Source organism: Paraburkholderia lebeckiae, from assembly GCF_050436325.1.
Classification (GTDB): Bacteria; Pseudomonadota; Gammaproteobacteria; order Burkholderiales; family Burkholderiaceae; genus Paraburkholderia; species Paraburkholderia tuberum.
The window spans coordinates 459,351-517,021 of sequence record NZ_JBNDLZ010000001.1; the positions used below are offsets into that span (position 1 = coordinate 459,351).

Here is a 57,671-nt window from a genome sequence, read left to right on the forward strand (position 1 = left end):
ATTGCAGCGAGTACAAATCCTGGCGTGCGTCAAAGGGTTGTCGTCGGGGGCGTTTCATGCGGCGGTGCAAAAAGCGCCGACGATCCGTTCCTGCGCATAGGTAAGCGCGTCGTCGCCGGCCGCTTCTGACTGGTCGGCCCCGCGCTCGCCGCTGATGCTCAGTAGCCTTTTGTCGATGACAAGGCGCTGAGAGCGCGCGTTTCAAATGTCCCTGATCGACCCGCAGCGGTCTTTCGACGGATTCCAGAGCGGACATTCAAACTTCATCTTCGACGGTCGTGCCGGCCGCTGAAGCAGATTCAGCGGAGGGCAGCTAGTTGCGAGAATCGAGACAATTCAAAAATATATTTGGTCAACTAGCTCATGCAGGCGCCGTGATAGTTCCAATGCTCCAAGGTCGTAGTTAGACAACGCAACTGTAACAAAACCGCCATTCAGTTGAATCTCGAAGTCTGCACTGATGCCCGGAAAACCACCAGCGTGGCCGACCTTTAAGTCGCTCCCCTCACCACTTACAAAAAATCCGTACCCATACTGCGCCCCGATGTGATCTCTCCACAGCAAATCACGTGTCTTGCGGCTAATCAGGCGATCGGACAAGAGCGACGTGGCGAATCGGTGAAGATCTCGAACGGTTGAGAAACCGCCGCCTGCCGGTCCGCCTTTGGCAACGTGGGTGAATATGTTTTCGCGCCATCCGGACCGATTCTGCGATGTGGGAACATAGCCCATCGCGAGATTTTCGGTGGGGTCGTCGATGTCGTAGCAGTCGGTGTCAAACATTCCGCACGGAACAAATATTCGATCGCGAACATAACTAAAGTAGTCCGCACCAGTTACCCGTTCAATAACGGCACCTGCCAGCAACATACCGCTGTTGCTGTATAGAAACTCACTTCCAGGCTCGAACGCAGGGCGGTCGTCCCGAACGAGTACTTTGAAGTCGTCTATGCTGCGGAAAAGGTCGCGGGAAGTCTTGAAAAATGTCTCATTGAAGTAACTTCCCAAGCCAGAGGTATGGGTAAGAAGGTGTCTTATTTTTACCCTACTCGACACGGAGGCAGGAAGCCACTCATCGCTCAGATAATTGTCGAGACAGTCCTCAAAGCTGAGCTGACCGGTTTCTGTCAGCTGCGCGAGCGCAACGGCAGTGAACATCTTGTTCGCGGACCCCAGGTTGAATTTGGTATCCGGACCATTATTGATGTGAAAACGCTTGTTTGCGTGACCACATGCATATTCGAACAGAACCTCACCTCCGTGCGCGATGAGCACCGCCCCGGAAAACACACCGGCATTGAATCCTTTCACGCAGAGTTCGCGTGCCTGCTCAGCCAAATCCGTCGTGGCCAGTTGTGTCCGAGTTGCGTTTCGCGTGAGAGTTGGCCTCGCGGTCATCTCGAATATGCGTCCTGACCCACCAGATTCCATAATCAATCGAATTTCGTGCCATCCCGCGTAGACTCGGTCCTCGACGGTGACCACCACCGTCGAGTTATTTGTTTCTTCGGCGACGGACAGTAAGTCCACGCCCTGCGTAATGCGGAAAAGCCCAAGCAACCATTCGAGATCGTTTCGGGCAGGATGTTTCTGCGAAGCCGGCGGGGAGACGACGTTTTCATCCAGAAACGCTCGAACTGCAAGGCGGTCGTTTGAGTTAATCGCAGCGAGTAATTCTGTGATTTTCCGCCCGATAGAATCCGGAGCGGCAGCCTGGGTATTCTTGTCCATTGATTTGCTGTCCCTTAGGCGCGCGCCTGAACGAAACCAGGAAAGTAATACCATTGGCGCGTAAGCAGTTCTTTTCCGAGGTAAGAGTCTACACAACGTTTTGAAGAAAAAAATAGCGACGATTGCAATCTTGGCTACACCGTTCGACGGGGTTCCCGAGCGCTGATAGGTACGGTTTGATAAGGCGCGGCGTGCGGCCGGTGCGCAACCGCCGCACGAGAACGGCGCTCCCACGAGGGAACCGATTGTTGGCGACTCGATCTCCATCGATGGACGTCGGCTTTTGGCCGAAGGATAGGGGTAGGAAACGGCGATCGCCGTCCCCTCCCTCCGAACCCGGTGTGCAGTTTTCCCGCGACGGGCTCTCCAGTCAGTTGTTTCCACATCGGGATTGGCGCGCCAATCGATGAGCCTCGGACATCGTGAACAGCCCAAGATTAGCGAAGAAGGCATTTGGCCATCGGGTGTGATCGCGCAAGCATTTACCTTGACCCGGACGGTGTAACTGTCGGCGCCGGATCGCTCGCAGACGGCGGCGAACAAAGCCGTCGACCGACGAGAAGGTGTATCGGTGGGCATTCTGGAAATAGCCGAACCAGCCGCGCAGGATCGGGTTGATCGACGCAACGATGCCCTCGATCGAATCGCCCCTGTTACGTCTGGTCAGGGCGCGGATTTTGTCCCGCAGCCCCATGAGACTCTTCTTGCGCACCCAACGCTCGCCGGCTTCGAACCGGTAGCCCAGAAACTCGAACCCTTGACCTTCCAGCCGGCAATCCCCAACGTGGGTTTTGTCCGGATGCAGTGTCAAGCCGTTCGCATTCACCCAGGCCCGCATGCGAGTGAGCGCAGCTTCCGCTTCCTCGCGCGTGCGGCATAACACCACGGCGTCATCCGCGTAGCGCACCATTACCAGCCCGGCTTCGCGCATTTCCACGTCAAGCTCGTGCAGGTACAGATTTGCCAACAAGGGGCTGACAACCGCCCCTTGAGGACTGCCGGAAGTCGGCGTCCAACGCGTCATGTCTTCCATGATGTCCTGCTTGAGAAAGTACTGGATGAGTTCCAGAACCCGGCCGTCCGAGATTCGCCCTGCCACTCTTGCAAGAAGAGGTGAGTGTGGAATCGAGTCAAAATAGCTTTGCAGGTCAGCATCGACCACCCAGCAGTAGCCCGCTTTCACATGCCGATCCACTTCGCGCAGCGCATCCTTGCAGCCTAGGCCCGGGCGAAAGCCGTAGCTTCTCGGCTCGAACTCATGCTCAAAGATCGGCTCGATCACCAGCTTCAGGGCCGCCTGAACGACGCGATCCTTTACAGCGGGTATACCGAGCGGACGACGTCCTTTACCTTTCGGTATGTAGACGCGCCGCACTGGCTGCGGGCGATAGCTACCATCCTGCAATGCTTGCGCCAGTTCAGCGAGGTATCGGTCCCGCGCTTGCGCGAATCGCTTCACGCTCATGCGATCCACTCCCGCCGCCCCGGCGTTCTTCTCGACCTGAGCCCATCCCAGCGCGAGAGCTTCCAGGCGAAACACCTTGTCGATCAGACTGTGCCACTTACCTCCTTTAACTCCGTTTTGTAGAGCAGCCAACATAGCGTCCGTCCAGATTGAAGCCGACGCGAATTTCCGCTGCACGCAGCTTCCCAGCGCGTCTGCATCTCGTCTAGTCGTTTCCGACACTGGCGATGCTTCGATCTTCATCTCTGCTTCCTTCCGGTCTTTTGCTATCAACTTTCCTGCCCCGCTTCCCTAGTGCGCCTTTTGCTCTGACGCAGGTCTCCACGGCTTGACGCTGCCGTGTGCAGTACTATCGGGACTCTGACTCCTGCCAGCGTTCACCTCGCTGACAGGTCTCCCCGCTTGCTTCGCACTACCGTCCCATCGTTCCGTCCTCAACCACGTGGTACGCCACCGCACCGCTTTGTCCGCCACGACAGCGTGCTGTGTTGTTTCCAGGCTTCGCCACTTTAGTGCAGGCTCGCCGCCATACCCCGCCGAAACAGGTTCGTTAACCTACGGACCGACAGTTCGCTTCCGGTTACTCCCCACCCCGCCTCACGACGACGCAGTTACCTTCAGCTACGGAGCTGTGGCCAACTCCGACGGGGACTTACACCCCGCAGATAGCACGCCATCACGGGCGTACACTAAACCGCTCGCGCGGTAGGAGCTACGATCCGACGCTGGAGGTGAAGGTCAAGCCGGTCACGCGGTTTATGTTGGCGAATGAGGCAATCCGCCTCGTTCTTCAACAGGAGCCGAATCATGACCTCCTCACCGGCAAACGTCAGCCGATTGCGCCAACGCATGATCGACGACATGCGCATGCGTCAGCTAGCCCCCAAGACACAGGACATCTATCTGCACATCGTGCGTGAGTTCGCCCGGTTTCTCGGGCGCTCACCTGCCACCGCCACCGTCGAGGACCTGCGCCGCTACCAGCTCTATCTGGTCGACCACGGCACATCGGCCGTATCGCTGAACCACGCGATCACCGGCCTGAAGTTCTTTTTCACAATCACGCTCGACCGGCCTGAACTGATGGTCAGGATGCAACCGGTGCGCGTGCCCCGCATATGCGCCCCACTTCATCGCCGACTACAACGCGCGCTTCGGCAAGGTGCCGCGCAGCGCCTTCAACGCGCACCGGCCGCTACGTGTGGACGAGAACCTCGACACCATCCAGACGTGCCGTGAACCGCGGCGGGTCACGCGCTCTCTGACGCTGCAGTACGACCGGGTGATCTACCTGCTCGATAATACGGACTCGAACCGCAAGCTGGTGGGACGCTACATAGACGTGTATGAATATCCCGACGGGCTCATCGAGATCCGCGCCGATGGCGTCGCCCTTCCCTGCAGACCTTATAACCGGCTCGCCGAGATTGATCAGGGTGCCGTGGTCGATCACAAGCGGCTGGGGCATGTGCTGCAGGTCGCGCAACTGATTCAGGCCGACCGCGACAACCGCCGCGCGTTCGCCGTCACGAACCAATCAGGGGCAGGCACCGAAGTTGAAGGAGCGCAGGACCGGCACAAAAAAGCAGCGCGAAATCACCGTTGAGGATCTGAACACCGCAATTGGCAGAACAACAGTCAGCCTCCAGGACTCCGTACTCAGAACCTCGTCAAAGAGATAACAAGGACACAAACCGCGACACTTCTACTTTGCTGCCGCTATGACATTTCAAAATGGCTTTGACACGAACGGTCGCGCTTTTATTCCTGCCCGCCAGTCGCAGACCCCGCACAGGTCGGTCCTCGTCGCCGTATCCCGCTATCGGATGATGAAATCGTTTGCCGTCAGCCACAGCGGCTCGTCTGGTCGCGCCGACAACTTTCCCTGTGCGACTGCGAGGATGCGGTTTCGGCCGTTTTCAAACGTCCTGAGTGTGCACGTCGCGTCGGCGTTGAGTGGTAGCCAGAAGTGTTCTTCGAGCGCGTCACGTGCAACGGTGCCTTCCACCTCGCGCCCGCGGACTGGCAGCCAAAAACCAAGGCGCATCCGTCCAGCGAGACGGCGGCCGCGCGATCAGGCACTTCCATGTCGCACCTCGACGGTATCATTCGCAACGTTTCCTATGTGGTGCACTGCACAGCGATAAATCGACCAGAAGTCGGCATCGGCGCGATCACCGACGAGGTGACGTTTCATCCCCGTCAGGCGTTCATGAACGACGATCGCCATGGCGCATGTCGAGTACTCACGATTTGCTCAGGCCGGCGTCGCTGCAAGCGGTTTTTGTGTTTGGTGATGACCGCGGTCGGCATAGACGAAACGTTCGTAGATCGCGGCGCGTATCGGTAACGACGTGAATGTAGACGGCGTCGTCCCGCACCTCATATACGAGCCGGTTCTGACCGCGCTCAACGCTTCCCCGAAGTTCAGACCGCCGAAATCTGAAAGCTCCGCCGGGACATAACCGCTCTGCGGGAGCGGACCCTTAGCTTCCGCGATAGCGGTCATTGGTTGAGTTGCGCCGGCGAGTTTGAATACGAACGATGCAGGTCGCGCACGGAGGACCACGCCCTCGCGCCGCCGGACTCCCTGCTCTCTGTTATGGCGCTTGACGCCATAACATCTGTATGGCATCCTACGCCATATGAAGATGAAAGCGACACTCCTATTCGAGGACCGAACCGTCTATCCGGACGGGGCCATTCTCGAAATGCGCATCTGGCGACTTCCGGAAAGCGACGCCGAAAGACCGCACGGTCTCAAGTACAGCCTGTTTTACGGTCGTTCAGGTCAGCGAATCATCGGCTACGACAATGAGCGGGGCAAAGGCGACCACCGGCACTATCGCGATCAGGAAGAGCCGTACGCATTTTCGACCCCTGAGCAGATGGTGGCTGATTTTCTGGATGTAGAACGCGAGCGAGGTGAATCATGAGCAAACTTAATGTGCATGTTGGTGGTACGCGCGATATGGGTCGTCGATTCGCGGCGGCGTTCAGCCGTGCTCAGGCAGGCGAGAATTTTGAAGAGCGGCACGTGACGTTTTTGTCGCTCGAGGAGATGCTGGCTGCGCTGTCGCCAAAGCGCCTCGAGATGCTTCGTCATCTACATCGCGAAGGCGCAGAGAACGTGAAGGCGTTGGCAACTGCGCTGGATCGGGACTACAAACGGGTCTACGAAGACGTGGTGATTCTGGAGAATGCTGGCCTTGTCGTGCGTGAAGAAGGACGTCTGAGCGCGCCGTGGGACGCGTTGACGGCCGAGGTTTCCTTGTAACCGAATCGCAACACGCGGCCATGGGTGCACCTCGTGATGATCGTCGGCTACGCGACGATGATGTCGTTCAATCCGACCAGCGGGATGTCCCGTGCGGGGTCTGTCAGCCTGAATGACGCTGCCGACTTTAACGCGCGCCACAAGGTGCTACTGATCGTCGAAGGTGCCCTTCTATTGGCCGTGTTCCCTCGCCGGTTGCACGCGCCGCGGTGTCGGGCCGGGCCGAAGGCTCGCGCGCGTGCACCGATTCATCCATCCAGATCGGGCCTCACGTCGTCTCCGAGGTCAACATCAATCGGCCTCATGCCTCATCGCTCGGATCCACCGGCTCAACCCGGAACTGCCACCCTTCGAACGCCATCAACATCGCGCCAAAATCGGTCCGGTCGACCCGTCTGCCCTCAATGACTACACATGGCATGCGGCCGTTGTCATTGCCGTCCCACTCGATTCGCCCACGGACCATCGTTCCGGTTACATCGAGCTTGCCGGCATGCTCGACCAGGTGCCTGAACGCCAGAGCGCGCTTGACCTTCTGCACCAGATCGCCGAGTAGCTCGAACGGGTCCGACCTGAGATCGCCGAGAAGCTGGAAACGGAAGCCTGCGCAGTCCTCGTTCCCAGAAATCAGCTCGAATGCCTCCAGCGAGAGCTGGTCGCCGAACAGCAGGCTGCGGAAATGGAACTCATGTACGACACCATCAGCATCGGCCAGACGCACGGGCGTGAACTCCGGATGCTCGAATGCGTCGACATCCGCAAGATGGGCCATTTCGGTGTTGAAACAGCGGCTGCAGAGCAACCGGAAGGTGCCATCCGGTGACGCGACGCTGACAACGTCGTGCGGTGACATTACCGCTCCGCACTGGGCACACGTGACATCGGTCATCGGCACTCCTTTGGCTGCAATTACTGGACGGCAAGCATGGTCCAATCTTCAACAATGGGATTTCCGTTGACGCGCGCCCAACCCAACGGCTGACGGCTAGGCACTCAAGCCAGTCTCACGGTACTTGATAAGCTTACATTCGCTCCGGCTCGGGAAACGCAGCGTTCGCATCCCGGTCCCACGCACGTCTCGGCGTTTTGCCCGGAGTATGCTTGTGTTTGCACGCAAGCGCACGTACCTGTGACGCCCGTGCAAGGAGGAATGCCGGAGGCCGAACATGGATGCACCCGATGACGGTTTCGTGCTCGTGGGAAGCCTTGAAGAGCTGCGAGCGAAGGGGCGGCGCATTGTGCAGGGCGGCCATGGTCCCATCCTCGTTATCCATGAGCGCGGGCGCGTCTTCGCCATCGACAATCGTTGCCCCCATATGGGCTTCCCACTCGATCGGGGCACTGTTGAAGACGGCATTCTGACCTGTCACTGGCACCACGCCCGCTTCGATCTGGAAAGCGGCTGCACGTTCGACCTCTGGGCAGACGACGTACCGGCCTGCGCGGTCGAGGTCCGCAATGGCGACGTTTGGGTGGCGACCACGTTTGGATACTCCGATCCTGCAACGCACTGGCATCAGCGACTTGCGGACGGGCTCGCACACGAGCTCGGACTCGTCATCGCCAAAGCCGTGCAGGGTCAGCTCGCGGCCGGCGTCCCCGTGGCCGATATTGTGCGGCAGGTCGCGCTGTTCGGCGCGCAGAACCGTGATGGCTGGGGCGTCGGTCTCACGATATTGACGACGCTCGCCAACCTGTTGTCCGTACTGCCAGCGGACGTTGCCTATCTCGCCCTCTTTCACGGCGCGCGTCATGTGGCGGCGGACTGCAACGGCGAAGCACCGCGGCGGGAGCGCGCACCACTGGGAAGTCGGCCGGAGCCCGCCGTGCTCAGGCGCTGGCAGCGCCTCTGGACCAACGTGCGCCATCGCGAGGCGGCCGAGCGCACGCTGTTGACGGCGATTGCCGCCGGTCTTTCACCGGCCGTGCTCGCCGATGCCCTGCTGTCCGCCGGGACCGCGCGGGCTTTTGCCGACACCGGTCATCTGCTCGACTTCATCAACAAGGCGTTCGAGTGCCTCGACCTGATCGGCTGGCAGCACGCGTCCGCCTTGCTGCCCACTGTGGTCGCCCAGGTGGTGAGCGCCCGTGGCGCCGAGGAGTCGACCGCGTGGCGCCAGCCCGTTGATCTTGTCGCGCTGTGCGACGAAGCAGCCAGTCAGATGTCACGCCTTTTCGCTGCCGGGCGCGCTCTGCAAGGCTGGTCGCAGCACGCCGCGCTCGCCCGGGAACTGCTTGGAGACGATCCGGCGAAGATCATTGACGCGCTGAAGGCGGCGATTCTCGCAGGCGCCGCTGCGGCTGACCTGGGACAATCCCTCGCGTATGGAGCGGCGCTTCGCGTGGCCCGCTTCGGCGATGCCAACGAGCACGCCGACTGGGAGACCGCGCATCACGTTTTTACCCATGCCAACGCGCTCCACCAGATGCTCAGGCGCATTGGGACCGCGGGTATCGACAGTGACGTCGCGCCCGCTCGCGGCATCCTGCACGCCGCCATGGCGCTCTACCTTGCGCGGTATCTGAATGTGCCACCGGCCCGAATCCCGGGCGACGGCAACGATCCGCTCGACGACCTTCCTGCCGATGAAGGGACGATTCGAGCCGCCCTGCTCGACGCTTTCGACCGGCAGCGACAGATCGATCTTGCGGCGAGGCTCGTAGCGCGCCATCTCACGCTTGGCCATCCGCCGCAGGCACTGATTGCCACACTTGCGGTTGCGGTACTGCGCGAAGATGCGGGCTTTCATGCCTATCAGATGCTGGAGGCCGGCGTCCGCCAGTTTGCTGCATGGGGCAATACTGCCGAGGGACGGCACGTTCTCATTGCGGTCGCCCGCTATCTCGCGGCCCATTCACCGACGGAACGCGCAACGCTGCAAACGGCCGACATCGCGCGGCGCCTGATGAGGGGCGGAGAAATACATCAGGTAGCTGGATCAGCGTAACGCGTGACGCCAACCGTCCTGGCTTTCGCATGGGCTCGTCCATCGGCAGTGTCTGCTACGCGTCGTCGGGCAGATCGGGCCGACGCTCGGCTTCAATGTGGTCGATTGACGGCAGCTTCGTTCCCCATGATTCTGGCACCTGCCGAAGCAGCTGGTACTTGGCCACCCGGCGTTGTCACGTTCGCGGGGCCGGTCGACTAAGACGTCGTAATGAAGAAGAGGAAATCGCTCTATCACGGTCACCGGTTCCCGGCGTCAATCATCAGCCACGCCGTTCGGTGGTACTTTCGCTTCCAGCTCAGCCTGCGCGACATCGAGGAACTGCTGTTCGAGCGTGGCGTGGTCGTCAGCCATGAATCGATCCGCAGGTGGGCCGATAAGTTCGGCGCCGGCTTCGCGCATCGCGTCAAGGCTGCGCGGCGCCAGCCGGGCAGCACCTGGCATCTTGACGAGGTGTTCGTGACATTACGCGGCGAGCCTTATGTGCTGTGGCGCGCGGTCGACCAGCACGGCATCGAACTCGACATCCTCCTGCAAAAGCGCCGCGACAAGGCTGCGGCCAAACGCTTCTTCAAACGCGTACTGGCGGCCTGTCACAAGGTGCCGAAGAAAATCGTCACCGACCAGTTGCGCAGCTCCCCTGCGGCAAAGGCCGAAATCCCGGAACTCGCGAACATAAAGCATGTGTTCGTCAAGGCGGCTGCCCGCGTCAACAACCGTGCAGAGAACAGCCATCAGCCGACGCGCGAACGCGAGCGACGCATGAGAGGGTTCCGGCTACCCGAACGCACGCAGGTCTTCCTCTCGTGCTCCGGACCAATCCGGCAACACTTTGCGCTCAAGCTTCATTTGCTGCGCGCTTCGTTTTATCGCAAGCAGCTCGCCGCGCGGTTTGTCGCATGGCGCGAATTCACCGAGACTGCCCAGAATCCGTCTGCAGTCTCCTGAGTGATTGACTCACCTGCCCATGATTCGCCGGGTGATCGGTAATGTGACAACGCCTTGGCGACCGTCGCGCTGAACGTGGAAAGCTACCGGCGTCGCAGTGCCGACGACAACAAGCGCGCGCGGCGGCGTCAATTACCCCACCCCGAATCGGAAGGAGCGACAACTATGCCGAGCTGACGTGTTGCCTCACGGGATGATGTTACTCCCGGGTAATTGTCACTGTCCGAATGTTTTGCGATGACGGCTGGCGCTGCGTAGCGGCGCCAGCCGTCATCGCGTCGCGCATCGCCGAGTATCCGCGTCATCAGTTCTCTGGCGCGATTCGATCGCCACACCTTCACGCGGCGCTGCAAGGTGCGCAACTGCGCGCCGGAATACATGGTGGGAGCCATCGAAGTGAGACGCTCATGGAGCTTTTGCGCGGTAATGCCGGGCTCCGCTTCGAGCCACTGCTGTATCTTCGGCCAAGTATGCTCGAACGGATCTTCCCGGGTACGCCAGTCATGGGGGACGCGCGCTTTTCGACGATGCGTCGGCCGGACCTCGCCGGCCTGCCACGCCGTTCCAAGACTCGCCAGGAAATCCGCGAGTGGAACTTGACCGGATGTTCTTGTCTCCGGCGGCGCCGCTCCGGAAGCACCGCATTCGGCGACACGCTGCTGGGCGTCGCGCATTCGACGTAAGAGATCCAGTGGGTCGAGCGCTCTGAACTGGGCACGCAGTCTGCGTTTGGTTGCCTCCGACACCGAAGCAGAGCGCAGCACGCGCTCGAGCGGCGTCAAGGGCGCCTCATAGCGCTTCGTCACCCTCGCGCCGTGACGGGTCTTCGATTTCAGCTTGAATGACGGCTGGAAGAAGTTGATGTACAGCCGCGACACCTCGTAGAGGGAAGCAAGGGTTGCCGTGGCTTCGAGGCCGCGTAGCCTGCCATAGCCAACGAGGCGACGCACAATGGCGCCATTCTTTTGCTCGACCCACGCCTGATCGTTTTTCTTGTAGGCACGTGAGCGCGTCAGTTCGATACCCGTTGCCTTGCAGAAGTCAAGCATGGCCGCGTTCATGAAGGCAGTATCGTTATCGCAATCCAGACCATGTAGCGGAAACGGCAACGCACGGCTAACACGCTCGATGTGCTCGAGAACGAACGCCCCGCTGCGATACGGCATGGTCAGGCATTCGGTCCAGCCGGTCGCGATATCTGTCATCACGAAGCTGTGCACGAAGTCGCCGTCGATCTTGGTGCCACCACAATGCTCGACGAAATCGACCTCGAGATAGCCGGGCAACGGATCGTTCCAGTCAGAGAACGTGCGGATCGGCACCGCACGGCGAATTGCATTGCCGATTCCTCCGGCGCGCCGGCGCTGGCCGGAGAAGGCCTGTTCGCGCACGTCGCGCAGCAGCCGGTCAATGGTAGCGGCGCTGATCTGCTTAAGCCGTTGGCGCACGTCCTTCGATAGCGACAGGTGACCATGCCGTGTCATCGAGTCGATCAGCGTCGGGATGAGCGCCTCCAACCGCTTGCCGCAGATCCTGTCGGCGGCCTCCCACAGCGTGATCAGCGCCGCACGCACTTCGTCGCCATAGCGTCGCTGCGGCCCTGGCTTCGCCCTTTGCGGCTGCGGATCCCGACACAGCACCCGGATCGCATGCTTGCGGTGATAGCCCGTCAATTGAATGAATTCGTCCGGGATCTGGCGTTTCTCCGTCCGGTCAGAACGTCGATACCGCTCGCCAACCGCCTCAGTCAATTCCCGTCGTGTTCTCATGCTGAGCCGCCTCGTCATAAGTCGTCCCCGCCAGCATTCTGACGGGTAACAAATTACATGAGGCAACAGGTACCGCTTGGTAGCAAAAATCTTGAGTCAATGCGGCTGAGCAGCGACAACTAACCCCGCCGACCGGCCAAGATAGTTGTCGCCCGGGCGGCCATCGTAACTGATAATCTACATTTGAGCAGCTAAGGGGATTGGCCGGCCGGGATCAAGGGTGCAAATGTGCATTCCCGGCGACCGTTCCATGTCGGAGCGAGAAGGGATGGCCGTAGGTCCGGTCTGAGTGACACCTACTGGGCCAGTTACTGCCCCAGATGAGGGGTGGGCGCCGGTCAATCCGAGGTAACTCAAAGAAACTGGGTCGATCAGTCAGACGGCCGCCCGCTGTCATGCGCCATGCTATCGTTGCTGGTGCTTGACCTCCACGTCGGAAAAAGATCATCGCGGCTCGATGATTGGGCGTTGTGATTGCGGAAATCATAGACCGAAGATTATGGAAACTGTCGCGTTTATCTCGACTGAGTACGGGGACGACTTGATTGTGTCCTTTGCGGTCATCGCCCCCGCGGATGCGACCGAGATCGAAAGCCTTACCCTTCTGCGCACGCCGAAATACGAACACCTGCTGGGAGATTGGGAGCGAGGGGTGACAGTTTCCTTTGAACGGTACGTGGAAGACGAGGAGGAATTGCTGGAGGAACTCGACCTTGACAGAAAATCAGCCGTAGTGCGCCTGACAACCAGCCTGCGGAACTATGATCTGGATATTCGAAAGGTCGACGAGCGAGAGGTCAAGGCCATGCGAGAGGTGCTCATCCAGATGAACTATGATGGTCGGATTCGGCTATTGGGCGTCTAACGAGTTATGAGATCAGGTCAGCTGACGCGATGACGATGCGCAGTCGTAGATGCATCGATGAAAAGAATTTCATTCATCGACGTCAATCGCTTCGCGCGTAGCCATGCGAGATGGAATCCGAGTTTAGCGGGACGTATCTTTCACCGGTCTAGTAATGGCGCGTTTCCTTGTTGCAGCCTCTTTCGGCGTTGCAGGCGAGTTCGCCACGTTTGCTTTACCGGCAACGATGTTGCCCGATGTTGATTTACGTGGCCCAGCGGATGGCTTGACTGGTAACTTCTTTGTTACCGATTTATTGTCCTCCGCAGTCTTTGCGTTCGCCGGTGGCCTGCGGGCTGTCGAGACAGCCGACCTGGTCGCCTTCCTTGCTGTCACCTTACCTGCCGGTGGTTTGTTACGTCCGGCAACGGGCTTCGGCGGTGAGTAGGCGTCGGCCATCTCGATGCCAAACACATCGGCCACCAGCGCGTCGTCGAGCACCTTGCTGGTAGCGGGTCGTTTTGTGGATTTGGGCAGTCCAGCGCTGGCCTGCCTGACGAGATCATTGGCATTGACGCGGCGCAAGGCGAAGAGCAATTCCGGCTGTTGGTCGAGCCGCGCGCCGACGCCGTAGAGTACGGCAGCTACGTGCTTGCACATCGACGCCCAGTCCGGGCAACTGCAATTGAACCTGATTTCCTTCGGCACTGGGAAAAGACCCGTTCCGGGTCTGCAGATGCGCTCCATCACGGCAGTCGAGAATTTGCCCTGCAGCAGTTCTACCATCGAATCGATCGACCCCGAGCAGTCGGCACCAATTGTTCGCCATTGCTTTGCCGGGCACGCCGTCACGCTCACGCCGACCGTGTAGAGGCTCGAACCCATTACCTGCGCTCGCACTTCGCCTGCCGTAATCTGGAGGTCAATCACGGAACCATTGCGCACATAGGTACGGCCGCGCGGCAGGCGGTTGGCATAGTCGCTATAGCCTTCCAGATTGTCACACCAGGCCTTGCCCCAGAAGGTCCTGGCGATGGCGCCTCGATACGACGCGATTGGCGACAGGACCGCACCAGCCTTCCTAGCCTTCGCGGCGGCCCGTTCAGCCTTTTTTCTGCGCTCGGCGACCGAGACATAGGGCTTCCATCCCCCGTAACCGTAACCCATTGCGCTTCCTCTCTCCTGACGATCAGTTTTCTTGCGCGGCATAAACGTCGAGCTTCACGAGATCGAGCAATTCACGATCGCTCATCTCGGTGAGCAGCAGTTCCGCGCCGCCCTCCAGCACATCCTTCACCAATTGCTGCTTCACTTCGATCAACTGGTCGATACGGTCCTCGATCGTGCCACGGCAGATAAACTTGTGCACCAGGACGTTCCTCTGCTGGCCGATACGAAACGCACGGTCAGTCGCCTGATTTTCCACGGCCGGGTTCCACCAGCGGTCGTAGTGGATCACATGCGAAGCAGCGGTGAGATTCAACCCCGCCCCACCGGCCTTGAGCGAGAGCACGAAGAAGGGCGTCAACTCATCGTCCTGGAATCGCTTGACCAGCTCCCGGCGCCGGGCCACGGGGGTGCCACCATGGAGCACCAGACCTTCGCGGCCAAAGATCGAACCCAGAAATGCCGCCAGCGGCTCAGTGGTTTCGCGGAACTGGGTGAATACCAGCATCTTTTCCTGCTTGGCGGCAATGACTTCGGCCAGTTGGCGCAGGCGGGCGAACTTGCCGCTGTCTTCCGCCTTCCAGGCCGCGTCACCCAACCACTGCGACGGATGGTTGCATATCTGTTTGAAGCGCATGAGGAAGCTCAGCACCACACCTTTGCGACCGATGCCTTCGGCGTCCTCAAGCGCGGCGGCCAGATCCTTCACCGCACGCTGGTAAAGCGCCGCCTGGGTCGGGCTCAGGTGGCACCAGGCCTTGAGCTCGGTCTTGTCCGGAAGGTCGTCGATTACCCGCTTGTCGGTCTTCAGGCGGCGCAGGATGTAGGGCCGTACGAGTGTTCGCAGCGGGCCGAAGTGCTCGGCCTTCGCCAGCCGCCTGGTAAAGTTGGCAAAGACCTTGTCCGAGCCCAGCAAACCGGGGTGGGTAAAATCGAAAATGGACCACAGGTCGGACAGGCGGTTTTCCACGGGGGTGCCAGTCAGCGCGATGCGCGATTGTGCCTGGAGTTGCTTGACCTGTCGCGTTTGCTTGGCGCCCGGATTCTTGATCGCCTGTGCTTCATCAACGATGGCAAGGCGCCATTGGATGGTCCCCAGTACCGGCTGGCGAAGCAGCGAGCCAAAACTGGTGATGACGAGATCGATGTCCGCAAGCCGCGCGGCGTCCAGCGCACGCAAATCGGCCGCCGGCATGACCGACGGATGTGCGATCAGCAGGCGCAAGCCCGGGGCGAAGCGCTCGGCCTCTGCCGCCCAGTTGGCCAGCAGCGATGCGGGGGCAATCAGCAGGCTGGGCCGCACCTCGGTGCTTTCACGCTTCATCACGAGCAGCAGCGAGAGTACCTGCATGGTCTTGCCTAGGCCCATATCGTCCGCCAGGCAAGCGCCCAGTCCGAGCCGGGTGAGCAGGTACAACCACCGCACGCCGGCCCGTTGGTAGGGCCGCAGGTTCGCCTTGAGTTCCGGTCCCGGACTGATCTGCGCCAACCCCTCCGGCTGACGCAATTCCTGCAGCATGTCGGCCAGCCAGGGCCCTGCAACAAGCTGCGACCAGTCGAGGTCAGCGGGATCGGCGTTATCGTGGAGCGAAACACCCGCCAGAAGGCGTAGGGCCTCATTGAAAGGCAGACCGGTTTGTGCCGCCTTTTCTATGGCCTCGAATCGCTTCAGGAGGCGGCTGAGCTTTTTCTTGTCCACCTCGACCCAGCGACCACGGATGAGTTGCAAGCCATCGACGCCTTTGAGCAGATCCCTGACCTCGGAGGCGCTGAGACGCTCGCCGTCGAGGGAGACCTCCATGCTGAAATCGAGCAACGCATCCTTGCCCAGGAGCGAAGGCGGTCGTGCTCCGACGCTGGCTTTCACAACGGGGCGAACAGGGCGGCCCGCCTGCCAGACGCCTGGCGTGCGTACGACAATCCCGGCGGCTTCCAGTTGGGACAGGTCCGAGAGAAAGCGATGGGCGTCAAGCGGCGTCCAGCGCAGCGGATGGTATATCTCGCCGGTATCCACCATTTCGCGAAGCCAATCGCAGTGTTCCGCGGCGCGCTGCACCGGCAGCAGTAATGACAGGAGCTGCGCCTTGCTCCTGGCTCCCGAAAATTCCGCCAGGGCCTGCGACAGTGGCTGGTGTTGCGCTTTGCCATGGGCCGACAGGCGCGAGGTGTAAGTCGCAAGGAAGGCGAACGGTGACTCCGTGTCCTTGCGGTTCTCAGCGAGGTTGAAATGCACACGGCCGACCAGATTCCAGGCCGGGTGGCGCAACTTGAGGAAATCCTGAAGCGAGACCATTGCGGTCGCCAGTTCCTGGTGCAAGGCAGTATCGATCTCGCCCCACAGCGTGGTTAGCACATCTGGCGTTAGATACTCCCCGCCCGTCATCGGCGGCGCATCGGCAATCAGGGCATCGAAGTCCTTGGCAGCGGGCGTGACGACCGCAATCTCGCCGCCCTCGGGTGTGGCGCACAAGGCGGTGACATAGCGCGCGGCAAAATCTCGCCACCAGGCCCAGGCGGGCGGCAAAATGCGGCCGATTTCCGCCGTTCCCAGATGCAGCAGGCCATGTCCTGCGCCAAGCGAAAAAGAACTGCCTAGCCGCGGTCGTATTTCATCCGCCAGTAGTGGCGCGTCGTCCTCTGGAACTGCAAGCAGGTGACCACCCGGCGTCAGGTGTGGCGCGAGAATGTCGGAAGCAGTCAAAAACGCCCGTCCTCATGGCACTGTTGCAACAAGCGCTGAAGCGGCCTGTTTTCAAGGAAAGCGGCCTCGGAATCAACCGGCAGGCCCGCCGGCCCAGTGCGAACTGGGCGAAGTTCCGTCTGCGCGTGGTTCGCCGGGATTGTGGGGTGGGCCAAGCGTCCGGGGTATGCCTGGTCGCTGCGTTGAGCATGTCTTGTGAACTGTCTTTTCATCTGCTGTAGGACAACCTGACTGCTACGTATCAACTGACGGATGCTCGCCCCCGCTCTGCCACCGGCTGACCGACCTTCAACCTTCACGGCGGTCCCCGTGAATTTTCGAATCCGGCCAGGAGAAACAGGGCTCACGATGAAAGGGTACCAAAACCTGACTCATACGAGTTGGGATGCCGATGGCGCTCCCACCCGCCCGCCGAAAATCAGTTGCGCTTGTTACAAACGACCAAATGGCAGAGTGTCCTGTTGGACCGACCTGCGGACGTTCAACGCTGCTCCTTGAACCTCCGGAGCCGGGCATCGACCGGGGACGCCCCGAAGCCTAGTCACGCGCGCGGTGTGTTAGCGGCGAATGGCCTGCTCAGATGCGCGTTGCGGAATCTCGCCGGGCGTGGTGGGCATCACCGTTAATGCAAGGGGCAGCACCATGGGATTTTCTTGCCGAACGTTTCTGATCGCTCGCGACGATACCCTCTCGCGGCTCTCAGGCACCAGGTTCAATAGGATGCTGCGAGATCCGGCAAGCCACAGTCTGCCCGTTTTTGCGGGGCAACGAGCGCGAATGGCCAGCGTCGTAGTCGAACTCGTGGCCAGAAACCCGGTGCGCGTCGTTCGGAGCACGTTTTCCATGCTCACTTTCGATGCGGAAGGTCGCATCGACGCGAGCAGATTCGAAAAGCAGCAATTTGCCCTCGCGGAGTCGGTCGTCGCACCTGTCTTTGACGTATTCGATGAAGACATCAACCAAACGGTCGACGACGCGACTTCCCGATTCATTGCACAGGGAGGCCAATGGGTTCCGTCACGCGCTTTGGCGCGCGTCATAGATCAGACCGCGTTGGGCCAACGACAATGCCGACACCTGTAAGCGGTCGCTCACAGGCTGCTCTGCGGCATCGAGTTGTCGATTCTCTCGAGCGTCGGAGGTGGGGCAACGGCGATCAGATCATACGGTCCTCGCGTAAGCTGCCACTCACGAGCGTAAAGTTTATGGTTACCCGAATGGCGGGTTTGGCCAATGATCCGTCTGTGGACTTCGCCCCTCGAACGTCCGCAACCTCATTTTCTGGTGCCGAATGCCAGCCATCTGTCGTGCCCGCTTGACATCATCGCCGTGCAGGTAGATGAAATGCGCTGCAGCACATTTCAAGTACATGCAGATGGCTACCGACCTGCTGCGCGAAGTTACCAGTCCGCTGGGCCGTCCGCCCTCCGAGTAACGTGGGCGCAGTGTAGTACCCCATGCTGGAGATCGCAAAAATCTTCCGCGCCCAGGGCCAATATGGCGATGCACGGTGTCGCTGAGCCTGGGGCAGCTGAAGGCGTCGACGTAATGCCGTCATGGCGAACTCCTTCGAGATGGACAGGCAGGAACTGCACTGCCATCGTCGCATTCGAAGGAACGCGCTTCGCGGGCGACCGAAGCCGCCACCGTCGGCCAACCCACTGCTCCCGCGTCAGCGGGTCAGTTCAAGAAAAATTATTCTAATAGCCTCATCGCAATGCGCACTTTTAACCGGTTTTGCGTTTTCGCCCGGCGGACGTGTACTTCAGTCCCCTTTGCCACAACTTGCAATGCCTTGCTTGACATCTCGCAAGATACGGAAGCTGGACGAGGCTGCTTCTACGGGTGACCGGTACCGTCGGCACCAAGCTTCAACAAATCGCTCCAAACTGTCATCTCGCGTCGTGCGACTGATGTTGGATCACCTCGCACGACCTCAAACTCCGTCGTCCTGCCCGCACGCGAGAAGCGGAGGTCGAAGATCTGCTCACCAACGCGCAAATCTCTGAGCGTGATATCGTCCAACCAGGGTGGCAGAACCGGGTCGACGTACAGCATCCGGTGCGGCGCATCAGGCTGCAGGCCAAGGAGCGCTTGCAGCAGTGAGAAAACCGATCCCGCAGCCCATGCCTGTGGCACGTTGGCACCCGGATACTGGACGGGAAAGTTCGTTGAGTTCCGATTCAGACCACCAAAGAGTTCAGGCAATTGATCCAGCGCGAAGAAGCGCCCTGCACCGCACACGTCGTGCATGATCTGACCGGTCTCCCCGGCATAGCCATAGCGCTTGAATCCCTGCGCAATCAGGCCGTTGTCATGTGGCCAGACCGAACCGCTCTGGTAAGAATAGGGGTTATAAGCGGGGTGAGTGGCTGAAAGTGTGCGTATGCCCCATCCGCTCCACATGTCTGGCTGCATGAGTCGCGCCACGACTCGTCCTGCACGCTCGGGCGGGACGATACCGGACCACAGACAGTGGCCAGGGTTGGACGCGACGCTGAGGACTTTCTTCTTCTCCCCGTCAAGTGCGAACGCATAAAAGCCGGTCGCCTCGTCCCAGAAGGCCTCATTGAACCGTGTGAAGAGCGCGGCCGCTTGCTTGCGCAAGGCGGTCGCCGAATCAGCATCGCCCAGCGCGTCGTAGATTTGCGCCATTCGAAGCCACGCATCGTAGACGTAGCCCTGCAACTCACAGAGCGCCTTGGGCCCCGTCACCAGCGTCCCGTCGGGATACACCACCGCGTCGCCAGAGTCCTTCCAGCTCTGGTTTTCAAGACCGGCCGACGAGCGCGTCGCATACTCCTGAAAACCATCACCATCGCGGTCGCCATAACGGTCGATCCACTCAAGGCACCGTTTCGCGGTCGCGAGGTGACGATTCAGCAGTGCGTGATCGCCGGTGCAGCACCAAGCAGCATGCAAGGTGATAAGGTAGAGAGGCGTCGCGTCCGCGGTTCCATAGTATGGGGTGTGAGGCACCAGCTTGAGTCGGGCCAGCTCTCCCAGACGCAGTTCGTGCATGATCTTGCCCGGCTCCGCATCGCGATATTCATCGCACTCGGTCGCCTGCCAGACTCCAAGCACGTCCAGTGTCCCACACGCAAAATCGGAATAGACGAGCAAGGTTTGCAGCGAGGTGATCAGGCTGTCACGGCCGAAAAGCGCCACGAACCACGGCAGTCCCGCAGCCGGCACGAGTCGACTACGGCTCGCACCGTGAACGGGAAGCCGCAATGCCGCGAGATCATCAGTTGCCTGACGAAAGAGGCGCAGCAACGCATCGTTGCTGCTCTCCAGTTTGAGGACCGCGCCCTGCCAGTCCAAGAGCCGCCTGCGGTTTTCCGAACAGTCGCCGTCATGTCCCGCGCACCAGTCTGGCGCCGGATAGCTTTTGTGGCCATCCGAGAGATCGTAGGTGAGACAGCTATGCCAGTGAGCGCCAGGCGCCAGTTCGATATCGAATGTGAGTCGACCATTTGCATACGCTGCTGGCGTGCCGCTGCGCCGGGCTGTTACAGTGAGCTTGCGAAGAAAATCCTCGTTCCGGTACGTGGTCGTGAGGCGCTGCTTGTGCTCGGACCATTTCGTCGCGATGTGGCCGCGACGGACAAAACGGCCGGACTTGACCTCGAAGATGTCGGCAAAATCACTGCGCAGTGCGATCTCCAGGTTGAAGCGCACCCGCGACTGACCATAATTGATCAGATCTACATCCTCGTGCACGCCACCGCCGATTTCACGACTTAAGACAAGCCCGACTGTGTGCGGCGCGATCAGGCCGGCTTCGGTGATGAGTTCGCGATTGACCAGAAAGATGCGAGCGTCAAACGACGTGATCGTGCCGCCGTTGAGCAGATCCCACGGCTCACCGTTCGCGAACATCGTCCAGTTGCTAATGACGCGCGTGTCGTAGAAATACAGCCCCTTATGGCTCAGCCTGTTGATCTGCCCGTCTGGCTCGGTCAGCAGGACGGTATGTCCCTGATGGATGGCGAGCTGTGGTGGGCCTACCTTGATCTCAAGCGACATATTTCTCTCCTCACGGTCGGGATCTACTGATCTGCAACGTACATACCTGCGGCCGAACCAGGTTCCCTCCACTTCGTTCAACTCGAAGGACCAGGCGAAGTTCGACAGCGCTCTCCTCATTACGCGCTCTGTATAGCGACTTCGTAATCAAGGCGGCCGCGCAACCACGCAGCAACTAACCAGAAGGAAATGCAAACCACCCATCGTTCGGTCGAGCCCGAAATGGCGAAGAACGGTTAAGAATTGGTTAGCAATCCCCGAGGTAACCGCAGTACCAAAGGGGAAAAATCGATGAACACGTCAGGCTGCAAATCACGCCAGGCCCAGGTGGCGATGTCGCGTGACGGTCCGGACGAGCGGTGCAATTGACCCCTTCCGATCGTCACGCCTTTCAATCGGGCAAGACCGGCCCGACCCTGCCGGTTTTTTGGCGTCAGCAAGATCGTTATCTGTCGTGTCAATGACGATATGGCTGCGATTGGTACGGACCGGATAACGCCGCCAGACAGCGCCGGCCGGGTCCGGCATGAATGATGCGCTGATGACAGCATCAGCACTGCCGGTACGAGCGAAGACCGCCCCGATCGCAAAATAACCTGCCATCGTCGCGAAGTCAGTGCATCGCGCGTCAGCACCACGACCTGGCCCCTAGGAGACGGACGCCATGACTCTATCCAGTCTTTTGCGGCAACCTGCCGAGCAGCAGATCGCCAGCCTGCCGCTACCCTGCTCGGTGTCGCTTCCAGACGGCGAGCGCATCGGAGCGGCGCAGCCACAGCTGTCGTTCGTCATCCGCGACATGCGCGCGCTCTGGCACCTGACGCAGGGCGCAATCGGGCGATTGGCGGAAGACTACGTGGAAGGCCGGCTGGAGATCGAAGGTGACATGCAGGACTTGATGGCGACCGCACCCGCGTTGCTTCGCCAGGATCCCACCCAAGAAGCGCAAGGATGGCTGATGCGCAGGGTCAATCGCACCCGTCGCGCAATCTGGGAACGCACACACCATAGCCGGGCAACGGATGCCGCGCAGATCCGGCACCATTACGATATTTCCGACGACTTCTATGCTCTTTGGCTGGATCCGCTGCGCGTGTACTCATGCGCGTACTTTTCAGCGCCCGTCATGTCGCTGGCCCAAGCCCAACAAGCCAAGCTCGATCACATCTGCAGAAAGTTGATGCTCCGATCGGGCGAGCGCTTTCTCGACGTCGGCGCCGGTTGGGGCGCACTGTTGATGTGGGCTGCTGAGCACTACGGAGTCACCGCGACCGGCATCACGCTGTCGACGAACCAGCACGTCTACGTCGACCGGCTTATCGAGCAAAAGGGACTGCGCGGTCGGGTCAGGATGCTGCTGCAGGACTACCGCGACGTCGACGAATCCGTGCCTTTTGACAAGATCGCATCGGTAGGTATGTGCGAACACGTTGGCCGTCCAAACCTGCCTCTGTACTTCGAGAAGATGCACCGTTTGCTTAGACCGGGCGGCCTCATGATGAATCACAGCATCACCGCTGGTGGCGCGGATAATCCGCAACTCGATGGTGGCATGGGTGATTTCATCGACAGATATATCTTCCCGGGTGGCCAACTGGTGCACGTTAGCGTGATGATGGACGCCATGACCCGCGGCCACCTGGAACCGGTAGACGCCGAGTGCCTGCGACCACATTACGTCCGGACGCTATGGCATTGGGCCGAGGCCCTGGATGCGCATCTCGACGAAGCGCGTCGAGTACTTGGTAGGGATGCAGAAAGGATCATCCGGGCATACCGACTCTATCTCGCGGGTTCGGCCATGGGATTCGAGCAAGGATGGACATCGCTGTTTCAGATTCTAGCGGCGCGCTCCAGTAACGTGCTCGAGCGGAAGGATGGTTCTCCCAGCCGCCGGGGCGCCGTTCGAGATGAGTATCCGTTTAATCGCTCATACATGTACGAACGGAATACAACCTCCGGATCCGCCCGATCCGCAGACAATGGACCGGTGGCGAGTTAATTTCGACCGCCTGCGGCGCGCGGCCATCTCCATGCTTTCAGGCGAAATGCGATCGCATCGGCCACGCACCTTGCAATGAGCGTGGCAAAGCGGGTTGCGCTCGAGATGTAACGCTTGCATGACGTGGTATTTCATCGACTGTCTGCCGGGTGGCGTCTTGCGGTTTTTCTTCAGAATAAAAAATTCCGAAGCGGGGGCAAATAAACCCGCCTCTTTAACGACGCAAGGCCGCCGGTGATGCCCGAACCAGCTTATGCACACGGGGGCCCTTTAACGGAGGCATCCGCCTAACATTTGCGCGCAACGCCGACATCAGAAAGCGCTGTTTTCATGAAAACAGCCCCGGCACATCGAGGTCGGCCATCTTGTCTAGCTCATCCCGGCGCGTGTCACACGCCCGGCGAATCAGGGCGCCTTCGGCGTCCGAATGCCGGACGCGGCCAAGACTCTGACTCCTGCCAGCGTTCACCTCGCTGACAGGTCTCCCCGCTTGCTTCGCACTACCGTCCCATCGTTCCGTCCTCGACCACGTGGTACGCCACCGCACCGCTTTGTCCGCCGGACTTGCTGTGATGCGCGGACCTTCTTCAATCGCGTGGCCGCAACTGACGCCCCATGGCCGGGCTGAAATCTCGCGCCGCCTTGTTCATGGATGAATTTCATGCGACGGACCTGATCCCGTACTGGTGGGCCGCAAGCGCGCGCTACAGGCCGCTGACGTCGGCGTTGGGGGCGGACCTGGAGCCGGTTTGGGCGGACAGATACGCTGCTGTTGAATAAAAACATACCGGGGACAATCTCTTCACGTAGCTCTAGAACCTTTTTGCACTTGCCCTCATCCACGGGTCGTTTTTCGCCTGGCTTATGTTCGTTTGCCGACACAAGAAAAACAGGCTTTCCCCAACGCGCATACATAAAAGCATGCGGCGTACTAACATCTTCCCTGTCGGATCGGCAATTTTCTGAAGATGTGGGATTGGAAACGCTACGGCAATCGAACCATCGCGTCGGTCGCCGACAGCGCGGATACCAGCGTGTCGATTGAAGCCGGGGATTCGCAAAGTCTTCTCGCGCTCACCGGAGGCGACCATGCCTGAAGTCCTGATACTGAATCCGGGCGGCAAGCCTGACTGTTGGTGCGAGAAGTGCCACCCGCTCACGTTGACGGACATGCGCATGATCGTGTGTCCGGACTGCGGCGACAAGCGATGCCCACATGCGACCGATCACCGGAACGCCTGCACCGGGTCAGCCATGCCGCGCACTGGTAAGCGAGCGCCAATTCGCAACCCAGCTTGTCTCGAAGGAACGAAGGGTCACGGCACAAGAGGCTCTCGACCGGGAAGTCGTCTTCCAGGGCGCGTATCGCCACGCTCGAAGCGCAGGTAAAGGACGCGCAGGCGCGCATTCTCAGTATCCCCGCGCCGCTTGACGAGTATCACGAAGACATGCGTCCGGTCGTATGGTGGGCGGCGGACGAAAACGGCGTATGGCTTGGCGAACCGGCGTGGATCGGCAAGCCGGATGGTAGTGACTGGCCCGGCTATCACACGCACTGGACGTTTCATCCGCAGTTCCCGTCCGTTCCCGCGCGTGCGGCGCACGTCGAGCCGACCGCGCCGGACGAAGTTTCACGCCTGTCCCGCTCGTGAACGCGCAGACATTGGAGAAGAAATGAAGGAACTGGAAGACTGCCCGTTCTGCGGATCGGGTGACGTCCGCGGCAGCAGCGGAATCGTGCATTGCTACATCTGCAAGGCGCAGATTCAGCGCGCCACGACTGCCGCCGCGTGCGAGGCGTGGAACACTCGCGTGATTTTCATGCGCAACGGCTTTAGCATCAAGGAAGACCAGAACGACCTGAAAGACTACGTTTATCGGGCCGCTGCGGAGTTGCTTGCGCGCGACGGGGCGGCTCTTGCCGCACCGGTCGCATGGATGACGACCTATGAAGTACCGCCGAAAACAACGGTGCGTTTGCTCGCGGACATGAACGAACGCCAGCGCAATTACGTCATGAAGCACGCAATGAAGGTCGTCGCGCTCATGCCGGGCGAGACGTTGAAAGACCGCCCGCCACTGTGACGAGGCACTCGAAGTGAGCGCGATCCTGAGTGAATGCGGCACGTACCGCTACCGGCTTGAACGCCGGATTGAGACCGCCGTGGCGTTGCACACCGTGGCGTATATCGGCATGAATCCGTCCACCGCGGACGCCACGCTAGACGATGCGACCGTGCGCAAGTGGCGCGGCTTCACGACCCGTTATGGCGGCTCGCATTTCGTCGTCGGCAATCTGTTCGCCTACCGCGCAACGGACGTGTGCGAGCTTGCGGCGGCGCGTGATCCGGTTGGCCCGGAGAACGACGAGCACCTGCGCGCGATCATGGCGAACGCCGATGTAGTTATCCCGTGTTGGGGCATTCGGGAGAAGGTGCCGCGCGCCCTGCGCTACCGGTTTGACGAGGTGGAAGCGATGCTCCTTGATAGCGGGCGACAGATAAAAACGTTCGGCTTCTCGAAGTATGGCGACCCGTTACACCCGCTCAAGCTGGCCTATTCAACGCCGCTTGTGGATTGGAGCCGATAATGCCCGGATATATCGCAGAGTTCGGCGGCAAGTACTGCGCGTGGAGCACGGTCACTAACTCGCCGACGTCCACCCTCATGACCGAGTGGGAACTGTTTCATTATTTGCGCGAGAAGAATCCCGCGACGGACTGGGAACTGTTTCAGGCGCGCATGGCGTGCGTTCGCGAGTTCGGTTGCAGCGGAGGCTATTTCGGTTTCACCAAGGCGGACTTGCTGGCGTTCAACGGCGCGGGGCCGAACGAAACGTGCGTCGCCACTGAAGCGGAAATGGTCGCGCTCTACAAACGGGAGTACCCATGACGAGAGAGCCAGTCCACGAGCGTGGTCGCGTGATCGGCCACAACATCACCTATCCGCCCTTCTATGTGACGGTGCGCGATGCGCGCGGGTATGAGTCGGTCATTCAGGCACAGCCGGGCCGAACGGTATTTGAACCCCTCACGCGCCGGCGTGGCATGTTTGACGAGGATTGAATGAGCCTACTGGACTTTCTTCGGCAGCAGGAAATCGCTTTTCGCGAAGCCGCGCCGGATGACGCCCCGATAATCGTGATCGAGCACTGGCTCCGCCCGTGTCGATCGTTGCACTCGTCGCGACGTTCGACTATGCGGCATGTGAGCGGCGGACCCGTGAGGATTGAATGAGCACCAATGTGCATCAAATTGCGAACTACGGCGTCTCGCGCGACTATGCCCGACTCGCCGAACTGGCGAAGGCGCATAGCATTATCTGCATCGTCACGCACGATGGTTTCCGCGACGTGGCGAAGGCCCTCTATTCGAGCTTCAAGGACGGCGAAATGTGGCAGATAAGCGCGCGCGGAACCGGGTACGTGTGGGCGGATAACGTAGAGGATTTTGTACGTAAGTGCGAGATAGTCGCACTCGAATTTATCGAGCCGCCAACGAAAGAGGATTGGTATGGAAAAGCGGTATGTGATCATGGAACTGCCTGACGCGAAAGCGCTGCCCGCGCTCGCGAACGTCCCCGGCACGGCCTACCCTGCCTGCTGCTGCGCTCACACCTGTAGTCGAGCGCATCGGCGTGAATTTCGCCGTGCCGTAGGCGTGTTCGTTCGCCTCGCCGGTCTTGACGACGAAGCGGAAACATCGATATGGTTCTGATAAGCGTCCAGCCGCCGCCAAGGGGATACATGATGCTTTTTCATGCAGGAACGTGCGGAAGTCACGCTCGTTTGCGTTGAGCAGCTTGGCGACTTCGCGGAACCCGTCAGGCCGGTTGCTTCGACATAGCGCTCTACGAACTCGACGGCAGGCACGGCGACGCCAAATGCTTTTCTGCGATTCGACTTGTTCCGCTTGATCTGCCGCAAGGCGAAGGGCTTCGCCAAAGTTCTTCGGCAAGACGACGCAGACGCGGCGGGCGCGAGGCTATACGAGCCAGTCTTTCGGACCGACGGAAGCACTTCGCGCGCGACCCACTCTCCGAACTTCTCTGCGGCAGGGAACTTCGAGGGCATGACAAGGCGGTACACATCGCGCTCAGGAATCACAGTTATCTGTTGGACACCAACCGGCGCAGGGATGCCCTGAATCCGGGCACCCTTGCAGTGTTACGCGCCGCCCGGCATTGGGCTGAATGATTCGTTCGTCCCTTCATGGCCGAGGCGCTTGAGATTGCGACCGGAGACCCCGTTGGTCGGCTTGAAGGGTCTCCTTAAAAACAAGGAGACCTCCCTGTCTTGAACCAGGCCGTCATTCGCAGCCCAGCGCAGTATCATGTCTTTCTCTGTGTGTGTACGCGTGACTTCGCCGTGACCATCACGGCGTCACGTTTGACGTCACGCGTGACATGTTCGCCACCCCGGTGTCGCCACACCGTCCTGCATTCTGGCTGATTCGTGAAACAGCCACGCCAGTGGCGCCGCGCCGACGCGCTGCCGCGCCTGGGTGATGGCGCTCTTACTGACAAACGACGCATCGGCCACAGGTAACGCAAGGTCCAGTTCATCGACAACCTCGCTGATCGACTGGTGCCGGTACAACGTGAGCGCTATCACCAGCCATACGACCTGTTGCGCGGGCAGCCGACGCCGACGTACGCTGGCACTGCCACTGGCCTGCACTGCATACTCGATCCATTCGTATGGCAGATGCTGATCCAGCCCGCCCCAATCGAGCGGCGGCCGGGATTCAACACGGAGGCGCAGATCATCGACCAGCATGGCGACGAAAGCTAAGGAAGGTCTGCAAAACTCCTGGTGTTGGCGTGTAGGTGGGCTATCCTGGAAGAAGCATAGTTACTAAGCCGAAACAAAGTAACCGGACATGGATCATGCCGCGTAACGAACTGACGGATACTGAAACATGGATCGGACCAAAGCCGGAATTCTCTGCAACGAGCGCAGAACTGCTCGAACACGCTGCTTAAGATGCCCGGGACCTTTGATAGCAAGCTTGCCGATCTTGTGATGTTTGAGATAACCCCACACGAGCTCATCCGGATTCAGATCCGGCGAGTAAGCAGGCAGGAAGAAAAGACAAAGGCGTCCATCTGATGCTGCGGCAAGCTGGCGGATCGCTTTGCAACGATGAACTGGATGACCATCCGCAATCAGGAAGAACGGCGCATCGGCATTGAGTACCAGTCGCCTGACGAAATCGACGTACGCCGCAATCCTGAAGCTGCCTTCAAAACACATGAAACGGAGTTGACCGCGCGGACTGATCGCCGAGATCAGGTTCACCTTGAAGCGAGCGCCAGTGGTTTCGACAACGGGTGTCCGGCCGATCGGTGCCCAGGTCGTGCCGCTGTGATAGTCCGAGCGCACCGTCGATTCGTCGACGAAGAAAATCTGTGCCCCACAGCGTTTGGCCTGCCTGACAATCGCCGGATATTCGTCTCGCATCCATGACTCGACCAGTTCAAGGTTGCGTTGGTAAGCACGCGCCAGCGGCCGCTGCGGTGAAAGTCCGAGCTTCCTGAGCAGCCGGCCGACCGATACCTCAGAGAGCCGGACATTGAAATGTTCGCGAATCAACTCCCGCACCATGTCTCGCGTCCACAACGCAAACTCGAACTTCACCTGCATGGGGTTCTTCGTTGTGACCGTCCGATAGACAAAGCGGATAGCCTCGGACGACATCGTCGCAGCCCGCCCCATCTTCATCTGCCGGCACTGCCGGCGCACCGATGATCGTCGTCGACATCCTCGAGCGCAGCGCCCCGATCCGCGCACCGCCGATGTGCCGGGCTCAGACATGAGCACAACGTTTCCCCGATATCTGAACCGACCGTCGGCTTTGCGGCAACGCGGCCCACGAGCGGACGTTCGCGCCTGGCGCTTCGAAAGGCGCCTCCCACGTGCGCATCACCATCGTGATTGCACGACAGCGCCGCTTCGCTACGGCGTCAGCGCCCGTCCGGCATCCCGCCTGGCCGCACCGCATCCGACATCGCTGAACATCCCGACCTATCAATCGCCATAGCGGCGAGTTCCGACCACAGCGAAGCACTCCGCGGTTTCCTCCATCGGGCTTATTCGACGCCTGCCGGCACGCGCGGAGGCATTCACATTCCTGCGGGCGATGGCAGGCATCGAATAAGCCTTAACGAACGAATAAGCCTTACCGAACCTTGTCCTTCCTGCTCGATCGGCAGCACCTCATTGCGAAGTTTGAGTCTAGCGGAGAGTATGTTAGAGCAAAGATCAAATGTCGTAGCCTGAGCGTTTTCGGCTCATGCCGGGGCGCCGGTTCTGACTGCCGGAATCCATCGATCGGCTCAAGGTCATCGAGGTGCCCATCAGCCTTTCTTCCTCACCGGCCGCGCATAACCCGTCCTGCCTGTTTGGCCCTTGTCGTTCAGAACCAGCATGTCTGCTTCAACGTCCTTCCAGACCGTCGTGCCCGCAGCGATCGTCGCGCCGCGCCCGATCCGCACCGGCGCGACCAGCTGCGTGTCCGAGCCGACGAACACGTCGTCCTCGATCACGGTGCGGAATTTGTTGGCACCGTCGTAGTTGCAGGTGATCGTACCCGCGCCGATATTCACGCGCGCGCCGATATCCGCGTCGCCGATGTAGGTGAGGTGGTTGGCCTTCGAGCCATGACCGAGCACCGCGTTCTTGATCTCGACGAAGTTCCCTACATGAGACTCATCTTGCAGCGCCGCGCCTGTGCGCAAGCGCGCATACGGACCGACAACGGCCTTCGCGCCGACTTCCGCGCCTTCGATGTGCGTGAACGCATCGACGCGCGTACCGGCGCCGATACTCGCGTTGCGAATCACGCAGTTCGGCCCGATGCTGACGTTGTCGGCCAGCGTCACACGGCCTTCGAACACGCAGTTGACGTCGATCGACACGTCGCGGCCGCATTCGAGCGTGCCGCGCACGTCGACGCGCGCCGGATCGGCGAGCGTCACGCCCGCGACGAGCAGCGCGTCGGCGACATTGCGCTGATGAATCCGCTCGAGTTCCGCAAGCTGCTGCTTGCTGTTCACGCCGAGCGTTTCCCATTCGTCGTCGGGCTGCGTCGTGACGACTTCAAGGCCCGCTTCGATTGCCATCTCGACCGCGTCGGTCAGATAGAACTCGCCTTGGGCGTTGTCGTTTTTCAGCGACGCCAGCCAGCCGCCGAGGCGCGCAGTCGGCGCGACGATGATGCCGGTGTTGATCTCGGCAATCCGCAACTGCTCCGCATTCGCATCCTTCTGTTCGACGATGCGCGCCATCTTGCCCTGCTCATCGCGAACGATGCGGCCATAACCGGTCGGATCGGCGAGCGTCACAGTGAGAACGCCGTAGCCGCCCTTCCCCGCACGATCGGTCAACGCCCGCAGCGTGCTCGCACGCGTGAGCGGCACGTCGCCGTACAGCACGAGCGTGGGCGCCAAAGGATCGAGAAGCGGCAAGGCCTGCTGCACCGCGTGGCCCGTACCGAGTTGTTGTTCCTGCACAGCGAACTGGACGTCGGGCGCCGCAACCGCCTCGCGCACCGTTTCGGCGCCATGGCCGATCACCACCACAAGACGCGTGGGTTCCAGCGTCCGGGCAGTGTCAATCACGTGAGTGAGGAGCGGCCGGCCGGCCAGGGGATGGAGCACCTTGGGAAGCGCGGACCGCATGCGTTTGCCGGTGCCTGCCGCCAGAATCACGATATTCATGTCGTTAGCGATTAAAAAATTTCGGGCTGTTCGCCCGGATAACGAGGGTACGAAGGTCGATGCCGCGCGTGACTTGCAGCCGGTGATCAGCCCTCTTCACGGAGTCTCACAGCGATCCGCCGCCGTCGCCGGCTTCACCGCATTCAGGTCGAACTCCGCTTCCTGCAGCCCTTTCGGACTCGTTGCGACCCAATGCAATTGCGTCTGCGAGCGCACGAGCCCGACGCTGCCGGTGTAGGTCCATCTGATCGGTGATCGCTGCGTGCCTTCCAGTTCGATCGACGAAGCCGTCACCCGCAAATGCAGCAGCCGTCCATCCTGTGACGGCGTGAACGCTCGATCGCCAATCACAGCGATACCCGCCTCACGTACCGACGCCGGCATACACGCGAGCGTCGCGGTGGTCTCGCCGTTCTGATCGATGAGTTGCGCAAAGCCTTTGCCGTCGACCCCCGTGGCGACCACCAGAAAGCGGTCGACGGACGGCACATAAGCCGCCGCATACGTGTAGTACTGCAAGCATGGTGCAATCACACGCGACTCGCCGAGCGCACCGCTCGCGGGATCGAGCGTCGCGGCCTTGAGCCGCGCGAATGTCTCGCCGGGCACGTATTGCTGCCACACGAGCAGCGCGCGCGTCGGCGAACCGGCGATCATCGGCCACCACTCGCGCACTCGCCGCGCGACATCGACCGCCTGCATCAGTGCGCCATTACGGTCATAGATCTTCGCGTAGACGCCGTTACCGGTACCGAGATTGTCGACGCCGCCACCGTCGATCCAGTCGTTCGAATAGAACACAACGAAGCGCGAGCCGACCGCCGCGACGTGCCCCGAATGACCGCCCGACAGTACGTCGACCGGATAAGGCCGTACATCATGAAGGTTCGACGTGTAGACGCCGTAACGCTGGCTCACCTCGTTCGGCGTATTCCATCCGTCCTCGAACGTCACCATCACGCGGCCACCGTCGTTCTGCGCAACCGACACCGGCTCCTGCGCTTCAGGCCGACTGATAAACACGTGCGGCTTGCCGAGCTTCGCCTGCTGCGGCGTCCAGCGCGCGATGTACACGTCGTGCGTCCAGTTACGGTCGCGGCCCGCGCCGCGTGGCGGCAGGCCCGAGCTGCTGAAGAACACGGTCGATACGCCGCGCGCGTCGGTCGTCACGCTGATCCCGTGCATATAGGCGCGCAGATCGCCCGTCGGCACGCTGGCCACCGCCGCCCTGCGCCCGGCCGCCGAAGCGCATGGGACGAGGCCAGACGCGAGGCCGCATGCGGCCGCCACTGCGAGAACTGCAAAGGTCGTTCGCATGCTGTCCGGTTACTCCACGGTGACGGATTTCGCGAGGTTGCGCGGCTTGTCGACATCGGTGCCCCGCGCGCACGCAGTGTGATACGCGAGCAACTGCAACGGCACGACGTGCAGGATCGGCGACAACGGCCCATAGTGCTCGGGCAGCCGGATCACGCGCACGCCTTCGCCGCTTGCGACCTGCGCATCGGCATCCGCAAGCACGAACAGCTGTCCGCCACGCGCGCGCACTTCCTGCATGTTCGACCTCAACTTTTCGAGCAGCGCATCGTTCGGCGCAATCGTGATGACCGGCATTTCGTTCGTGACGAGCGCGAGCGGCCCATGCTTCAGCTCGCCCGCTGGATACGCCTCGGCATGCACGTAGGAGACTTCCTTCAGCTTCAGTGCACCTTCCAGTGCGATCGGAAAGTGCACGCCGCGCCCCAGAAAGAGCGCATGATCCTTGCGCGCCAGCGCCTGCGCCCATGCAACGATCTGCGGCTCCAGCGCGAGCACGCTGTTCAGCGCGGCCGGAAGACGATGCAGTTGCCGCAACGCGTGCGCTTCCTGGTCGGCGCGCACGTGTCCGCGTTCCTTGCCGAGCGTGAGCGCAAGCAGGAACAGCGCGACCAGTTGCGTCGTGAAGGCTTTCGTCGACGCGACGCCGATCTCCGGTCCCGCGCCGGTCAGGTACCGCAATTCCGTGAGCCGCATCATCGAGCTGTGCGGCACGTTGCAGATTGCGAGCGTATGGTGATGGCCAATCTGTTGCGCGTGCTTCAGCGCGGCGAGCGTATCGGCCGTCTCGCCCGATTGCGATACGACGACGACCATCGCGCACGGATTCACCACGCTCTCGCGATAGCGATACTCGCTCGCGATTTCCACCTGCGTAGGAATCCCGGCGATCGATTCGAACCAGTATTTCGCCGTCAGCGCCGAATAGTAGCTCGTGCCGCACGCCAGCAGCAGCAGCGAATCGATCTCGCCGAAAGCGCGTTCCGCCTTCGCGCCGAACAGCGCGGGCGCGATCGCGCGCACGCGCTCGGTCGCATCGGCGACCACCTGCGGCTGCTCGAAGATTTCCTTCTGCATGTAGTGGCGATACGGGCCGAGTTCCGCCGCGTAGTGGCTAGCGTGCTGCGTCTGCACTTCACGCCGCACGCTCGCGCCGTCGCGATCGACGATATGCACGCCATCGCGCGACAGCACTGCGACGTCCCCCTCTTCGAGAAACATGAAATGCTCCGCGGTGCCTGACAGCGCCATTGCATCCGACGCCAGATAGGTGCCGCTGCTCTCGCCGACGCCGATCACGAGCGGCGAACCGGCACGCGCGCCGATGACGCGGTCCGGCTCGTTCTTCGCGAACACCGCGATCGCATACGCGCCGCGCAGACGCTGCAACGAGCCTTGCACGGCCGTCAGCAGATCACGCAATTCGTCCTGTTCGCGCGTGTAGTGAATCAGATGCGCGATCACTTCCGTGTCGGTATCCGATTCGAACGCGTAGCCGAGCCCCTTCAGTTCCTCACGCAGTGCTTCATGATTTTCGATGATGCCGTTGTGAACCAGCGCGATCTCGCCGCGCGAAAAGATCGGGTGCGCGTTGTCGGTGACGGGCGCGCCGTGCGTCGCCCAGCGCGTATGCGCGATGCCTACCGTACCTGACAGCCGTGCTTCCTCGATCTGCGCCGCGAGATTCGCGACGCGCTCGACGCTGCGCACGCGGCGCGGCGCCCCGTGCTGCAACACCGCAACACCGCACGAGTCGTAGCCGCGATATTCGAGGCGGCGCAATCCCTCGGTCAGAACCGCGACAACGTCGCGTTGCGCCACTGCTCCTACTATTCCGCACATGGTGGTCTCCGTGGTGCGTTCCGTAATGGTTGTGAGCTTCTGCGCCACGCCCTCAGGCAGCCTGACGCTCGAACTCGGGCATCGACACGACGTGCGAGATCATGCCGTCGTCGTCGTGATAGGCAACAAGGCAGCGGACCGCGTTGCCGACGGCGATTTCGCGCGTGGCATGATGGGGCACGTCGGCGCTGACGGGCATGCGGCGCGCGCGGTCTGGTTTCATCGCATCCATCTGGCGACCGAAGGTCCATAGGATCATCGCCGTCGCGACGGCCGCGATGCCGGCGATGCCGGGCATGAACGCGTCAAGCGACAACTCTTCGTCGCTTGCATTCGCGAGGCACCAGCGGATATAGGCGGCTGCCAGCACCCACATGCACAGCACGAGTGCCGGCCGTACGATGCGATACCACGCGACCGAGCGCATCGCCCGGCCCTTGCTGGATTCTCTTGTGAACTGAGCGACGGACTGCTTCGAGACATCGATGATCGGGAAGTTCATGGTGTGTACCCTTGTCAGGAAGGTTAACTTGATTGCGTAAGTTCGAGCGAGGCATCGTGCTGCGGCTGCGCAGCCAACCCTGTGGATGAATCGACCATGACGGCGCCACTCGCGCGGATGCCGCGATCGGGACTGACCCAGCGCGCGCGCTTGCGGCGCCGCTGGCTGACGACGCCGGGCAATGCGATGACCGACGCAATCATGCTGATGGCCCAGAACGCGACCGGATACCAGACGGTGTCGATGAAATAGCGCAACAGGTTGGTGTCGTAGCGCCGGTCGATCAGACAGCCGAGCAGGATCTGCGCGCAGCCCGTGGCGAACAGCAGCACACCTGTGCCACGCGGGACGAAGGCGAAGCGCCATGTTTCGGGCAGCGTAAATATCGCCGTGACCGCCATCATCACAAGTGTGAACAGCATGCAGTACGCCCACACGATGCTGACTGCGTATTCCAGAAAGATCGGCCACATCATCATGTTGCGACGGGACAGCACCTCGCCCGCATACTTGAACAGCACCTGGATACCGCCCTTGGCCCACCGCAGACGTTGCTTGTAGAGGCCGCGGAGCGTCTCGGGCATCAGGATCCAGCTCAGCGCGCGCGATTCGAAATGAACGTGCCAGCCCTGCACCTGGAGCTTCCAGCTGATGTCGATGTCCTCTGTCAGCATGTCGGAACTCCAGTAGCCGACTTCCTGCAACGCGCGCTTGCGGAACATCGACACCACGCCCGATACCGTCAGCAAACGCCCGTACAAATGCTGTGTGCGTTTGATGAGGCCGACGATTGACGAGAATTCGCCCACCTGCATGCGTCCCAGCAGCGACGAGCGCGTGCGGATGCGCGGGTTGCCCGTCACGGCGCCCACCGACGCGTCATCAATAAAGTGGCGCAGCATCCAGCCGATCGCTTCCTTGTCGAGCAGTGAGTCGCCGTCAATGCACATCAGATACTCGGCGTCGCTCAGCATCGCTGCCGTCGTGAGGCCGATTGCCTTGCCCTCGTTCTGATGCTGATGCACGACCACCAGCTTCGGATAGACGTTGACCAGCTCGTTCAGGATCGCGCCCGTTTCGTCACGACTGCCGTCGTTGATTGCAATGATGGTGTAGTTGGGATAGTTCAGCTGATCCAGACACGCAATCACCTCGCGCACGTTGTCCGCCTCGTTGTAGCAGGGCACCACGACCGACACTTTCGGATAAGACGGGAGCGGTCCGGCCGTCTTCTGGCTCGCGTGCTTCCGTTCGATCAGCAGATAGTGCAGCAGTCCGCCGACCATCCACAGATACGCCATCAGCAGCGGATAGTAAAAGACGAAGTTCGATATGACGCTCATCACATTTTTCATTGTTGTCCCCTAGCATGGGCTGTGCGTGGGCGGGTTCACCCGACACTCAGCCCAACATTCCCTGGTTGGATCGCAGCGTGCCTTGCACCGACATCACGTCGCGCAACACGGTCGTGTCCGGCCGGTTCGCGATGAAGTCGTCGGGCCCGTAGCCCAGGTGCACGACGCCCGCCGCATTGAGCCGCTTCATCTGCGCGCGCAGCACGCCCGCTTCGACAGGGCGTTGCGACTCACGGTTGACGGCCGGCAACTCGAACACTGTCTTCGCCAGTGCGCCCGGCTGCTTCCCCACTGCCTTTGTCAGTCCGTCGAGCCATGCATCGTCCGGCCGTTCACCGGCGGCTCCGGGCGCCGCGACCAGTGCGATGAAGTCGTAATTCACGAGCGACGACGCGAGGCTCTGCGAGAAGTTGCGCTCCGCGTTCGCATCGAATACGGCTTCGGCGGGCAGCGTGCGCGCAGTCAGCACGTTGCCGCCGCCCTGATAGGCGCGCACCCGCTCGGCGAGCTGGTTCGTGAACGCGTTCAGATACGCGGTCTTGCCGGCGACCCAGCGCTGCATCAGTTCGTCCGATGCGTGGATCTGCGCGATGTCGGCCGGCAGGCCCCACGACCGGTAGACGGCAAGCGCCGCAGCGCCCGTGTCTTCGTAGGCGTTGAGCGTCGCATCCGGGCCGAACACCACGCCGTTGAAGCTCGCATAGCGCGTGAGGTCGTCGTACAGGTCCTGGATCACGGCGCGCGCGACGGGATCGAATGGGCTTAGGCGCGGCATGCGCGCGTCGCGCGCGGCATTTGGGCTGCCGGCCGCCACTTCGACGAGACGGCCCGAAGCCGGATGCTGCGGCGGCAATGCGAACGCGAGCAGTGGCATGCGGGCGTAGACCTGCACGCCGGCGCGCGTGATCAGTTGCCACGCGGTGCGGTTGAAGAGATCGGCGCGCATCGGCAGGTGGCGGTTCGGGAAGTACGTCGCGCGCGCAACACCCGTGTTGTCCGGGTCCGAATACGCCTGCAGATACACCGATTTCGGTTCGAGATCCTTGATGCGGTCGAGCAGCCGGCCGAGCTTCTCTTCACTCTTCTGCGGGTCCAGGTCGTACATCTCGTCGAGCGATACGTTGACGACGCGCTCCACCGGGTTGTGCTCGCCGCGATACGCCTGCGACGAACGCATCTGCGCGATCAGCGTGCCGACGTCCCAGTCGTACGACACGAGCAGACGCCGGATCTGCGTGAGCGGCACGTCGGGCGTGTTCGGCCCGTCGTCGAGCGTGAAGTGCACGGCCATGCCGAGCGCCTGCGATGCCTTGATCAGCGCAGCGTTGTACATGCCGTACGGCCATACCGCGGAGCGCACGGTGACGCCCGTGTTCTGCTGGATCAGATCGACGCTGCGCTGCAGGTCGCCCTTCACGCGTGCGTGATATTCGTCGTCGGTTTCGTAGCGTTTCAGATCGGCGAGATACAGATGCGCGCTGGCGGCGGGCAGCTCGTTGCCTTGCGGATTCGCAAGCGCGCCGTGATGCATGTGTCGTGCGTGTGCGACGCGATTTCGACGAGACCCGATTGCGCCATTTCGCGCAGATCGTTCCAGCTCATGAAGTAGTCGGGCGGCATCACGGACTTATGGCTGATCCGCACCGCCTGGCCGGCCGGTGTATCGGTCCAGCGCGTCACGACGCCGATCAGCGCCGGATAGCCGTATTGCTGCAACAGCGGGAACGCACGCGTGCACTGGCTTTTATAGGCATCGTCGAAGGTGAGCAGCACGGCGCGCGGCGGCAGGCGCGGGCCGCCGTTGCGTGACGCGACGATCTGATCGACGCTGACCGGGTGAAAGTCTTTCGCCTTCAGCCACGCGAAGATCGTGCTGAGCGTCGCAGTGCTGATCGCGCAGGTGTCGGCGACCGTCGACACGTCCGCGTGAAGGTCGTCGCGCACGTCGTGGATGGCGAGCACGCGGAACGTCAGACCGTCGTCAGCGTCCGGCGGCGGCAGACGGTCGAGCGCAAGACGTGCCTGCGCGGCGGGAACCGCGGCGAGGCCGGCGGCGAAAGTCAGAAAACGTCTGCGGGTGAGCTTGTCCATGATGGCCTACAGAGGAATGTTCAGGTTCAGGTAGATGAGCTTGCTGGTCTCGCGAACGCGGTCCATGCGCTGGCTCGCTACACCGATGCCGTAGGCGAGCGATGCGTGCGCGCTGAACTGCCACTGCTGTTCGAGGCGAACCTCCCACAGCATGCTGGTGCTGATGTCGGTCTGCCGGTAGCCACCGACCGTTGCATAGGCGCGGTTCGCGAGCGACTGGTCCGCGTTGCGCCACGAGGTCCACTGGTACATCGCAGTGAGCTGCGCGGTCAGGTCACGATGCGGACTGAAGTACGCGGCGTTCGTGAGCGTGTTGCTGCTCGTATTCAGCTCGACCCAGGTCGCGACGAGGTGGCTGGGCGTGTTGATCAGGCGCTCGTACCAGGTCGCCACCCACGACTGATTGAGGTTCGAGTCGCTGTAGCGCGCGGCACCGTAAGCGAGTTCGAAGTAGCGGTAATCGTCCACGTCGTAGCGGATCTCGCCCGTCGCCGCGCGGCCCGTTACGCCCGCCTGATAGGCCTTCCACGGCAGCGTGTTGACGTTGCTGTCGACGCCCGCCGAGAATTTCCAGTGATCGTCGGGCGCGAAGCGCAGACTGCCGGCGCCGCCCGTTTTCGCCTGCGGTCCTGTCGAGCGGTCCACTTCGGCGGCTGCATCGATGCCATGAAACCGGAAGTCGCCGCCGATGCCGTTGCGAATGCGGCTCACGCTGTTGCCGTCGCCGGTGTTTGCGCGTCCGCTGAACTGATGCGCGAAGACGCGCCAGTAGTTCGCGATCGGCATCGAATAGAGTTGCGTATCGACGCCCCAGTCGTTGTCCGCGATGACCGAGTTGCCCTTCTGTCCGTTCGCCGCGACGATCAGTTGCGGGCTCTTGTATGCCTCGAAGTCGCGTTGAAACGTCTTCACCGTGTTGTTGTCCGGGAAGCGGTCGCCGAACGTCGCGTTGACGTCCGCGGCGCGGTCGTACTGATTCAGTTGCAACGCGGTCCTGCCCAGGCCCGCAACCGTTTCCACGTCGCCGGGGTGATCGACGAGCGTGCCCGCGTAGACCTGCTCCGCCTGATGCGGGCGCTGCTGCACAAGCGTTGCATCCGCTCGTGCGCTGATCAACGCGGGATCGAACGGCGCTTCGTGACGCAGTTTGTCGAGCGCCGCAACGCCTTCGCGCGTGCGGTCCGTGTAGAGCAGGTACTGCGCCTGCAGCTTCTTCACACGGCCATAGTCTTCGCTGACGTCTTCCGGATGCTCGGCGAGATCCGCGCGAATCGGCGTGCTCGCCGTGATCGACTTCAGTAGTTGCTGCGCATTCTCGAAACGGCCCGAGTCGAGGTAGGCAAAGAAGAGACCTTCCTGCACGTCGATGCGCTTGAGCGCGTGCGGTTCGAGCGACGGCGTGAGTGGCTCGACAGGCGTCTGCAACGCACGCTCATAAGCCGGCGCGGCCTTGCGCGGCTCGTCGAGATAGGTGTAGGCGTCACCCGCAGCGGCGTAGGAATGCGCAGGCATCGGTTGCGGCGAGCGCGCGAGATCTTCGTACAGCGCCGTCGCTTCCTTCATGCGCCCGACGCCTTGCAGTACCGCGACACGTTCGGCGAGCACCGCACGGCGCAGGTCCCCGTAGTCTTCGCCGGCCGGCATGCGACCGAGCATGTCGTCGATGTGGTGAAGCGCGGCCCGGGTTTGCGCAAGCCGATCGGGCTCGTCCGTGGCGAGCGATTGCTGACGTCCCCAACGCACTTCCGTTTCAACGACGAGCGCTTCGATCTGCAGCAGATCATGTTCGGAGAATGCATCCGCACTGGCACGCGCCTCCTGCAACGCTAGTTGCGGAGCGCCCGCGCTGGCTTCTTCAAAAACGCGTTTGCGAAGCTGATCGCGTTCGGACACGACCTTCCCTTGCGCAACCGTGGTTTTCGCGATGGTCCCTTCTGCGACGTTCCCCGGTGCCTCCGACGCAGCGCTCGGCTGCGCCGCGCAATAGTCACGCATCAACAGCATCAGCAGCAGGGCTGTCGCCTTGACTGCCGCGTGCTTGCGTCGGCTAGAGCTTTTCGTTTTCATGGTTCCTCGTTTGTCGATGCCGACGTTCAGACAAATCGAGGCCATGCGTCATGCAAATGACGCATGGAGAACATTCAGAGAGCCTCGGAGGTCTGGCGTGCGGCGTGGAAGTTCAGGGTCTTATTCAGCATCCGGTCACTGCTTCGCAACGACCAGGTCCACTTGCGCGGCGAGGCATATAGCGAAGTTCGTACCAGGCGGCACCCGATCCTGCTCCGGCAACGATTCGGCTGCTGAAAGACTTTGCGGCGCAACGACCCGCCGCTATATTCGTTTCATCGGTGAACGGTTCGAAGAACGTCAAATTATCGTCAGGGACGCGAATAGCCAGTTGGCACGAAGGGCTCGCTCGACGCAGACCGATGCACAACAATGGCCTGCTTGTGCAATTGCACTAGAGGTGCGAAGTGTTTCAAACGTGATACAGCGCGCCAGCCATGCATCGATGATGATGCGTAAGGCGAAAACACCGCATCGCGTCGACGCCCTTTTGACGGGTGGAAAAACCCGGATGAAATCGATCTTGAACGGGAATAAGCCAGTACATCTCGATGCACGCGTGCAGAAAAACACTTCTGGAACGTTTGCCGCAAGATGTATCGCAACGCTTGCACCGCCCTCTTCGCGGCGACGCGTTCCCATGTGGGCTAACGCACAGAGCAAGCATGTGCGCGTTATGTATTGTCTCGCTGCACAAGAAAGAAGATAACAAAATCGGGCGCTCTAACGGGAGTGGCAGAGATCGCCGTAAGGCATACATCAGCGATGCTAAATAATATGATGACGGGGAAAACGATGCGCCAGGCGTGAATATCGAACCGCCGATAGACGCGGTGATTCATTGAGCCGACTTCACATGGAACGCGAACTGAAAATGAGTTTGGAGCGGGACAGGCGAAGAAGTTGCGCGACTCGCCTTTTCTCGCATCGCTGCTGACCAAGGGGTGGTGTCGCGACAAGAATGGCAGGACGAGATAAATCCGATATGATCAGGATGCTTATATCACCAGCGAATAGAAGTGGTCGGCGGCAATCCGCTGGATGCCAGCGTCTTTCACCTGTCCGTTTCTGATCATATGCGTCACTTCGATGCCTGACAGGATGACGCGTGGGGCGACCGATCGGCCGGTGGACTCCTTGCCGCTCATGCACTCGGCGCGTCGGGCATTTACTGCGGCACCGTGTTCCTGCCGACTCATGAATCGTTTGCCCACAACTACGACAAGCAACGCATTGTGGAGGCGCAGGCCAGCGATACTGTCCACACCGACGTCTATGCGATCAACTGGCCGCCGGGCGTGCCCGTGCGGGTGCTGGCCAGCGCTCGTTGAACCAGCAAGCGGCCGACCCGGGTGCCGTGTGACGAAGTGATCGCCGCCAGCGCAAATGGCATCCGGTTTCGTTCCTGCACCGCGGCGCGTGTCAAGCTACTTATCGCCTCAGTCATGCAGCCAAAGGCTGTCTAGGTGTGACGTGCGAGGCCATCGTGACGACTGACTCGCGCTCCGGATTGAGGGTGACGGCGCCGATTGGCGTCCAGTCTCGCGTGCAGCCTGACCGGGCTGTCGCTGAATACGGCCGCTTACCAGTCGCAAATTCTCAGCGCCGGCTTTAAATCAATTCCGCGTGGACAAGTTAAAGCGTTGAAGCGGCGCAGACCTTCAATCTAACGCGCAAGCAGACGCTGTAATTCGTAAGCGACATTTGGCGGCCGTCTTGACGATCAGAATTTGATCTCGACGAGGCGTTCGTTGACGTCCTGGAGGTCAAAGGCAGCAGGATCGAAGCTACCGCCACACCAGTCGAGCAACCGCTGGTGTTCATCATGAGCGGGATCGATGATCGTGTCGAGGAACTCGATGTAGCCGGGTACGCCGCCAACGTCTTCCGGCGGACAGGCATTGCGGCCGCCCAGGCAGATGGGCGAGCGCAACTCGGGATCAGGCGGCAGGACCTTCTCGATCTTCACACGGATGCTGCCAGTTGTCACCGTAATCGTAGATGTAGGTGAATGACTTCAGCGCACCGAGCGCACGGCCCAGGTTCACCCGCGCCTCGTTGAGCATCGGCGGGTCACTCGGGAAGTCCGGATCGGGCACCCCGTAGTTGGTGTCGCCGAACACGAATTCGTGCAGGTGGCCGCCATCCCAGCCCATCGCCCACAGCAGCACGACGTGCAGCTTCGGCAGCTTGATCGAGGCGGGGGCCAGTACCCGTCTCCAGACCGCTGGCTTCAGATACTTCAGCTCGATGTGCAACTGGTAGACCGGCACCTGTGAATTGACCGCGCGTAACGCGGGTTTGCGAGTCGATGCCATCGTCATGCGGCCTGCTGGAATGGCTGCTCCACCGGCATCAAATGCCACGGCAGCAACGCGTCGATCCGGTTGATGGGATGCTCGGCAATGCGCTCGAACACCGTGCGCAGATATGCATACGGTTCGATGCCATTCAGGCGTGCCGTTCCGATCAAACTGTAGATGACCGCCGCACTCTGTCCACCGCCATCAGAACCCGCGAACAGATAGTTGCGCCTGCCGAGAACCAGCGGCCTGATCGATCGCTCCGCGGTGTTGTTATCTATCTCGATGCGCCCGTCTTCACAGTAGCGCACCAGAGCAGGCCAGTTTCCCAGCGCATACCGGATCGCCTTGCCAAGGCCCGACTTCGCCGAGACCTGCGCGAGCGTATGTTCCAGCCAGTCCTTCAGTGTGTCTGCGAGCGGCAATGCCCGCGCCATGCGCACGGACTGCCGGACCTCCGGCTTGCGGCCGCGCACCTCGCGCTCGATGGCATACAGGGCCGCGATACGGCTGAGTGCCTCCTGTGCCACCGGCGAACGCTCCAGTTCGTACAGGTCGTAGAACTTGCGCCGCACATGCGCCCAGCATGCTGCCTCGATGATCGTGCCATCGCGGTACAGCGCATCATAGCCACTAAAGGCATCTGCCTGCAGGATGCCCGACCAGCCCTGCAGATGCGTACGAGGTCGCTCTCCCTTACGGTCGGGCGAGTACTGGTACCAGACTGCCGGGGGTGCCCGGCTGCCCGCCGGCTGGTCATCGCGCACATACGTCCACAAGCGTGCCGTACGTGTCTTGCCGCCTCCGGGTTCCAGCACCGAGACGGGCGTGTCATCCGTATGGATTTTCTGCGCCTCACGCACATACCGGCCAACGGCATCCACCAGCGGCTGCAGCAGTGCGGCGCACTCGCGAACCCACGCGGCCAGCGTGGCACGATCGAGTTCAATGCCGGCACGGCGATAGATTCCTGCCTGCCGGTATAACGGCATATGGTCAGCGTACTTGGCGACCATCAGCAAACGTTCGCAATTACCGATGAGCACCAATGACGTCGCGCCGCCCGCTTCTCTCCAGCAGCCTGCGACTTCCTTCACCGAGGTCATCACGGAAGCCGCGCCGTTCTGCTCCCGTGACCAGCCTCGACGATCTGATCGGTATTAAACCGATCGCAGAGGCGCTGATCAAGACGCTCCCCGGTAAGGCACGTACCGGACGGCTGGACGAAATGAAAGCGCTGGAGCTACTGCAGCAGATAGTTTTGCTCTGACCCAAACCAACCATTCACCTGAGTTCCGCGGCGGCCGGGCTGCCGGCGGAACGGAGTGCGATCTCCGCAGCCGTCACGGCCGGGGTCGTTGAGAAGCGAACCGTGCCTCGTCTCATAGCGGATTTGATGGCTTTCGCCGGATGAACCCGAAACGTATCACTTACAGTCAACTCGCCGGCGGCGTTTCTTCGTTTGCCGTAGACCGCACGAAATGTGTCACAGTTTCGCCAAGAAACGTGTCAATCGCGGCGCTTACTCTGTCGAGCGAGAGAATGTCTTGAAATTTTAAGCAGTTACCGCGTGCGAACGAATTGTGTCACCGCACATGTCGGCAAAGCGGCGATCATGGGCTGCTGTACCCGGGTCCAGGTACGAGAACCAATCAAATCACGAACCCAGTCGCCCAACGTCAAGACCATCGTTCCGGCCAACGCCTACGCATAGCCGAGGGTTTTGATAATCATATAGCCGACCTCCCTCCGTTCGAATCGAACGGCCGGCGTACAGTCAGGGTGCGAACACCGACGTGACGCACAGGAGGCCAGCATGAATAAGTTTAGTGGAATCGACCTGCACTCGAACAACAGTGTGGTCGTCGTTAGCGATGACGCTGACCGGGTTGTCTACCAGCGACGGTTGCCGAACGATCCGGTGCAGATCCGGGCGGCGCTGGCGCCGCACCGCGAAGATCTGGTGGGCGTGGTCATCGAAGCGACGTATAACTGGTACTGGCTGGTGGATCAGTTGATGAACGATGGCTACCGGGTGCATCTGGCCAACCCCGCGGCAATCAGGCAGTACGAGGGACTGAAATACAGTGGTGACTTCACCGATGCCGCCCATCTCGCACAACTGCTGCGTCTTGGACTATTGCCTGAAGGCTACATTTATCCAGCAGAAGAACGTCCGGTGCGTGACCTCTCTCGCAAGCGGATCCAACTGGTGCAGTGTCGTACGGCCCAGATCCTCGCGATTGAGAATCTGTTCTCACGCCATACTGGTGGGCAGATGCAAGGTGAGCGGGTTAAGCGTCTGGATGAGATGCAGGTGAATGGATTCGGTTTTGCATCTGACGTGACGCTCGCGATGCAAGCCAATCTCGCGGTCATGCAAACCTTGCAGGAGGAAATCGGGATCATCGAGAAGCGACTCATGGAGCGGGTGAAACTGCGCCCGGATTACGCGTTGCTGAACACGGTGCCGGGCATTGGCCCGGTTCTCGCAACCACGATCATGTTGGAAACCGGGACCATCTCCCGTTTCACCAAGGTTGGCAATTTCAGTTCGTACTGCCGCTGCGTAGACAGCCGGCGTGAAAGCAACAGCAGGAAGAAAGGCGAAGGTAATACGAAGAACGGCAACAAATATCTGGCGTGGGCGTTTGTCGAGGCGGCCAACTTCGCGATCCGCTCGTGCCCGGAAGCCAGACGCTTTTACGAGCGCAAGAAACGCTCGCGAAACGGGATTGTGGCGATCAAGGCGCTGGCGCACAAACTGGCGCGCGCCTGCTATCACATGCTTCGGGAGCACAAGTCATTTGAGGTAACCCGCTGCTTTGGCTAAAAGGTGGTGCAAGGGGAACGAGCCCAGTAATGCGACTGGTGGAAAGCCATGGTTTTGATTGGGCCTTTCCTTTGCCCCACCGACTGCTTGCGGATGACCGGGTCGCCCAGGCGATGAGCCACCATTGACTGGCGTTGCGCAGGCAACAGCCACGGTTCTGCGAAACCCATTGGACCTCGTCTGGCACCAACGTTTCTCTGGGGCGGCAATGGCCGCCAGGGCAGCCGTGAGTGACATCACGGCATGCTTGATCCCGATGGGTGTCTGGTGCGATCCGGTTCGCAACCAGTTTGGAGAAAACGGATGCGGCTACGATCGGCAGACAGCATGGCAGGTAACAGAAAGAATTCCGCCCGATTGCAGTGGCGATAAAAATACCATCGCCACTGCAATCGGGCGGTGAGTAAATTTGTGCCTTGACTTTGGTCGGCTGATGGGTGTCGCAATAGCGGTGCTGCGGTAAAGTGCGGGTTGCCAAAACTTTGCTTGTGCCCACGATGAAGAAGACCGCAACACCACGAATGGCCCTTGCTGCTGGCGTTGCCAAGGTGCTGCAGCGGTTGCACTATCCGCTGGACGTGATGTTGTTGTGCGTGCGGTGGTATGTGGCCTATTCGCTAAGTCTTCGGAATCTTGAGGAGATGATGGCTGAGCGCGCCATTGGCGTGGATCATTCAACAGTGCATCGTTGGGTCATCAAGTTGGTGCCTTTGTTCGAAAAGACATTTCGCAAGCACAAGCGCCCGGTGGGCAGGAGTTGGCGCATGGATGAAAGTTATATCAAGGTCAAAGGCTCGTGGAAATATCTTTATCGCGCCGTGGACAAGGCGGGCAACACCATCGACTTTCTGTTTAGAGCCAAGCGGGACAAGGCTGCTGCCCGGCGGTTTTTTGAAAAGGCAATCGGTCAGAACGGCTCGCCCGAGACGGTGACCATCGACAAGAGCGGTTCCAATCTGGCAGCGCTTCATGCGGTGAATGCCGAGCGCGAGACGCCCATCAAGATTCGTCAAGTCAAGTATTTGAACAACGTGGTCGAACAGGACCATCGGGCCATCAAACGCATCACTCGGCCGATGCAGGGGTTCAAGGACTTTGACTGCGCTCGCGTTATTCTCGGTGGCATTGAGACCATGCACATGATCAAGAAAGGGCAGATGAAATGCCGGGTAAAATCCCGCTGTCCGCTGCGCAGCAGTTCTACTCGCTCGTTTCATAAGGTATCCGTTGGATATCGCATTTTCTCGTCCCTCCCGTCTTACTGCGACACAACCAGAAATCGAACGCGCTCCCTGGGCGGGGATCGAGGCGGATTATCCGGCCGCGCAGATCCAGGAAGGCATTTGATCCGCAAAATTCGCCGAATATGGCGAGCTGGAAGGACCACACGTACAATGCCCGCGGCAGCGCACCGGTCCTATGCTTACTTCAACGTTCGACGATACACCGCAATGCGTATTCTTAATGGACATTGTTTACTGATCTTGAGTTTGTTGCTTGCCTGTTTGGCGCCGTCAACCGTGACGGCAGCAAGCTTTGACTGCAACAATGCCAAAACCCGTTTCGAGAAAACGGTTTGCGCGGATCCGAAGCTATCGGCTCAGGACTCAGCGGTGGCGCAGCGTTACCACGCGGCCTTGCCGTTGCTTTCGGAGCCGGGAAGAATGATTCTGCGCAGAGGGCAGGATCAGTGGCTCGAAGTCGTGAAAGTCCTGTGTCTTGGTCATAAGAGGAATGAAAGCCCTACCTCCTGTCTGCGACGGCAATACGCCGACCGATTCGAAGATCTGCGCAGCGCCTCCATGTCGATAGATCCCTTCGTGTTCAGCCGAATTGACCATTACACGTCAATTGGAAAGGAAACATATACCGGCATGCCTTTGGAACAGCACACGGGCCTGCCAAGAATCGATTACCCGCTTTCAACGCTGGCAGGACAATGGAATGCCGCGATAGTTCGAGCGGCGGCGACAGCGCGGGCGAACCGGTGTTTCGGAGACCCCGGAGATGCCAGCGACCAGTTTGTGAGTTTCACGGTCATGTCAGCGACGCCCGATTTCATCAACGTCGAGATGCAGCACCTTGAGCAATGCCATGGGGGAGCGATATCTGAAGATATAAACAACATCTCCTACTGGCTCAAGCCAACCCTGCATCGGCTTAAGGCCGAGGACGTGTTCAAGCCGGGTAGCGGATGGGAAACCTTCTTACGCGATCGCGCCTCGCGCGCGTTGAACGTCGACCCATTCTTTGCCGACCGCGTCAGCAAGGACGTGCGCGATCCGACGGCGTGGTCCTTCACCAAGGAGGGCCTTCTTATTACCTTCGACCCCGGTGAGGCAGATGCACTCGAGTCCGGTATTGTCAAATTAACCGTACCCTGGACCGATCTGCATCGTTTCCTTGCGCCAGGAGCGCCGATACCGCGATGATGATTTAAGCGCGGCCCCCGCGCTGGCCCCGCGAAGCACGAACGATCGACGCTACGAATGACACCGCCGCTGCGTGAAGGTCCATTGTCGTTGCAAAGCCGACCTCCGAATGTCCACGCGATAGCATGGACCAGTGACCGGAACTGGCCGAATGCGCGCCGACGGCGACCGCACCAAATCGACCCAACGCGGTCGACGACGCCGATCAGCACGTACACGACGTTGCGCTGGAGACCATTCGATGACCACTATTGCTTCAGGCTTTTATCCTTTTGGCAAGCTGATACAGGCTTGAGCTTCCCCCCGAGCAACTTGGTGATTGTCATCGTTGTCTTGTCGGTCTCGACCGACAGGCAACCGCATGAGTCGCCCTTATCGGTGTCCGGCATATGGTCGAAGCCACTAGCTTGCGTGTCGATCGATGCAATGGTCCACGTACCTTCGCGATCCGACAGGGTGAGGCTGGACGGCATGTCGTTCTCGATCCATCCACAGCGCGTTTGAGCTGCCACCACAGGCCGGGGCAGATATAACGCGACCAGCAAAATCGTTACGAAAGGAACGTCGAGGGCGAAACGCCGGCTTTTCATCGAATGAATTCTCAGGTTGATCAAGTCCAAGTCCTGCCAACGCGGATCATAAACGAATTTCTTAAGTGTTCACGAGAAATTGACTTGAAATTTGGAGCCATGGCCGGATAGCAGCTCGGCGAGTTCGGCGTCGATGGTTTCCTTCGTCCAGGTGACGAAGCGGCGCCAGTGATATTTCATGTGTTTCCAGACAATCTCGATGAGGTTGAGTTCGGGACTGTATGGCGGCAGATAGAAGAGCAGTGCTTTATGTTCGAAACCAGCGGTCAAGCGTGTCCTGATCAATGCTGTGATGGACGCTCGCATTGTCGAGCACGATCACAGTGGGCCGGCCATCGCCCTGCCGGATCATCGAGTCGAGAAATTCGACGACATCGGGGCCCTTCACCGTCGTGGCGCTCGCGGCGTAGATAAAACTGTTCTCGCCGAAGTTCAGCGCGGCGGCTACGTTGCGCCTGCAATGGCAGTTGGGCTCGACACCATGGGGCAGACCTCGTGGTGACCAGCTTCGCTGAACGGGCGGTGCTGCGCGAAAACCTGCTTCGTCCAGATAGAACAGCCGGCACTGCCCGTCGCGCGCGGCACATTGCAGCTTCGCGAGCGTGGCCGCTTTCAGCCGGAACGCCTCTTCGTTGCGCTTTTTTTGAGCGTGTAGCGATTGCGCTTGAACGAGAAACCTTCGCGCTTGAGCGTTGCACCGAGCGTTTCGATCTGGCATGGCAGCGGTTCCCCGTGGATGGCTTGCACGCGCTGCGCAATCTGGGCCAGGGTCAACGGCTCGGCTCGCGCCACCTCGAGGGCCGTGGCGATCATCGCTTCGGACAACGCCGGTCGGCGACCACCGTTATGACCGCCGATCAGGCCGCACACGCCACTGTCGCGCCACGCATGCGACCAGTTGTAGACGCTTTGTCCGCTCACACCAAGCTGCCCGGCGATGACCTTGGGTTTGATCCCGCGCCCGAGCAGCAACAGGCCCGCCGCTCGCGTGCGCGTGTCCCGATGTATGTGATTGATCGACAACTGCTGCAACGTCATTTCTTCGGCTTCGCTCAGCTCTACCACACACTTCATCCGCTACCCCGGCATCATGAAGGCGCCAGGTTAGCGAAATTCAAACGGATTTACCAGGAACACTTAACTCGTCGCGACCATATCTCGATACTAACTTAGTAATACTGATTTAGTAAAACACCTGACATGATGTCGCGAACAACCCAACAGAAATATAATGGCTTCCACACATCAAATTATTCAGGAAGCTGTTGCTCATCCCTCTCATACAGCGCGACGTATGCCTCTATCGGGCGAACCATGGTCGGCTTGCCAACCCATTTGGCCCAACTTTTCATCGCCATCCAGATCATATCGAGTGTCTGTTGTGGCAGCCCTTGCTGCGAAATCGCTTTGGCTATTACTGCAACGTGCTTTTCCTTTAGCCCCTTCGGAGACGCGATTTTGTACCCATTCTCATACAGGATATCGACCACTCGAGGCAACACGTTGTGGTACATATTGTATATGCGCGTTCCATACGGTCCACCGAACTGGTCGATGAGCATCCGTATCTGCCGCTTCATGTCGGCTCCCATGTGCGCCCCTTCCGTCGATCAGTGATGCAACTTGAAGTTCTTCGCCTTTGACGATCAGGTATTGCCCATCGTCAGGATGAACAATATCTCGATTTCTCGCGATCCGGAAGTCACAAACTGACCATTCTCGACACGAACTGTTTCACGTAAGGAAAAGTCGCCTCGAGTTTGTCCCGTCATCCAAGATATGATCGTCGGCATGGATCACCTGGGAATGGTCATTGATGAAACAGTTACAAGATCGTCGTCACGAATCCAATTTTTTGCGGGGATAAATTGTGTTTCAACAGGAAGCGGAAAGACTTATCCAGCGCTTTTGTATCTTTGGCGCGAGCAAGAAAATTCTCGACTCGTCTCACCGCCTTGTCGTCCGGTCACGTGGCACGGCCCTCGCGTATCGGAATTGCCTTTCGAACTTTTTGTCGTTTCGCGCTGCTGGCGGCTACCCGCACGCTGGACCTTTCCTGCGCGTTGAGATGGACGAGTTCTTGTTCCTGAGCAGCCTGACATGGCAACAAAAGACAGTCGATCAGCACAGGCAAGCTCTCTGCAAGGTGTTCTCAGTAGACTTGCCGCGTTACAAGGCCGCAATCCCGAGCTATGCACATGGGCGCGCCTACACGGACGCGGAATTCGAACGGATACTGCAAGCCACTGGACCCAAACACCGTCTTGCGGTCGCGTTGCTGTATCACTGCGGTCTACGCACCGAAGAAGTACTCAGAATTTACGATATCGGGTTACGCCCCCCCTCTCCAGATCGACCATGGCCCGACGACCTCTTTGCGGGCCTGAAAGAATTTTTCCTCTGCACATGCACAGGAAAAGGGGGGCTCACACGGAAGATCGCGATTCCTCTATGGCTATATGCCAAGCTCGAGCAGCACCGACTTACCCAACCCTCCACAACTCGCAACCGCGGAAAAAACTTCAAGTCGCATTTTGGTATTGTCGGCGGTCAGGCTCTCTCAATGGCATTTACACGTGCCTCGAAAATTGCCCTGGGCTTTAGCCTCGGTGCCCATGGGCTGCGGTATTCATATATCCAGCGGAGACTCGCGCAGCTGGAATCACTCCATTTCTCTCCGCTGGATCGGCTCGCCATCTGCAGCGCTGAAGCGGGTCATTTTAGGGAAGACATAACCTTACATTACACAACTCCGAGGAAATGACCCTTGTCCAAGCCTGACCTACCGACTGGACTGTTGGCCCGGAAACAGCGGAGCGGTCGAACCTTCTTTTACTTGCGGATAAGCCCGGATGAGAAGGAAGTGCCGTTAGGTGGCGAACAGGCGGTCGCGCTCGCCCGATACCAGGTTATTCAGAGAGACCGGTTTCTCACGACGACGAAAGGCGGAGACATTCGCGCACTTGACCTGATCTCCCAATTCAAGCGATGCAGCACGCCTCCTACAGATCGCCACGGTCAGTCGAGGCGAAAGTTTGAACTCAAGGCACTGGTTGACTTTTTTACCGAGACACGAAATCCAACAATTGATTCGATCCCAGCGAAGCACCGGTTTGAACAGTGGGTACTGCGCCGTGACGAGGTTAGAAATCTGGATTCGGTGGGACTGTTCCGGAGAATTTGGGGCTTCTTCTTCAAAAACGGCTATATTGTGCTTCAATGTCCGTGGGCAGTCACCGGGCAGCACGGGGAACGTGTGACACTCGAACTCTCGGATATCTTGTATCCGTATTCCGAAACACCGCTCAGGGAGATACTTCAAGTTTTGCTACGGCAGAGCAGCGATCCCTCGACACTTTTCAAAGGCGAAGATCTTGACGCACAGAAAGACTTTTCCTACGCGCTGCTGCGCGCAAAGGACGCTGCGTGTCGTGACCTCGAGCAAAGCCTGCGAAATGATCTGATTCCAGCACTGCACAATCTCACCGGCGCAATGCTGTCAGATGCCATCTTGTCGGCAACCCGAGTCAAGAATCTTCCGCCCGGCAAGATCAATCTCACTAACCAGACGCGCTCAATCATTTCGTCGGCTCGACAGCTTGTTTCATCGGGCAACTCCAAAAGCGAGATCGACACATGAGATGCCGCAGCGGTCATCGGCGCACGCGTTGGGCAACCTGCTCAGTGATCTTCAAAATATTCGGCGTAGGAGTCATCGAACATTTTAGTCCCAATGGGGCTGCCGGCATCCTGGCCAAGAATTTTCCCAGAACCCGCCGTCATGCCCGCCACCTGTACGGAATGAATGCCCCCCGCCGCAGGCCACATGCCATCGGCACCACCCTCACAAAAGAACATTTCCAATACCTGCTTGCAGAAGCGCGACCGGTAGTGTGGGGGCATCTCAAGTAGCGGCGTCAAGGCCGCCGGATACTCGACTGCGTTGAATGTGAGCTGGAGCTTCAGGGTTGCTTTCATCAAAACCTCTGAGCGGTCATGGCAGCTTCCCCTGCCAGAAGGAAACCAATCGCGTTTGCGACTTGCGGGCGGTCCACTGTATGCACATCGAAGCCGAACGTTCGCTGGAGCGCCTCCACGTAGTATCGCGCCGCGCCACCCGCCGAGTAGACTACAAGGTCCTCACACGTTCCAACCATTGTGACGAGCGCCCGCGCAATAGGATAGGTCACGTGAAGCGCATCACGGAGGAACGGTTGGAGATCGACCAGTTTGCCATAGACGTGCAAAGGCTGGTTGAGACGCAGGGCGCGGTCAATCCGGTCAATGTTGTCCACGCGCTCTCCCAGGGACTCTCCAACAAGTCGCGCGACTTCGCGGATCACAATTGCTGCTCCGCCGGGTCGGCCAACACTTCGTGCCAGGTCAACCTTTGTTCCACTCTCGACAGTAATCAGGTCCGAAGTGTGCCAGCCGCTGTCAATCAGGCAGACCGTTGTGTTGGGCGCAGCGGCCGTCGGAACTGTCGCACGCAGATACGCGAGTGCACCCAGCGGCTGAGGAATTACGGCCACCTTCTCTATTTTGCACACGCCATATGGGCCAAGGTCATGCGCGCCCGCGAAACGACGCTTCAGGAACTCAGCATGACGCATGGTGTGAAGCGGCAAACCAAGCACCAATCGGCGCACATTGCGCGCGCCAGTCTTGAGAAGGCTTGCCAGAACGAGCGCCGCATACTCTTGTTCCCGCGGAAAGTTGTCTGTCTCTGCTCGCACGGTCCGTGAGCCGGCAATGCTGTCGGGCTGTGTGTCCACCATAAACATGGAATCGTCGACCGGAATCTCGAAAGTCGTCTTTTGTTCGGGAAACAGACTGGTCGCTGCCGTGAGGCTAGAATTGATCTTTCTGATCGCGAGAGATGGGAAGGATGTTGTCTCGATTGAGCCGAACTGACGCACCGCGCATTTGACACCGTAGTATCCAATATCGCACCCCAGCACTTCAATATCACCCGTCATAGCTCGTTATCCTTAGAAAGATTACCTTCCACAATCGCCTTCATGCGTTTTTTAGCAGAATCGACATGCTTCTTAATTTCTGTTCTCCGAGTTAGCAAAAAAACTTTTCCTTAGTCATCCTTATTTAACTAGCATCACGAATTCTCTGCGTATCCGAGAGAACACCAAATCCGAATTCGAATCTTCTTCAAATATTGAACCCAGGCGGCAACATGCGGTGAATACCTCATCGATTCCGATGAGGCCTCGATTCCCCCGTTACAAGCAGAAATCAAACAACAGGAACAACGAGCAGTGAAAGGTTGTGACGCCACTTCAGGCGTGCGCGGCCCCGCGAGGCGCGGCTTCTTTTACGGAAGCCCCATAGCCAGAACGAAAACGTCCGTCCAGCCAGAAGGCACGTTCATGTTGATGGGGTAAGCGCCAGATTTCCTCGATCTCAAAATTCCTCGAGCAGATCAAGCCATTCCCCAGCTTTGGATTGCATGCGGCGCGAAAGCGCCGAGTCGTTGAGCGCACCTACATCTGATCACTTTTCGACTTCCAAAAGCTCAATTCATTTCGCACCATCCAATTTTCACATTCAAAAGATTGATTCGCGTTTTCACTCCTTCGTTGTGACCCCTCATTACAGGGGCTTCGATTCAGGTTGTACCAATCATGCCGCGGAGGCGGCCTTAGAGCTGAAAGTGATCGTACTTGCGATCGGATACACGACGCAAGTGTCCCGAGCGATTTACTGTTTCATTTAAGGCGTGGCCCCCCTATTTCGGTTGAGGTTGCCACCTGCAAGTCCACGGTATGGATGGGACACGAGCATTGCTGTTTGCTCGAATGAAGCAGAGGTACGATGGAAGAGGCCTGTGGAACCGCACGGGCTGCCAGACGAATGCTCCGTTGCACAGTGCATGTATAGAGGCGGAGATCCGCCATAACCTGTCACTTCGAGGCGTGATTGATTCGCCGCTGAAGCGCACGTGCGCTCAATGAATCAGGCGGACCGCTGGAACACTGGCTGTCAGTGCGCTTTCTTATGGAGACCATGAAGCTCAGCCACCGTGGTGCGCAGATGCTTTGGTCAGGATCTGGGTGGTCTGTTCGAATTCCTGATTCTCACGCTCCAGCCTCATGATCTGCTGTTGGTCCAAGTGGTGTCGGGCCAGCCCAAAGGCACCGCTACCTCCTCATGACGTCGCCCTCACTGGATTTGCCCCTGTACCTCCGGACACCGCCTCACACTTGAGTTGATGAATCGGTTTTGCGCCTGAACTCGCGTGGCGAGCGGTACTTCAGCGCTCTATGAGGGTGCTGCTCGTTGTAATGCTCGAACGCGACCGCGAGATTGCGCGCTGCGGTTGCGACATCTGGCTTCGGCATGAAGGCGACATAGTCTCGCTTCATCGTTTTCACGAAGCTTTCTGCCATGCCGTTACTTTGCGGGCTGCACACCGGTATGGTCAACGGTTTCAAACCAATGTCAGACGCAAAGGTCCTGGTTTTCTCCGCCGTGTAGCCTGAGCCGTTGTCCGTCGGTCATTCAATTTCAGCCGGTGCCTTCGGGACGTTGCCAAAGCGCTTCTCGACGGCTGCCAGCATGACGTCACGCACCACGTCGCCACTGTGGCCACCAGTTGTCGCCACCCAGCTCATCGCTTCACGGTCACAGCAATCCAGAGCGAACGTGACACGCAGCGGCTCACCGTTGTCGCAATGAAACTCAAAGCCGTCCGAGCACCAGCGCTGGTTGCTCTTCGCCACCGCGACCTTGCCATCATGCCGGCGCTGCGGGCGTGGAGGGAGCGCTTTGCACTGTAGCAGCAGGCCGTGAACGCGCATTACCCGGTACACCCGTTTGGCATTGACGGGGGCCGCGCTCTGGTTCTCCCGCTGCCGACGCAACATACCCCAGACCCGGCGATAACCATAGCTCGGCAGGTCAGTGACGGTCAGCCGTATTTCTTCGACCAGCCCGGCATCGTCCGTCTTCCTGGCGCTGCGTCCATCCTGCCAGTCGGCTGGACGTGCAAGCCTTGCCGCCACGTTTGAGCGCGCTACGCCGAGAACGTCGCAGACCTGCTTCACTGCTCGTCCCCCGGCAATGATGGTGAGCGCGCAATCCATTTTCGCGACTTCGCCACCTCCACCGCCTCACGGAGAATCTCGTTCTCCATTGTCCTTTTGCCGAGCAGTCGCTGGAGTTCCCTGATTTACTTCAGCGCATCGCTCAGCTCCGACGCTGGTACGACTTCCTCGCCGGCACTGACAGCCGACAGGCTGCCATCCTGATACAGCTTGCGCCAGTGAAACAGCTGATTCGGATTCACGCCGTGCTGGCGTGCAACCATCGAGACCGACTTGCCCGGCTCGAAACTCTCTCTCACCATCGCCAGCTTCTCTTCCGCTGACCACCGCCGCCGGCGTTCCGGTCCCGTCAACACTTCCATCACTTCTTGTTTGTTGTTAGTCAAAAACACAGTCGTATGTCTACCCGCTATTTTAAGTGGGAAACTGTGTCCGGCGATTCAGGGGGCCGCTCCACTCACCGTTCGCGAGCTTCCAGCGCGGCACGATCGCCCCAATCGCTTCCCCTGATAGGGGTGTTCTGACTGACGCCCAAATTCCATACTCACCGCGCGCTTCTGCACTCCGGCGAATGACGCAGCGACTTCTCGTTTGTGCCTTCCGCTACCCCATTCACTTAGACGTTCGCGTTCCGGGAAAATCCAGGGGCGGCTCGCGTATGCCGTGGAACAACGTCTCAGATTGAGAAGCATGCAACAAAGAGGCCGGATAGGCGTTTCGCCTGTGTTGTCAACGCCGATTAGAAACTGACCCACCGCAGGCCGCCACCATCGTCATGCCTCGTCTAGCCCAGCAGCTCGCCTCCTTGCGCAAACAGCGCGACGAAATCGCCGCCGAAGTTGAGCGACTGGCGCTTGCTCACCCTCTTTGGCCAGTCCTGACCAGCATGCCAGGAGTCGGTGTCAGGACTGCCGCCAGACTCCTCACCGAGGTCGCGCACAAAGCATTCGCATCGGCAGCTCACTTGGCGGCCTGTCGCTGGCCTCGCACCAGTTACCCGGCGCTCAGGCTCATCCATCCGTGGCGAGCATCCGTCCAGGCGCGGCAACAAGGTACTCAAACGCGACTTGTTTCTATCGGCCTTTGCGGCCTTGAGAGACCCCATCTCACGGGCTTACTACGCGCGCAAGGTCCAGCAGGGCAAGCGACATAACCAGGCACTCATCGTAAGCACCTCACGACGACCGTCGTAGACGGCGGCGAGAACCGACATCAAAGTGGTGCCCATCATTTTCGATTTGATGGACATCACTGTGACAGAGTCGGAAGCCAGGCCGGGTAGCCGCAAGGGACGCCCGAATTATGATCGCGAGTTTCGACGCCGGCTTGCGGCCGCGGCATGTGAGCCTGGTGCGTCGGTCGCGAAGCTGGCGCGGGACAATGGCATCAATGCAAACATGCTGTTTACCTGGCGGCGTCGCTATCGCGAGCAATTGCAGGCGGAAACGACGTGCCTGATTCCAGTGGCGGTGGTTCATGAGACGCCGCCGCAGCGCGTGGCGATGCCCCCAGATGCAAGGGACGTCTGCAACCGGACTGCACGAGCCGGGACGATCGAGATCCGGTTCGGTGACGTGGTAGTCAAGGTCAACGGCGTTGTCGACGCCGACACGCTACGCGTCGTCCTGGGGAGCGTGCGATCGTGATCTCTCTACCCACGGGTACACGCGTCTGGCTGGTGGCAGGCGTCACCGACATGCGCTGCGGGTTCCAGGGGCTGGCGGCAAAGGTGCAGACGGCGCTCGAGGACAATCCGCTGGGTGGCAACGTGTTCATCTTCCGGGGCCGGCGCGGCGATCTCGTGAAGGTCATGTGGGCGACCGAAGACGGGCTCTGGCTTCTTGCGAAGCGGCTTGAGCGTGGTCGCTTCGTCTGGCCACACGCCGATGGCGGCAAGGTCCATCTGACGGCGGCGCAACTGTCGATGTTGCTCGAAGGCATCGATTGGCGGCAGCCGCGTCGTACGGCTGCGCTGTCGATGTTGTAAACCGCGAGGAAGGCTCGTAAACTGCGCCACATGTCGAACGGCGCTGAACTTCCTGACGATGTTGCAACCCTGCGGGCCTTGCTGGTCGAGGCGCGTGCCCAGCTTGCCGAGCGCGATCTGGAGATCGGGCAGCTCAAGGCGCAGATCGACAGGCTCAAGCGCATGCAGTTCGGACGCAAGTCCGAGCAGTTGGACCGGGAGGTCGCGCGGCTCGAAACCGCGCTCGAGGACTTGACCGGTGAGCGTGGTGTCGCTGACGTGCGACGCGCCCACGAATCAGGCGCGAGCACGCCTGTGGGCGACGCATCGCCGAAAGAAGCGCTGCCGCCGCATCTGCCACGCGAAGAACGCGTACTCGACGCCGACGCGACCTGCCCGAAGTGCGGCAGCGCCATGCAGCCGCTCGGAGAAGACGTGTCCGAGCAGCTCGCCCGCGTCGCGGCAATGTTCAAGGTGATCCGCACGATCCGGCGCAAGACGGTCTGTCCGTGCGGCCACCACTTCTCGCAGCCGCCCATGCCCGGCCTGCCGATCACGCGCAGCATTGCCCATCCGAGCCTGCTGGCCGACATCCTCGTCTCGAAGTACGCTGACCACGCGCCGTTGTACCGGCAGTCGCAGATTGCCGCGCGCGACGGCGTGAAGCTGGATCCGGCCAGCATGGGACGCTGGGTCGGCCAGTGCGAGGCCC

The 57,671-nt window shown here is 60.1% G+C and carries 51 protein-coding genes and 6 pseudogenes (1 of these 57 only partly in view); 27 read left to right on the plus strand and 30 right to left on the minus strand.

From position 1 onward, the window contains the following. Positions 1–336: 336 nt before the first annotated feature. The gene (locus tag OKW44_RS02270; protein WP_018420599.1) at positions 337–1,731 is read right to left on the minus strand and encodes a serine hydrolase domain-containing protein; all 1,395 of its coding nucleotides are present in this window, start codon (positions 1,729–1,731) and stop codon (positions 337–339) included. Between the two features lie 370 nt (positions 1,732–2,101). Then, positions 2,102–3,439, minus strand: a complete 1,338-nt coding sequence (ltrA, locus tag OKW44_RS02275) for a group II intron reverse transcriptase/maturase (protein WP_018420598.1) — start codon at positions 3,437–3,439, stop codon at positions 2,102–2,104. 564 nt (positions 3,440–4,003) lie between these two features. Here ltrA and OKW44_RS02280 point away from each other — a divergent pair. Next, positions 4,004–4,312 (plus strand): annotated as a pseudogene (locus OKW44_RS02280) (site-specific integrase); the annotation flags it as partial. 85 nt (positions 4,313–4,397) lie between these two features. Then, entirely contained in the window at positions 4,398–4,802 is a 405-nt protein-coding gene (locus OKW44_RS02285) for a hypothetical protein (protein ID WP_026225825.1), read from the plus strand. Positions 4,803–5,015: 213 nt separating this feature from the next. Here OKW44_RS02285 and OKW44_RS02290 read toward each other — a convergent pair whose 3' ends face one another. Further along, the gene (locus tag OKW44_RS02290; RefSeq protein WP_018420596.1) at positions 5,016–5,243 is read right to left on the minus strand and encodes a DUF1488 family protein; all 228 of its coding nucleotides are present in this window, start codon (positions 5,241–5,243) and stop codon (positions 5,016–5,018) included. On the opposite strand from OKW44_RS02290, the gene OKW44_RS02295 reads away from it, so the two are divergent. From OKW44_RS02295 to OKW44_RS02305, 3 genes are all read left to right on the plus strand, one after another. Continuing rightward, positions 5,166–5,546, plus strand: a complete 381-nt coding sequence (locus tag OKW44_RS02295) for a hypothetical protein (RefSeq protein WP_162633938.1) — start codon at positions 5,166–5,168, stop codon at positions 5,544–5,546. The two genes, OKW44_RS02290 and OKW44_RS02295, sit on opposite strands and share 78 nt — an antisense overlap. 295 nt (positions 5,547–5,841) lie before the next feature. Beyond that, positions 5,842–6,132, plus strand: coding sequence for a toxin-antitoxin system TumE family protein (locus OKW44_RS02300; RefSeq protein WP_018420594.1), 291 nt, complete (start codon positions 5,842–5,844; stop codon positions 6,130–6,132). Continuing rightward, positions 6,129–6,473 (plus strand): HVO_A0114 family putative DNA-binding protein, encoded by a 345-nt coding sequence (locus tag OKW44_RS02305; protein ID WP_026225824.1) that lies wholly within the window; start codon positions 6,129–6,131, stop codon positions 6,471–6,473. Before OKW44_RS02300 ends, OKW44_RS02305 begins: the two co-directional genes overlap by 4 nt. 301 nt (positions 6,474–6,774) lie before the next feature. Here the strand turns inward: OKW44_RS02305 and OKW44_RS02310 are convergent, their stop codons facing one another. Next, positions 6,775–7,362, minus strand: coding sequence for a DUF7686 domain-containing protein (locus OKW44_RS02310; RefSeq protein WP_018420592.1), 588 nt, complete (start codon positions 7,360–7,362; stop codon positions 6,775–6,777). Between the two features lie 277 nt (positions 7,363–7,639). Here OKW44_RS02310 and OKW44_RS02315 point away from each other — a divergent pair, with 277 nt between their 5' ends. Further along, positions 7,640–9,421, plus strand: coding sequence for a Rieske (2Fe-2S) protein (locus OKW44_RS02315; protein ID WP_026225823.1), 1,782 nt, complete (start codon positions 7,640–7,642; stop codon positions 9,419–9,421). A gap of 210 nt (positions 9,422–9,631) precedes the next feature. Continuing rightward, on the plus strand, positions 9,632–10,369 hold the full coding sequence (locus OKW44_RS02320; protein WP_018420589.1) for an IS6 family transposase: 738 nt from the start codon (positions 9,632–9,634) through the stop codon (positions 10,367–10,369). Between the two features lie 128 nt (positions 10,370–10,497). On the opposite strand, the gene OKW44_RS02325 is transcribed toward OKW44_RS02320, so the two are convergent. Further along, positions 10,498–12,138 carry an integrase catalytic domain-containing protein gene (locus OKW44_RS02325; protein WP_239499095.1) on the minus strand — a complete coding sequence of 547 codons (1,641 nt, stop codon included), beginning with the start codon at positions 12,136–12,138 and terminating at the stop codon, positions 10,498–10,500. Between the two features lie 499 nt (positions 12,139–12,637). On the opposite strand from OKW44_RS02325, the gene OKW44_RS02330 reads away from it, so the two are divergent. Beyond that, positions 12,638–13,003, plus strand: a complete 366-nt coding sequence (locus OKW44_RS02330) for a hypothetical protein (protein WP_018420587.1) — start codon at positions 12,638–12,640, stop codon at positions 13,001–13,003. A gap of 123 nt (positions 13,004–13,126) precedes the next feature. On the opposite strand, the gene OKW44_RS02335 is transcribed toward OKW44_RS02330, so the two are convergent. Both OKW44_RS02335 and OKW44_RS02340 read right to left on the minus strand, forming a co-directional pair. Next, the gene (locus OKW44_RS02335; RefSeq protein ID WP_018420586.1) at positions 13,127–14,149 is read right to left on the minus strand and encodes a zinc finger, SWIM-type; all 1,023 of its coding nucleotides are present in this window, start codon (positions 14,147–14,149) and stop codon (positions 13,127–13,129) included. 22 nt (positions 14,150–14,171) lie between these two features. Continuing rightward, the gene (locus tag OKW44_RS02340; protein ID WP_026225822.1) at positions 14,172–16,850 is read right to left on the minus strand and encodes a DEAD/DEAH box helicase; all 2,679 of its coding nucleotides are present in this window, start codon (positions 16,848–16,850) and stop codon (positions 14,172–14,174) included. A 777-nt stretch (positions 16,851–17,627) separates the two neighbouring features. On the opposite strand from OKW44_RS02340, the gene OKW44_RS02345 reads away from it, so the two are divergent. Beyond that, the gene (locus OKW44_RS02345) at positions 17,628–17,933 is read left to right on the plus strand and encodes a hypothetical protein (RefSeq protein ID WP_018420584.1); all 306 of its coding nucleotides are present in this window, start codon (positions 17,628–17,630) and stop codon (positions 17,931–17,933) included. Positions 17,934–18,689: 756 nt separating this feature from the next. Here OKW44_RS02345 and OKW44_RS02350 read toward each other — a convergent pair. Beyond that, on the minus strand, positions 18,690–20,879 hold the full coding sequence (locus tag OKW44_RS02350; protein ID WP_018420583.1) for an amylo-alpha-1,6-glucosidase: 2,190 nt from the start codon (positions 20,877–20,879) through the stop codon (positions 18,690–18,692). A gap of 664 nt (positions 20,880–21,543) precedes the next feature. On the opposite strand from OKW44_RS02350, the gene OKW44_RS02355 reads away from it, so the two are divergent. The 7 genes from OKW44_RS02355 (at position 21,544) to OKW44_RS02385 (ending at position 26,428) form a co-directional block, all read left to right on the plus strand. Continuing rightward, the gene (locus OKW44_RS02355) at positions 21,544–22,881 is read left to right on the plus strand and encodes a class I SAM-dependent methyltransferase (RefSeq protein ID WP_018420582.1); all 1,338 of its coding nucleotides are present in this window, start codon (positions 21,544–21,546) and stop codon (positions 22,879–22,881) included. A 1,295-nt stretch (positions 22,882–24,176) separates the two neighbouring features. Then, positions 24,177–24,533, plus strand: a complete 357-nt coding sequence (locus OKW44_RS02360) for a hypothetical protein (RefSeq protein WP_162633959.1) — start codon at positions 24,177–24,179, stop codon at positions 24,531–24,533. 22 nt (positions 24,534–24,555) lie between these two features. Next, the gene (locus OKW44_RS02365; protein WP_280783346.1) at positions 24,556–24,966 is read left to right on the plus strand and encodes a Lar family restriction alleviation protein; all 411 of its coding nucleotides are present in this window, start codon (positions 24,556–24,558) and stop codon (positions 24,964–24,966) included. 13 nt (positions 24,967–24,979) lie between these two features. Continuing rightward, positions 24,980–25,471: a DUF1643 domain-containing protein gene (locus OKW44_RS02370; protein WP_280783344.1), complete on the plus strand. Its 492-nt coding sequence runs from the start codon at positions 24,980–24,982 to the stop codon at positions 25,469–25,471. Further along, complete coding sequence (locus tag OKW44_RS02375) at positions 25,471–25,773, plus strand: hypothetical protein (RefSeq protein ID WP_018420576.1); 303 nt, start codon at positions 25,471–25,473, stop codon at positions 25,771–25,773. The genes OKW44_RS02370 and OKW44_RS02375 overlap by 1 nt, the downstream gene beginning before the upstream one ends. Positions 25,774–25,802: 29 nt before the next feature. Beyond that, a complete protein-coding gene (locus OKW44_RS02380; protein ID WP_018420575.1) occupies positions 25,803–25,946 on the plus strand; it encodes a hypothetical protein in 144 nt (47 codons plus the stop codon). A gap of 167 nt (positions 25,947–26,113) precedes the next feature. Next, positions 26,114–26,428 (plus strand): hypothetical protein, encoded by a 315-nt coding sequence (locus OKW44_RS02385; protein WP_018420574.1) that lies wholly within the window; start codon positions 26,114–26,116, stop codon positions 26,426–26,428. Between the two features lie 63 nt (positions 26,429–26,491). On the opposite strand, the gene OKW44_RS02390 is transcribed toward OKW44_RS02385, so the two are convergent. The 12 genes and pseudogenes from OKW44_RS02390 to OKW44_RS02445 form a co-directional block, all read right to left on the minus strand. Then, positions 26,492–27,028, minus strand: a complete 537-nt coding sequence (locus OKW44_RS02390; RefSeq protein WP_084754068.1) for a BRO-N domain-containing protein — start codon at positions 27,026–27,028, stop codon at positions 26,492–26,494. Positions 27,029–27,322: 294 nt separating this feature from the next. Continuing rightward, positions 27,323–27,658, minus strand: a pseudogene (locus tag OKW44_RS02395) (transposase domain-containing protein); the annotation flags it as partial. A gap of 108 nt (positions 27,659–27,766) precedes the next feature. Beyond that, positions 27,767–28,696 carry an IS630 family transposase gene (locus OKW44_RS02400; RefSeq protein WP_113061917.1) on the minus strand — a complete coding sequence of 310 codons (930 nt, stop codon included), beginning with the start codon at positions 28,694–28,696 and terminating at the stop codon, positions 27,767–27,769. A gap of 542 nt (positions 28,697–29,238) precedes the next feature. Next, the gene (gene glmU, locus OKW44_RS02405; protein WP_018420571.1) at positions 29,239–30,600 is read right to left on the minus strand and encodes a bifunctional UDP-N-acetylglucosamine diphosphorylase/glucosamine-1-phosphate N-acetyltransferase GlmU; all 1,362 of its coding nucleotides are present in this window, start codon (positions 30,598–30,600) and stop codon (positions 29,239–29,241) included. Positions 30,601–30,696: 96 nt separating this feature from the next. Then, positions 30,697–31,917: a hypothetical protein gene (locus OKW44_RS02410; RefSeq protein ID WP_026225820.1), complete on the minus strand. Its 1,221-nt coding sequence runs from the start codon at positions 31,915–31,917 to the stop codon at positions 30,697–30,699. Positions 31,918–31,926: 9 nt separating this feature from the next. Further along, positions 31,927–33,759 (minus strand): glutamine--fructose-6-phosphate transaminase (isomerizing), encoded by a 1,833-nt coding sequence (gene glmS / locus OKW44_RS02415; RefSeq protein ID WP_026225819.1) that lies wholly within the window; start codon positions 33,757–33,759, stop codon positions 31,927–31,929. A gap of 52 nt (positions 33,760–33,811) precedes the next feature. Then, positions 33,812–34,261: a hypothetical protein gene (locus OKW44_RS02420; protein ID WP_018420568.1), complete on the minus strand. Its 450-nt coding sequence runs from the start codon at positions 34,259–34,261 to the stop codon at positions 33,812–33,814. A gap of 23 nt (positions 34,262–34,284) precedes the next feature. After that, complete coding sequence (pgaC, locus tag OKW44_RS02425; protein WP_018420567.1) at positions 34,285–35,604, minus strand: poly-beta-1,6-N-acetyl-D-glucosamine synthase; 1,320 nt, start codon at positions 35,602–35,604, stop codon at positions 34,285–34,287. A 58-nt stretch (positions 35,605–35,662) separates the two neighbouring features. Beyond that, on the minus strand, positions 35,663–37,147 hold the full coding sequence (gene pgaB, locus OKW44_RS02430; protein WP_429409384.1) for a poly-beta-1,6-N-acetyl-D-glucosamine N-deacetylase PgaB: 1,485 nt from the start codon (positions 37,145–37,147) through the stop codon (positions 35,663–35,665). Further along, on the minus strand, positions 37,069–37,707 hold the full coding sequence (locus OKW44_RS02435; protein ID WP_429409386.1) for a polysaccharide deacetylase family protein: 639 nt from the start codon (positions 37,705–37,707) through the stop codon (positions 37,069–37,071). Before OKW44_RS02435 ends, pgaB begins: the two co-directional genes overlap by 79 nt. 6 nt (positions 37,708–37,713) lie before the next feature. Continuing rightward, complete coding sequence (gene pgaA / locus OKW44_RS02440) at positions 37,714–39,774, minus strand: poly-beta-1,6 N-acetyl-D-glucosamine export porin PgaA (protein WP_018420565.1); 2,061 nt, start codon at positions 39,772–39,774, stop codon at positions 37,714–37,716. Positions 39,775–40,772: 998 nt separating this feature from the next. Further along, positions 40,773–40,922, minus strand: a complete 150-nt coding sequence (locus OKW44_RS02445; protein WP_429409388.1) for a hypothetical protein — start codon at positions 40,920–40,922, stop codon at positions 40,773–40,775. A 33-nt stretch (positions 40,923–40,955) separates the two neighbouring features. Here OKW44_RS02445 and OKW44_RS02450 point away from each other — a divergent pair, with 33 nt between their 5' ends. Further along, positions 40,956–41,105, plus strand: coding sequence for a hypothetical protein (locus OKW44_RS02450; protein WP_239499094.1), 150 nt, complete (start codon positions 40,956–40,958; stop codon positions 41,103–41,105). A 392-nt stretch (positions 41,106–41,497) separates the two neighbouring features. On the opposite strand, the gene OKW44_RS02455 is transcribed toward OKW44_RS02450, so the two are convergent. The 3 genes and pseudogenes from OKW44_RS02455 to tnpC (OKW44_RS02465) all read right to left on the minus strand — a co-directional run. Next, the gene (locus OKW44_RS02455; RefSeq protein WP_343219821.1) at positions 41,498–41,743 is read right to left on the minus strand and encodes a plasmid pRiA4b ORF-3 family protein; all 246 of its coding nucleotides are present in this window, start codon (positions 41,741–41,743) and stop codon (positions 41,498–41,500) included. Beyond that, positions 41,715–42,098: a plasmid pRiA4b ORF-3 family protein gene (locus OKW44_RS02460; RefSeq protein ID WP_343219820.1), complete on the minus strand. Its 384-nt coding sequence runs from the start codon at positions 42,096–42,098 to the stop codon at positions 41,715–41,717. The genes OKW44_RS02455 and OKW44_RS02460 overlap by 29 nt, the downstream gene beginning before the upstream one ends. After that, positions 42,095–43,096: pseudogene (tnpC, locus tag OKW44_RS02465) on the minus strand (IS66 family transposase); the annotation flags it as partial. The pseudogene tnpC (OKW44_RS02465) and the gene OKW44_RS02460, both read right to left, overlap by 4 nt. A gap of 113 nt (positions 43,097–43,209) precedes the next feature. On the opposite strand from tnpC (OKW44_RS02465), the gene OKW44_RS02470 reads away from it, so the two are divergent. From OKW44_RS02470 to OKW44_RS36955, 4 genes are all read left to right on the plus strand, one after another. Further along, positions 43,210–43,347 (plus strand): hypothetical protein, encoded by a 138-nt coding sequence (locus OKW44_RS02470; protein WP_018420560.1) that lies wholly within the window; start codon positions 43,210–43,212, stop codon positions 43,345–43,347. A gap of 546 nt (positions 43,348–43,893) precedes the next feature. Further along, on the plus strand, positions 43,894–44,910 hold the full coding sequence (locus OKW44_RS02475) for an IS110 family RNA-guided transposase (protein ID WP_018418421.1): 1,017 nt from the start codon (positions 43,894–43,896) through the stop codon (positions 44,908–44,910). Between the two features lie 521 nt (positions 44,911–45,431). Further along, positions 45,432–46,129, plus strand: a protein-coding gene (locus OKW44_RS02480; protein ID WP_429409441.1) for an IS6 family transposase whose coding sequence is annotated in 2 segments (ribosomal slippage) — positions 45,432–46,077 and positions 46,077–46,129 — 699 coding nt in all. Because the reading frame shifts where the segments join, the coding sequence is not laid out codon by codon here. A gap of 232 nt (positions 46,130–46,361) precedes the next feature. Next, the gene (locus OKW44_RS36955) at positions 46,362–47,342 is read left to right on the plus strand and encodes a lysozyme inhibitor LprI family protein (RefSeq protein ID WP_239499092.1); all 981 of its coding nucleotides are present in this window, start codon (positions 46,362–46,364) and stop codon (positions 47,340–47,342) included. Positions 47,343–47,590: 248 nt separating this feature from the next. On the opposite strand, the gene OKW44_RS02490 is transcribed toward OKW44_RS36955, so the two are convergent. The 4 genes and pseudogenes from OKW44_RS02490 to OKW44_RS02505 form a co-directional block, all read right to left on the minus strand. Beyond that, entirely contained in the window at positions 47,591–47,956 is a 366-nt protein-coding gene (locus OKW44_RS02490) for a DUF4087 domain-containing protein (protein WP_018420559.1), read from the minus strand. 45 nt (positions 47,957–48,001) lie between these two features. Beyond that, positions 48,002–48,650, minus strand: a pseudogene (locus tag OKW44_RS02495) (IS630 family transposase). After that, positions 48,545–49,006 carry a helix-turn-helix domain-containing protein gene (locus OKW44_RS02500; protein ID WP_018420548.1) on the minus strand — a complete coding sequence of 154 codons (462 nt, stop codon included), beginning with the start codon at positions 49,004–49,006 and terminating at the stop codon, positions 48,545–48,547. The pseudogene OKW44_RS02495 and the gene OKW44_RS02500 overlap by 106 nt, the downstream one beginning before the upstream one ends. Positions 49,007–49,182: 176 nt before the next feature. Further along, on the minus strand, positions 49,183–49,524 hold the full coding sequence (locus tag OKW44_RS02505) for a hypothetical protein (RefSeq protein ID WP_018420558.1): 342 nt from the start codon (positions 49,522–49,524) through the stop codon (positions 49,183–49,185). Positions 49,525–49,802: 278 nt separating this feature from the next. On the opposite strand from OKW44_RS02505, the gene OKW44_RS02510 reads away from it, so the two are divergent. Further along, positions 49,803–50,696 carry a site-specific integrase gene (locus tag OKW44_RS02510; protein ID WP_018420557.1) on the plus strand — a complete coding sequence of 298 codons (894 nt, stop codon included), beginning with the start codon at positions 49,803–49,805 and terminating at the stop codon, positions 50,694–50,696. Between the two features lie 3 nt (positions 50,697–50,699). Then, positions 50,700–51,572 carry a hypothetical protein gene (locus OKW44_RS02515; RefSeq protein WP_018420556.1) on the plus strand — a complete coding sequence of 291 codons (873 nt, stop codon included), beginning with the start codon at positions 50,700–50,702 and terminating at the stop codon, positions 51,570–51,572. 41 nt (positions 51,573–51,613) lie between these two features. Here the strand turns inward: OKW44_RS02515 and OKW44_RS02520 are convergent, their stop codons facing one another. The 3 genes and pseudogenes from OKW44_RS02520 to OKW44_RS02530 form a co-directional block, all read right to left on the minus strand. Further along, positions 51,614–51,910, minus strand: coding sequence for a hypothetical protein (locus tag OKW44_RS02520; protein WP_018420555.1), 297 nt, complete (start codon positions 51,908–51,910; stop codon positions 51,614–51,616). Then, a complete protein-coding gene (locus tag OKW44_RS02525) occupies positions 51,910–52,911 on the minus strand; it encodes a ParM/StbA family protein (protein WP_018420554.1) in 1,002 nt (333 codons plus the stop codon). Before OKW44_RS02525 ends, OKW44_RS02520 begins: the two co-directional genes overlap by 1 nt. A 1,233-nt stretch (positions 52,912–54,144) precedes the next feature. Continuing rightward, positions 54,145–55,355: pseudogene (locus OKW44_RS02530) on the minus strand (IS3 family transposase). Between the two features lie 398 nt (positions 55,356–55,753). On the opposite strand from OKW44_RS02530, the pseudogene OKW44_RS02535 reads away from it, so the two are divergent. The 4 genes and pseudogenes from OKW44_RS02535 to tnpC (OKW44_RS02550) form a co-directional block, all read left to right on the plus strand. Beyond that, positions 55,754–56,186: pseudogene (locus OKW44_RS02535) on the plus strand (transposase); the annotation flags it as partial. A 60-nt stretch (positions 56,187–56,246) separates the two neighbouring features. Then, positions 56,247–56,639, plus strand: a complete 393-nt coding sequence (gene tnpA / locus OKW44_RS02540; RefSeq protein WP_280783331.1) for an IS66-like element accessory protein TnpA — start codon at positions 56,247–56,249, stop codon at positions 56,637–56,639. Beyond that, positions 56,636–56,980: an IS66 family insertion sequence element accessory protein TnpB gene (gene tnpB, locus OKW44_RS02545; RefSeq protein WP_026225368.1), complete on the plus strand. Its 345-nt coding sequence runs from the start codon at positions 56,636–56,638 to the stop codon at positions 56,978–56,980. Before tnpA ends, tnpB begins: the two co-directional genes overlap by 4 nt. Positions 56,981–57,010: 30 nt before the next feature. Next, positions 57,011–57,671: the 5' end (the start) of an IS66 family transposase gene (gene tnpC, locus OKW44_RS02550; protein WP_429409394.1), read on the plus strand. Its footprint extends 896 nt past the window's final position; only the first 661 of its 1,557 coding nucleotides appear in the window; its start codon is at positions 57,011–57,013; the stop codon falls past the right edge of the window.

What these genes read in the sequence shown, in the direction of transcription:
- OKW44_RS02320 (WP_018420589.1), top strand. Translation starts at nt 9,632, where the DNA reads ATGAAGAAGAGGAAATCGCTCTATCACGGTCACCGGTTCCCGGCGTCA.
- OKW44_RS02325 (WP_239499095.1), bottom strand. Translation starts at nt 12,138, where the DNA reads ATGAGAACACGACGGGAATTGACTGAGGCGGTTGGCGAGCGGTATCGA.
- OKW44_RS02410 (WP_026225820.1), bottom strand. Translation starts at nt 31,917, where the DNA reads ATGCGAACGACCTTTGCAGTTCTCGCAGTGGCGGCCGCATGCGGCCTC.
- OKW44_RS36955 (WP_239499092.1), top strand. Translation starts at nt 46,362, where the DNA reads ATGCGTATTCTTAATGGACATTGTTTACTGATCTTGAGTTTGTTGCTT.
- OKW44_RS02375 (WP_018420576.1), top strand. Translation starts at nt 25,471, where the DNA reads ATGCCCGGATATATCGCAGAGTTCGGCGGCAAGTACTGCGCGTGGAGC.
- OKW44_RS02520 (WP_018420555.1), bottom strand. Translation starts at nt 51,910, where the DNA reads ATGAAAGCAACCCTGAAGCTCCAGCTCACATTCAACGCAGTCGAGTAT.
- glmU (WP_018420571.1), bottom strand. Translation starts at nt 30,600, where the DNA reads ATGAATATCGTGATTCTGGCGGCAGGCACCGGCAAACGCATGCGGTCC.
- OKW44_RS02420 (WP_018420568.1), bottom strand. Translation starts at nt 34,261, where the DNA reads ATGAACTTCCCGATCATCGATGTCTCGAAGCAGTCCGTCGCTCAGTTC.
- pgaC (WP_018420567.1), bottom strand. Translation starts at nt 35,604, where the DNA reads ATGAGCGTCATATCGAACTTCGTCTTTTACTATCCGCTGCTGATGGCG.
- OKW44_RS02300 (WP_018420594.1), top strand. Translation starts at nt 5,842, where the DNA reads ATGAAGATGAAAGCGACACTCCTATTCGAGGACCGAACCGTCTATCCG.
- OKW44_RS02315 (WP_026225823.1), top strand. Translation starts at nt 7,640, where the DNA reads ATGGATGCACCCGATGACGGTTTCGTGCTCGTGGGAAGCCTTGAAGAG.
- OKW44_RS02400 (WP_113061917.1), bottom strand. Translation starts at nt 28,696, where the DNA reads ATGTCTGAGCCCGGCACATCGGCGGTGCGCGGATCGGGGCGCTGCGCT.
- OKW44_RS02330 (WP_018420587.1), top strand. Translation starts at nt 12,638, where the DNA reads ATGGAAACTGTCGCGTTTATCTCGACTGAGTACGGGGACGACTTGATT.
- pgaA (WP_018420565.1), bottom strand. Translation starts at nt 39,774, where the DNA reads ATGAAAACGAAAAGCTCTAGCCGACGCAAGCACGCGGCAGTCAAGGCG.
- OKW44_RS02350 (WP_018420583.1), bottom strand. Translation starts at nt 20,879, where the DNA reads ATGTCGCTTGAGATCAAGGTAGGCCCACCACAGCTCGCCATCCATCAG.
- OKW44_RS02305 (WP_026225824.1), top strand. Translation starts at nt 6,129, where the DNA reads ATGAGCAAACTTAATGTGCATGTTGGTGGTACGCGCGATATGGGTCGT.
- OKW44_RS02270 (WP_018420599.1), bottom strand. Translation starts at nt 1,731, where the DNA reads ATGGACAAGAATACCCAGGCTGCCGCTCCGGATTCTATCGGGCGGAAA.
- OKW44_RS02345 (WP_018420584.1), top strand. Translation starts at nt 17,628, where the DNA reads ATGGCCAGCGTCGTAGTCGAACTCGTGGCCAGAAACCCGGTGCGCGTC.
- OKW44_RS02505 (WP_018420558.1), bottom strand. Translation starts at nt 49,524, where the DNA reads ATGGGAGCCGACATGAAGCGGCAGATACGGATGCTCATCGACCAGTTC.
- OKW44_RS02290 (WP_018420596.1), bottom strand. Translation starts at nt 5,243, where the DNA reads ATGCGCCTTGGTTTTTGGCTGCCAGTCCGCGGGCGCGAGGTGGAAGGC.
- OKW44_RS02355 (WP_018420582.1), top strand. Translation starts at nt 21,544, where the DNA reads ATGACTCTATCCAGTCTTTTGCGGCAACCTGCCGAGCAGCAGATCGCC.
- OKW44_RS02365 (WP_280783346.1), top strand. Translation starts at nt 24,556, where the DNA reads ATGAAGGAACTGGAAGACTGCCCGTTCTGCGGATCGGGTGACGTCCGC.
- glmS (WP_026225819.1), bottom strand. Translation starts at nt 33,759, where the DNA reads ATGTGCGGAATAGTAGGAGCAGTGGCGCAACGCGACGTTGTCGCGGTT.
- OKW44_RS02525 (WP_018420554.1), bottom strand. Translation starts at nt 52,911, where the DNA reads ATGACGGGTGATATTGAAGTGCTGGGGTGCGATATTGGATACTACGGT.
- OKW44_RS02475 (WP_018418421.1), top strand. Translation starts at nt 43,894, where the DNA reads ATGAATAAGTTTAGTGGAATCGACCTGCACTCGAACAACAGTGTGGTC.
- OKW44_RS02385 (WP_018420574.1), top strand. Translation starts at nt 26,114, where the DNA reads ATGAGCACCAATGTGCATCAAATTGCGAACTACGGCGTCTCGCGCGAC.
- pgaB (WP_429409384.1), bottom strand. Translation starts at nt 37,147, where the DNA reads ATGCATCACGGCGCGCTTGCGAATCCGCAAGGCAACGAGCTGCCCGCC.
- OKW44_RS02310 (WP_018420592.1), bottom strand. Translation starts at nt 7,362, where the DNA reads ATGACCGATGTCACGTGTGCCCAGTGCGGAGCGGTAATGTCACCGCAC.
- OKW44_RS02460 (WP_343219820.1), bottom strand. Translation starts at nt 42,098, where the DNA reads ATGACGATGGCATCGACTCGCAAACCCGCGTTACGCGCGGTCAATTCA.
- OKW44_RS02500 (WP_018420548.1), bottom strand. Translation starts at nt 49,006, where the DNA reads ATGAAGTGTGTGGTAGAGCTGAGCGAAGCCGAAGAAATGACGTTGCAG.
- OKW44_RS02435 (WP_429409386.1), bottom strand. Translation starts at nt 37,707, where the DNA reads ATGGACAAGCTCACCCGCAGACGTTTTCTGACTTTCGCCGCCGGCCTC.
- OKW44_RS02335 (WP_018420586.1), bottom strand. Translation starts at nt 14,149, where the DNA reads ATGGGTTACGGTTACGGGGGATGGAAGCCCTATGTCTCGGTCGCCGAG.
- OKW44_RS02445 (WP_429409388.1), bottom strand. Translation starts at nt 40,922, where the DNA reads ATGAGCGGCAAGGAGTCCACCGGCCGATCGGTCGCCCCACGCGTCATC.
- ltrA (WP_018420598.1), bottom strand. Translation starts at nt 3,439, where the DNA reads ATGAAGATCGAAGCATCGCCAGTGTCGGAAACGACTAGACGAGATGCA.